The following is a 55,787-nucleotide window of genomic DNA, read 5'->3' as shown; positions in this document are numbered from 1 at the left end:
CATGATGGAAAAACGATTGGCGTTCGTCACAATAATGCGTAAAATCGCATACTCGATGCTTGTAGCAACGAATCCCGCCTAAAAAGCCAGTTTCATGCCCTTCCCAAGCAGTAAAAGGTAACAGGTGACGCATTTGTGTTCATTTTGTGCCTTGAAAAAGTCTTGTGATGACTGAAAAGTGATAAATATCCCCATCAGTTATCAAAAAATTAAGGACATCCATGTTTTCCTTAGTCAAGCAAAGTGTCGCCGGGCTGCAAATCCTGTTTGTCGCCTTCGGCGCCATGGTTCTGGTGCCCCTGCTCACCGGACTGAACCCCTCCATGGCCCTGCTTGGCGCCGGTGTGGGCACCCTGTTGTTCCAGCTCTGCACCCGCCGCCAGGTCCCGATTTTCCTCGGTTCCAGCTTTGCCTTCATCGCCCCCATCATCTACGCCACCCAGACCTGGGGATTGCCATCCACCATGTTTGGCCTGTTTGCCGCCGGTTTCATGTATTTCATTCTGGCTGCGCTGATCCGGGCAAAAGGGATGGGCTTTGTGCACAAATTGCTGCCCCCGGTGGTGATTGGCCCGGTGATCATGGTCATCGGTCTTTCTGTGGCGCAGGTTGCCTGCAACATGGCGATGGGCCGTGCCGGTAGTGAGCAGGTAGTACCAGCGGGTACTGCGCTGACGCTGGCTAGTATCTCGCTGGCGGTCACCCTGATTGCAGCTGTGTTCTGCAAGGGGTGGATCAAGCTGATCCCCATCCTGTGCGGCGTGATTGCCGGTTATGTCTCGGCGGTGTTCATGGGCCAGGTGAGTTTCGATGGCATGGTGAACGCCCCCTGGCTGGCGCTGCCCCACTTCGAAACCCCGGAGATCAACTGGGCTGCTGCGTTGTTCATGTTGCCGGTAGCCATCGCCCCCTGTATCGAGCATATTGGTGGCGTGTTGGCGATTGGTGGCGTGACTGGCAAGGATTACACCAAGGAGCCGGGTTTGCACCGTACGCTGGCCGGTGACGGCATCGGCGTCTGCTTCGCCGGTTTCATCGGTGGCCCCCCTGTGACCACCTACGCCGAAGTGACCGGTGCTGTGATGATCACCCGCAACTTCAATCCGGTCACCATGACCTGGGCTGCGGTGTTTGCCATCATTCTGGCCTTCTTTGGCAAGTTCAATGCGCTGCTCACCTCAATCCCCATGCCGGTGATGGGCGGTATCATGCTGCTGCTGTTCGGATCCATCGCCGCCATCGGTCTCAAGACGCTGGTGGAATCCAAGGTGGATCTGGGACTGTCACGCAATATCGCCATCGTCGCTGTGACTCTGACCGTCGGTGTCGGTGCGCTGGAGATGAAGATTGGCGACTTCGCGCTGGCCGGCGTTGGCCTGGCCTCTGTTGCTGCCATCCTGCTCAACCTGATCCTGCCTGCGCACTCCGAAGAGGGTGTGATGGACGCGGCCAAGGATTGAGTTCCACCAGACGTTTATCGTTGATTTGGAGAAGGCCACCTTGCGGTGGCCTTCTGTTTTTCGGGTATCTAGCGCCACTTTGTGGCTCGACGGAGCTCATCTGGAATCTAATTTGGAAGCAGATGAGGGGGTTAGCATTCTCATTTGACGTATCTCTTTTCGTGACCTTAGCTAAAGGACAGGTTTGGCTCTGAGGTCTCCTCGAGCAGTATGGGAAAATGGATGTTGGCGTTTTCTATCATTTCTCTCCCAGACCCCTGTCGTAAAACGATGCGCTTTTTCTTTGCCACGGCGCTGTTGTATGGCAGAGGCTTATCCGCCCCACTCCGTACTCCCCTCATGCTGCCCTGGCATGTTTCCACCTCGATTTGTTGTGAGCCTCCCTCGCCGGTTGCGTTTCGTTACGCACAGGCAAAATCCGGATCTGTTTGCTGCTGCACATGGGTGGGCGGCGAGCCGTGAAAGCCGGCATGACCCCAGTGGGTCAGACGTGCACCGCCATCGGTAACGGCGGATGTTCAGGGATGAATGGCAAGCAAAGCGAGGTTGCAATGAACTATCAACTGCGGTGGAAAAGTGCAATTTTTTCAGTCTCTTCCATGATGGCGATAAGCGCGGTTCAGGCTGCGCCACTGAACGTGATGACCGAGGATTACCCGCCATTCAACATGCAGGGGGAGGGGGGCAAGATTGTCGGGCTGTCGACCGAGGTGGTCGAAGAGCTGTTCAAGCGTGCCGGGGTCGAATACAAGCTGACCCTGATGCCCTGGAAACGGGCGTACGAAGATACCCTCGGTACTCCCAATACCGCCCTCTACTCCACGACCCGCACTCCGGAACGGGAAGCACTGTTCAAGTGGGTAGGGCCGCTGGTCAATAACAACTGGGTGTTTTTCTCCAGTTCGACCGCCAATATCACGGTCAAGTCGCTGGAAGATGCCAAGCAGTATTCGGTGGGTGGCTATAACGGTGATGCGGCCGCCGAATATCTCAAGGCCCAGGGATTTGCCAAGTTGCAGCTTGCGGCCAACGATACCGCCAACGTGAAGAAACTGGAGGCCGGCCGCATCGATCTTTGGGCAACCGGCCAGTATCTGGCGCCCTATCTGGCCAGCAAGGAGAAGGTGGCCTCACCCAAGCCGGTCTTCGTGTTCAAGGAAACCCAGATGAGCTTGGCGTTTAACAAGGATACGCCCGATGAGCTCATCACCAAGCTTAACGAGATCCTCGCTGCCATGAAGGCGGATGGCACCATCGACAAGATCAATGCCAAGTACCAGTAACAGTACCAATAGCAAGTGCCGCTCAATGGCACTGCGCCGGCTGCCGTAAAACCGGGAGGAAACCATGGATTGGAAAAGTCTGACGTTCAGGATTGCCGTGTTGACCTCCCTGTCGGTGAGTCTGCTACTGGTGTTGTTTGGCGCTTACAACTACCACGCGGTCAGGGCGGAGAGCTACAGCAAACAGAGTGCGCTGGTCGAACAGGCCATCGGCCGGCTGCAGCTCTCCCTGCCCGGCCCGCTGTGGAATTATGAATCGGCTTTCATCGAGGCATCGCTCAAGTCCGAGCTGGCGGCCGATATTCTGAGTGCTTTGCTGGTGGTCAACAAGGACAAGCTGGTGGCCGGGTTTGCCCGTGATTCGGCGGGGGACATTGCCCCCGTGACAGCCATGCCTGCCGATGTGTCTGCCTACGGGGGATATGATCTGGTCTATGACGACAGCGGTCAGAAAAACACCGTGGCCCGATTGCTGGTGCAAACCAGTGATGCCGCCATTCAGGCCCAACTGCGCCAGCAGTTGATCACCACCGTCTGGCAGATCCTAGTGCTCGATCTCTGCATCATCGCGTTGCTGATGGTGCTGATTCATCGCAATGTGCTCAGGCCGCTCCATCAGATGAATCAGGCGGTGTTTGATCTGGCCAAAGGAGAGGGGGACCTGACCCGGCGTCTGAAGATCAGCCGTCAGGATGAGATGGGCGCGCTGGCCACCAACATCAACCACTTTATTGCCAAGTTGCAGGAGATGGTGGCGGAGATCAACGAGCTCTCTGCCGGTGTGTTGCAAACCGCCGAACTCTGTGACTCCCTCTCGGCAGATACCCGGGTAGGCAGTGACGCCCAGCAATCCGAGCTGGATCAAGTCGCCACCGCCATTACCGAAATGAGTCAGGCTGTGCAGGAAGTGGCTGGCAATGCGGTGAAAACCTCTGGCGCTACCGATGAGGCCAACCTCTATGTGGAGCAGGGTTACAATCTGGCGGGCCATGCCAATGAGGCTATCCATCAACTGGTGGGGGAGGTGGAGCGGGTCGCCACCCTGATGCGCACCCTTTCGACCGAGAGCAGCAGCATTGGCACCATCATCGAAGTGATCAACGGCATTGCCGAGCAGACCAATTTGCTTGCCCTCAACGCGGCCATCGAGGCGGCGCGGGCGGGTGATCAGGGGCGCGGTTTTGCGGTGGTGGCGGATGAGGTACGCACCTTGTCGGGCCGTACTCGCCAGTCGACGGAAGAGATCAGTGCCAGTATCAAACGGTTGCAGCAAGCGACCCAGAATGTCGGGGCCGGAATGCAACAGAGTCAGGAGAAGGCATCCCGCGCCGGAATCGAGGCGGCAGATGTGCAGATATCGGTGGAGAAGATTAAAAATCAGGTCAGCCTGATCCGCGAGATGAACATGTATATCGCCCAGGCATCGGAAGAACAACACTCGGTGGCAGAGGCGGTCAGCCATAGCGTCAACCGGATTGCGACCCTCAACAGCGAGAGTGCGACCAGAGTGGCACAGGTTGCCGAAGCCAGCAGCGATCTGCGGCAGCTGTCGGCCCAGCTCGACACCCTGCTCAAGCAGTTTCGGGTCTAGTCAGTTCACTTCGCCCCGTTGGGTCATCCTGCGGGGCAGGCCGGTTCCCATTATTTTGAGGCGCGGCGAGATGTTGTGAGGGGCAAGGGGCCTTGTCCTGCAGCGCTGGACGCATATTTTCATTTTCCCCGCTCATGCCTGCTTGCATCTATTGTGCCGCTGATCTCGACCCTTTAGAATTTCGTTTAATTACAGCAAGTCCTGAGCCGCCATCTGGCTTTATCAGGTGTGGAATCCCATCTTCTTCATGATGAATGCAAATAACAGGTGGTTGGTATGACGGGGGTTGCGCCAGGCAATAACATATCAGCCTATCACTTCGGTGATTATGTCTTTGATGTCAAAAGGCGAGAGCTGATCTTCTGTGCCGACAAGGACAACTTGCAAAGCGCCCGGGTGGTGCGTTTGTCATCGGCAGAGAGCCTCATTTTCAGCTATCTGCTCGATCACCATGACGAGGTGTGCGACAAGGATCTGTTGCTCGAAATCGGCTGGTTGGGTCGCCCCATCAGCCCCAACTCACTGAACGTGGCCATCGCCAATATTCGCCGCCACTTCGCCTCATCCCCCCAGACGCTGGATATCAGAAGTACCCCGAAAAAAGGGTACTCCCTGCATCTGAACTGCAAGATGAAGAGCTATTACGGCAAGGCACTGCCAACAGAGAGTGAGCCCTTGCCCGAGCCGATGAGCGAGCCCACGCCTGCAGCGGCTGCGCAGCCACCGTCGACATCACCAAGCTCCGACCACGAGGTCATCAAAGAGCCTGCAGCTCCCCGTTCTTTTGGTGAGCGCGCCAAACTTGCCTTTCTCAGCGGTATCGGGCGGCCAATGCTGGCAAGGGGCCTGATATACGTCAATCTGCTACTGGTTGTGCTGGTGGCGTTTGTCGCCAGCTATCTCCATTTCGAGTGGCTCCATGTGCACTGCACCGACTCGCCGACCGGCGTTGTTTGCCAGATGGAGGCACGGAGCGACGTGCCACCAGTCAAACCGGCATCGCTGGTGCTGGTCTCCGGCCACCAGGTTCGCGTGCTTTCCTATAAAGAGCTCGAAAAAACGCTGTAAGGGATCTCTGATGAAACGAACGCTGAAAAATACCTTGCTGCTGTTGCCACTGCTTGTCGTGCTGCTGTTTGTGGTCGGGATGTTTATCAACAGTCTGGGCTGTCATTACGACCTGAAAATGTCAGCCAATGGAGTCAACTATCACGGGGTGTGCCGCTGGGGCAAAATCACCGTGATCGAAGAGGAGGAGGCGACCAGGGAGAAGTGGCGGGTGACCGGTTTTCAACTGACCTTTTTCAACCAGCTTGTTTACCTCATCGACAGTCGTACCCAACTGCACGAATCGGGTAACGATGACTCCTATCTCAATGAGTACAACCTGATCCAGTCGCAATATGCGCTGGTCAACTATGCCTGGGTGCCACTGACTGAAAACAAGGTGGCGATCTTCCAGCGCGATCCGGTGCATGAGGTCGTGATTGCTCAGCGAGATGGCTGGTTCGATCTTTACCGCTGGTTCTTCCCCCCGGCACCGCTGGTGCCTGTTCAACCACAAAGTGCAGGTGCCGGGCGTCCCGCTAGTTTCTAAGCAATTTGCACCAGGGGCCGGTGACCTCGCAGTGGCCTGTCTCATCACTGTTTTGCCAGCCCAGCCGATGGTAGAAGGCTACTGCCGCCGTGTTGCGGGTCGCAACCTTGAGCGAGCCGTGCGTTGAATCAGCGAGGCCCCGCTCCAGCAGGGCGCGTCCTATCCCCTGACCGTGCCAGTCGCTTGACACATAGAGGTGATGGACGAAGTGATCGGGCTGCCAGATGGCGATAAAGCCGCAGATATTGCCCCCCTGTTCGGCTACCCACACCTGTTCACCTTTGGTCTGTTCCTCGAAATCCTCGAGTTGGAAACGGGCGGGATCGACCCAGTGAAAGGTGTGGCGGCGGCTCTTTAAAAACAGCCGGGCCAGTTGGGGGATGTCGTGTTCTTCCATGAGCCGGATCATGATGTCCTCCCGGATCAAGCCAATGTTCATTGAGGCCGCTGCACAGAGGCAGGTTAATTGATGCAAATGACAAGGGTGTGATTAAGCACTGTCCATTGTATTTGCCATGGGGCTATACTGCCGGAGTCCCTTGTATGGATGGCTTGAGGATCGCTGATTTATGGACAATAAACTGATTGAAGGCAACATTTTTGTTCCGGCGCACATAGACGATGTCTGGCACGCCTGGACTACCGAAAGCGGTCTGCGCAGTTTTCTGGCTCCCGAATGTTTGATGGTGGCCGAACCGAATGGTCCTTTCGAGATCTACTTCAGGCCTGATGCCCCGCTGGGTGAACGTGGCAGCGAAGGGTGCCGGGTCATGGCCGTCATGCCCTATGACCTGCTCAGTTTCAGCTGGAATTTCCCGCCCAGCCTGCCCCATATCCGCCAGCAAAAGACCCAGGTTTGCCTGCGCTTTGTGCCGGAAGGGCAGGGCACTCGCCTCTACTTCTTCCAGAGCGGTTGGGCCAATGATCCGGATTGGGATCAGGGTTATGCCTATTTTCGGGAAGAGTGGCTGGAGACCAGTCTGCCACGGTTGCAGTACCGTTTTACCCACGGTCCCATCGACTGGAACAATCCGCCAGACAAGGCGCAGTTGAAGGCGCTGGCCCAGTAATCCCGGATATCAGACATAAAAAAAACCGGCCAAAAGGCCGGTTGAAACAGTTCAGGCTTGTCAGGTGACAAACGTATCCAGCGGATGAGAGTCGCTTTCCACTCCTTGTGAAGTACAACACTCTTGGTTACGTGCGGCTACTTTATGCCATTCACACTGAATCGAGGCTGAACCATGGATGATCCCGCTTCGTTCCCCTCTTCAATCAGATAGTGATCCCCATTGACTGGCGCAAGTAAGCGCCCGCACCGAGCAGCCCCGGCCCTTCATGGGTGATCAGAAACACCGGGATCTCCTTGAGGTAGGACTTGAAGCGCCCCTTGTCTTCAAAGGCGACCCGGAAACCGGAACCGGTAAAGAACTCCTGGAAGCGCGGCACTATGCCACCTGCGATATAGACGCCGCCAAAGGTACCCATATTGAGGGCCAGATTGCCGGCAAAGCGGCCCATCAGCACGCAGAACAGGCTCAGGGTGCGACGGCAATCGAGGCACTCCCCGGCCAGTGCGCGCTCGGTAATGTCTTTGGGGGCAAACGGTTCGGGCTCACGGCCATCGGATTTCACCAGCCCGCGATAGAGATTGACCAGACCCGGGCCGGAGAGGAAACGCTCTGCCGAGACATGGCCCAATTCGCCTCGCATTACTTGCAGCACCGCATCTTCCTCTTCGGTGTTGGCAGCAAAATCCACATGACCACCTTCACCCGGCAGGCTCAGCCACTGCTCACCCGCCTTGACCAGATGGGCGACCCCAAGGCCGGTGCCCGCACCATAGATGGCGATGGGCTTGCCCGCTACCGGCGCGGCGCCGCCAAGCTGGATGCGATCCGATTCAGCCAATACCGGCACCGCCATCGAGACGGCGGTAAAGTCGTTGATCACTTGCAGGCGTGCCAGCCCGAGATTGCTCTGCATCTCGCTGATGGAGAACTCCCAGCTGTGGTTGGTCATGGCAACCCAGTCACCGTTGATGGGGCAGGCGATGGCAATGCAGGCTTCAGCCACCTGAACCTTGTGTTCCTCCAGATAGAGGCGTACCACGGCTTCAAGGCTGGGATGGGCCAGACCTGAGTAGGTCTTTGCCTGAGAGATAGTACCGGTGGCCAGCTCACACAGGGCCAGACGCGCATTGGTGCCGCCGACATCGCCGACCAGCGCATGGGTATGCTGCATAACAACTCCTTCGTTACAGGATGGGGACGACTCTGGTGTCCCGAGATTATTGTTGGATTATGACGGCCCATTCTATCCGAGCTCAGGCTTGCTCACCCGCCGGATCGATACAAACGTGCGCCTGCTCACAGTGTTGTTGCTTTGCAACATTTGTAAGCGCTTTCATGGCTAGGTGACGTTTTGTAACGAAAAGTACGAAATAATTAGAGATGAGTCATACTTTGTATGGCAGGCGTTAGTTGCCATAACCGCTTGTCTTGTATAGTCCTTAGCTTGAATGGAAACTTGCTTAGCCGTAGATTGAGTGCAAAGACACTGAAGCTAAATTACAAAAACGCCTGGTGGTGATGATGAATACCCTTGATAAAATTACGAACAACTTGGAAAGTTTCAGTAAATCAGAACGCAAGGTTGCCGAGGTGATCCTGGCGTCTCCCCAGACCGCCATCCACTCCAGCATCGCCGCTCTGGCCAAGATGGCCGACGTCAGTGAACCGACCGTCAACCGCTTTTGCCGCCGTCTCGATACCAAGGGCTTTCCTGATTTCAAACTCCATCTGGCCCAGAGCCTGGCCAATGGCACCCCTTACGTAAATCGTCATGTGGAAGCGGAAGATGGGCCGGATACCTATACCGCCAAGATCTTCGAATCCACTATGGCCTGTCTGGATGCCGCCAAAAACAGCCTGGATATCTCTGCCATCAACCGCTGCGTCGATATCCTGACCCAGTCCAAGAAGATCAGCTTCTTCGGCCTTGGTGCCTCCTCCGCCGTTGCCCGCGATGCCCAGAACAAATTCTTTCGTTTCAACATTCCGGTAGTGAGCTTTGACGATATCGTCATGATGCGCATGAGCTGCATCAACAGCAGCGAAGGGGATGTGGTGGTGCTGATCTCCCACACCGGCCGCACCAAGGCGTTGGTCGAGATCGCCGCGCTGGCCCGCGAGAACGACGCCACCGTGATCGGCATGACCGCCAAGGACTCCCCGCTGGCCCGCGAGTGCAACCTGGTGCTCTCCATGGATGTGCCGGAAGATACCGATGTCTATATGCCGATGGCATCCCGCATCGCCCAACTGGCGCTGGTGGATGTGCTGGCGACCGGTTTTACTCTGCGCCGGGGGATGAAATTTCGCGAAAATCTGAAGAAAGTAAAAGAGGGATTGCGCGAATCCCGCTTCGAAACCCCGCACTCTTCCTGAACCGTCGGGGGCTCCGGCCCCCGACTGTCTATGCCACCCGCCTTGGTGTAGTATTGTAATTTAATAACAAAAACCACCCAGATGGTTTGCAAACGGGTGCATCGAGCCATGGGCTTGATGGGGCAGAATCTCAAGTCATATCAACTTCATATTGGAGTCTTTCATGCCTAGACGTACAAAGATTGTAACCACACTCGGTCCGGCTACCGACCGCGAAGGGATCCTTGAAGGGATCATCCGCGCCGGGGCCGACATGGTGCGGATGAACTTCTCTCACGGCACTGCTGAAGACCATATCCTGCGCGCCAATCAGGTGCGTGACATTGCTGCCAAGCTCGGTCGTCACGTCGCCATCATGGGTGATCTGCAAGGCCCGAAAATCCGTGTTTCCACTTTCAAGGATGGCAAAATTTATCTGGCCATCGGTGACAAGTTCATTCTTGACGCGGCGCTCGGCAAGGGTGAAGGTTGTCAGGAGCAGGTCGGTATCGACTACAAGAGCCTGCCAGACGATGTGGTACAGGGCGACATCCTGCTGCTGGATGATGGCCGTGTACAACTGAAGGTCGAGCAGGTTGAAGGCACCCGCATTCACACCACGGTGACCGTGGCCGGGCCGCTCTCCAACAACAAGGGCATCAACAAGAAAGGGGGCGGTCTCTCCGCTCCGGCCCTGACCGAGAAAGACAAAGAAGACATCAAGACTGCTGCCCGTATGAACGTGGACTATCTGGCGGTCTCCTTCCCCCGTTGTGGCGATGACCTGCGTTATGCCCGCGAGCTGGCCCGCGAAGCCGGCTCCAATGCCAAGATCGTGGCCAAGGTTGAGCGCGCCGAAACTGTCGCCACTGACGAAGCGATGGAAGACATTATCCTCGGCTCCGACGCCGTCATGGTTGCCCGTGGCGATCTGGGTGTCGAGATCGGTGACCCCGAGCTGGTTGGCGTACAGAAGAAGCTGATCCGCCACTCCCGTCGTCTCAACCGTGTGGTGATCACCGCGACCCAGATGATGGAATCGATGATCAATGCGCCGCTGCCGACTCGTGCAGAGGTCATGGACGTGGCCAACGCCGTGCTGGATGGTACCGATGCGGTGATGCTCTCCGCCGAGACTGCTGCCGGTCAGTTCCCCATCGAGACCGTGACCTCCATGGCGAGCGTCTGTGTCGGTGCCGAGAAGCACCCGAGCCTGAACGTCTCCAACCACCGCATGAGCTACACCTTCACTTCCGTTGAAGAAGCTGTAGCCATGTCCACCATGTATGCGGCCAACCACCTGGAAGGGGTGAAGGCGATCGTGGCACTGACCGAGTCCGGCACCACGCCGCTGCTGATGTCCCGTATCAGCTCCGGTCTGCCGATCTTTGCTATGTCCCCTCACAACAAGACCCTGGCCTGGACCAATCTCTATCGTGGAGTCACTCCGGTGATGTTTGACGGTGACGAGACCAAACCGGTCTACGAAGTGTGCCGCGACGCGCTGGCCGTGCTCAAGGAGAAGGGGCTGTTGCAGAGCGGTGACATGGTGCTGCTGACTCACGGTGACAAGATGGAAACCGTGGGCAGTACCAACACCTGCAAGGTGATGATGGTCGAATAAGCCCGTCCGGTTTTGCTGTGCTTAACAAGGCTGCTCCTCTTTGATGAGCAGCCTTTTTGTTAACTGCTGTCGGGCTGTTGCGGTATAAACAGGACTCAATGATTGCTTAACCGGATTCCCCTTCCGATAATGCGGGAGTGATTTTCAGCGGGTAGCCTGTTGTAGGTGATCGCCCCAGGTAACCCAGACACTCGACAATACGGGAGTGAAAAAATGAACAAGCGTAACTGGTTGCTGGCCCTGTCACTGAGTCTGGCCTTCTCACCCTGTTATGCCGACTGGGCCAAGTTCAAGGCCGCAGCGTCCGATCTGGGTGCGGCAGTGAGCGAGACCAGCAAGGAGGTGTGGCAGGATGTCAGCGATTTTTCCAAAAAGAGCTGGGCTTCCATCTCTGCATGGGGTGAAGAGGCGTTCAATACCGCCGGGGTCTGGACCGACAAGAGCATCGCGACCGGTAAGGAGTGGCTTAAGGCGGCCGACAAGGAGCTCAACGAGATGCTCAACCCCAAGACGGCGAAAGAGGCTAGGGTCGCGCTCAATACCATGGCCGACACTGCGCTGATCCGGTTGTTCAACGAGCAGCCATCAGCCAAGTTGTTGTTTGACAAGGCTTATGGCTATGCGGTGTTCGATTCGCGCAAGTTCTCCCTGATGCTGCATACCAATCAGGGGGCCGGGGTGGCGGTCAATCGCAAAACCGGCAAGCACACCTATATGAAGATGTTTGGTGCGGGTCTGGCGGCCGGGATTGGTGGCAAGTTCTATCAGCAGGTGATCCTGTTTGAAGACAAGGCCAGATTCGATGCCTTCGTGACCCAGGGTTGGGAGGCCACTTCCGAAGTGGGCGTGGTGGCCGGCAAGGAGAGCGCTGAGTTGACCGCCAAATATAATGGCGGCATGGCCATCTACCAGATTGGCGAGAAGGGTTTGCTGCTCGATGCCAATATCTCCGGCTCTAAATACTGGATTGACAAGGACTTGACTGAAACGAGCCGCTAATCCTGTCGTGATCGGTTGCTCATTGCACGCCATGCGCTTGTCGTGATCTTGCCAACAGGCCCGCAGTGCGGGCCTGTTTGTTCTCTCGGTGTCAGTGGGCTGAATAGACCTGCTTGCCCTTGAACATGGTCCAGAGCACCTTGGTCTCCTTGATCTCTTCGCTTGCAACCTGTTCCAGATTGCGATCCAGCAAGATCAGGTCAGCACTCTTGCCCGCGCTGATGGAGCCAATCTCCTTCTCCCGTCCAATTACCTTGGCAGCGTTGAGGGTATAGGCCTGCAAGATGGCCTGACGGCTGATCTGCTCGCTGGCGGGGGGCAGCAAGCCAAGCTCCCCTTGACGAGTGATCGCGGTATACATGGCGAGGAAAGGGTTGGGGCTGGAGACCGGCCAGTCACTGGCACCGGCGATAATGGCGCCGCTTTGCAGCAAGCTGCCTGCCGGATAGAGGCGGGCTAGCAGTGCCGGGGGCACTTTTCCTTCAAGCAGCATGGTGGTCGCCACGTTTTTACCGGCCCACAACAGTTGCATCGATGCGGCCACATTGAGCGGTTTGAAACGGGCAATGCTGGCCGGGCTCACCACCTCCAGATGGGTGATGCTGTGCAGCAAGCGGTGATCCTGATTGTGGGCCCGTGCATAGGCGATGGCATCGAGGGATTCACGGACGGCCCGATCGCCGATGGCATGAAAGTGAACGATAAGTTGATGGGCATCCGCGGTGCGGATCAGCTCGTTGAAACTCTTCTTGTCCAAATCGTCCTTGCCGCTGTAACCGGGACGGTTGAGGTAGGGCTCGCTCAACTTGGCGGTCTGGGATGGATACTCGATGACACCATCTTGCAGGATCTTGATCCCCACCAGTTTAACGTCCGGGGCATCTTGAAACTGTTGTTGCAGCGCCAATACGTCATCAATGATGGCGGGTGATGCATGTATCCCCACCAGTGCCAGTGCGGATACATGTCCGGTCAGCTTGCCTTCCCGGGAGAGCATGCTGTACGCCTGCAGCAGGCCGGTATCTCGGCGATCCGGCTCGGCGTTGAAGATGGGGGCGAGGGGACGAATGTTGCTGATAGGGTCCATCCAGGCGGTAATGCCCACCTGATTGAGTTGTTTGGCGGCAGTCATGATAGCACTGGCAATCGTCTCGTCGCTGACGGGGGGCAGCGCCTTGAGGATGGCATCCCAGCCGCCTTCCGAGGCAAAGCCATTGAGCTTGCCGGATGGGGTGAGGCCAAAATTGCCTTTCAGCGGAGCATAACGACCGTCAAGGGTGTCGGCATCAATGCCAGCCTTGCGCAGCATGGCCTGATTGGCCCAACCGGTGTGGGCATCCGAACCGGCCAGTACTACGGGTATTTGCCGGTATTGCGGGCCATTGAACACCTGATCGAGCAGGGGAAGCTGATGCCAGTAGTCGAGGGAGACATTGCTGTATAGCTCTACATCGCCCAGTGTCAGGCGGGGATCATCCTTGCTACGGGTCAGAAAGTGTTGCACCTGCTCAACCTCATTCATGGCATCGGGAAAGTTAACTGTCATCCCCTGAAAACCGGCAAATGCCGCATGAACATGGCTGTCGATTAGCCCTGGCATCAGGTACTTTCCTTTCAGATCAAGACGCTTGGCATGGTTGCCGAGGCGGGCGCTGACCTCCTGATAGCTGCCGACTGCCACTATCTTTTTACCTTCAATGCCGACCGCTTCCGGGTGAGGGTTCGCCGGATCACCACTGTAGATGGTGCCGCCAAAGATCAGCGTCTGGCTCTGTGACTGGGCATTGGCGGCAGCGGGAAGCGTCACCAGCAGGCTGGCGAGAAACAGCGTTTTGATATTCATGGGCATGACTCCGTCGCTTCGGAGTCCGAAGACTCCGAAGTGGGTAAATGGAAATGGGGTATCGGCTTATCGGTTGATCAGCGGGATACAGATATCAAACACGTAATGCTCCCGGTCGGGGTCCGTGCCTGCGTGGTATTGCTCGTAACACGGGCGATCGTCGCAGTTCAGCCCTTGGCCCACTACCCAGCGAAACGCCGTCTCCCAGCAAGCGACCAGTTGATCGCCGCGAGCGATAAACTGACAAACCGCATAGGGGCCCGCGGCGATGGTCTGGGTGGTTAACTGGCGCCCTGCGGGGATCTCTGGCCCCAGTTCGATGCAGACGTCAGTACGGCAACGGGTCTCATCGGTGATATCGGGGATATCCCAATAGAGACTCAGGGTACCCGCCGGTGTCATCGCCTCGTCTGAGGCGAACAGCGCGAGCAAATCCCGATGAGCTTGCTCGCAGGTCTCTTTGCCATAGGGGCCCAGGCGGCGCATGTACGCCACGCGCCGGGCGGGCATCTGCCTGACGCTAGCCCCCTGCAACAGACCCGGGTGTTCGGTGACCGGGTGCATGACCAGGCCATCATAGGTGTCAAAGGGAAGGGGATCGTTTCCAATCTTGCTTTTCCAGTTTCCCCCCTGCTGCTGGCGGTATTCCGAGGGGCTCATGGCGAAGTGCAGGCGAAAGGCCTTGGCGAAATTCTGCGAGCTGGAGAACCCGGCGGCCAGTGCGAGGGTGGTGATATCGCTCTGGGGGGAGGCGAGCAAGCGACGAGCAGCGCGTTCCATACGTAGGCGCCGGGTAAATCCTGCAATGGTCTCGCCGACCATCGTCTTGAAAATACGGTGGAAGTGGAAGGTGGAGATGGCTGCCGCCGCTGCGACCTCATCCAGGCCCGGATTGTCATCCAGATGGTGGCTGATGTAGTCCATCGCCTTGAACACGGGTTTGCGATAATCCAGAGCGGACTCCTTGCCAGCCAGCAAAAGTGGGCGTCAGAGTCGGATTTAATCAGAGCCACCTGCCGTTGTCGAACCCGTCCGGCCTGGTCTGGCCACTCATCCTCGTCGCGTTTTTAACGCATTGGCACTCTAATTGCTTGTTGCATGCCAGCGTCAATGATTTGTCTGGGGATGGAAAATGGAAATTAGTGCAAGCAGCCTGATGCAAGAGATGCAGGCGCTCAAGATCGAAGCAGGCGCAACGCCGCTGGCACAACCCGGTCGTCAGGTAACCTCCGACTTTGGTCAGCTGCTGCAACAGGCGCTTGGCAACGTCAACGAGCTGCAAGGGGCCGCCAATGATCTGCGTACCCGTTTCGACATGGGCGACAAGTCGGTGGATCTGGCCGAGGTGATGATCGCGGGCCAAAAATCGTCTATCGCCTTTGAAGCCACGGTACAGGTGCGCAACAAGATGGTCGATGCCTACAAGACCATCATGAACATGCCGGTATAAGCGACGCCAATAAACCATGACGACTGAACATCATGAACATGTCAGCAATAAGGACATAAATCGTGGCTACTGACCAAAACGGCGATCTGCTGATAAACGATGAGGGCACCGCCGCCCTCGATGAAAATGAGCAGAAGAGTTCGGCGCTGGGCTTCCTGTCCAACACCGATGTGCTGCGGCAAATCACCCTGATCCTGGGGCTTGCCATCTGTCTGGCCATTGCGGTGTTTATCCTGCTGTGGGGCAAGGAGCCGGATATGCGTCCCCTCGGCACCTACACCACCCAGGAGCTGGTGAAGACTCTCGATTTCCTCGATCAGCAGAAGATCCCCTACGAGGTGGATGGCAAGAGCGTGCTGGTCAATGCCGAAAGCTACCCCACTATCCAGCTGGCCCTGACCCGTGCCGGTCTTGCCAATGCCACCGATAGCAACATCGGTGGTGAAGATATCCTGCTGAAAGATTCCAGTTTCGGCGTCAGCCAGCGGATGGAGAGCGAACGTCTGAAGCTGAGCCGCGAGCGTCAACTGGCGAGCGCCATCGAGCAGTTCCAGAATGTGGCCAAGGCCCAGGTGCTGCTGGCCATTCCGAAAGACAACGTGTTTGCCCGCAACGAACGCAAACCCAGTGCCACCGTGGTGCTCAACCTGAAAGGGGCGGCGCTGGGGCAGGGGGAGGTGGACTCCATCGTCGATATGGTCGCCTCCGCCGTACATGGCCTTGAGCCGACCCGCGTCACCGTCACCGACCAGAATGGCCGCCTGCTCAACTCCGGCTCGCAAGACCCGATCTCGGCCCAGACTCGCAAAGAGTTTGCCATGCAGCAGAAGCAGGAGCTGGAGTACAAACAAAAAATTGACGCCATCCTGATCCCGGTGCTGGGGGCCGACAACTATACGGCGGAAGTGGATCTCTCCCTCGACTTCTCCCAGCAGGAGCAGACCCGCAAGACTTACAACCCTGACTTGCCTGCAGTGCGCTCCGAGATGACCATGGAAGAGAACAGCGCCAGCGGTAGTAACGGTGGTGTGCCTGGTGCACTCTCCAACCAGCCCCCTGCCGCCTCCAATATTCCCGAGGAGGCGACCGGTGGTGATGGTGCCAGCGCTGCCGCTTCTGGCCGTTCCCGCAAAGAGGCGACTCGCAACTTCGAGCTGGATACCACCGTCAGCCATACCCGTCGCCAGATGGGGGGCATTCGCCGCATGACCGTCTCGGTTGCCGTGGATTACAAAGCGGTACCCGGTGCCGACGGGGCAGTGACCCGTGAGGCGCGCACCCAGGCAGAACTCGATACATTGCGCCGTTTGCTGAGCGGTGGCCTTGGCTTTGATGTGACCCGTGGTGATACCCTTGAGGTGGTCGCGATTCCGTTCAATCGCCCAGAACTGGATACCGTGGCCGAAGTGCCGCTCTACGATCAGCCCTGGTTCTGGCGTGCGGTGCGGATTGCCGCCTCGGTACTGGTGATCATCGTCTTGATCGTCACCGTGGTTCGCCCCATGCTCAAGCGACTGCTCTATCCGGATGCCAAACCGGAAGGGGAAGTGGATTTCGACAACCACACCGTACTGGGTGGCGACGACGAGTTGAGTCTGCTGTCAGCACAAGTCGAGAACGATCAGGTATTTGGTGTACGCGATGGCCAGCTGAAACTGCCGGATCTGCACCGTGACGAAGACTTGCTCAAGGCGGTACGTGCGCTGGTGGCGAACGAGCCGGATCTGGCCGCTCAGGTCATTAAAGAATGGGTAACGAACAAAGATGCCTGAAGAAAAGAAGAGTCAAGTCACCGGCAATGACATCACCGACAGTCAGCGCCAGATCCTCGACCAGATGTCGGGGATGGAGATGGCTGCGGTGCTGATGCTTAGCCTCAATGAAGAGGATGCCACCCAGATCTTCCGTCATCTCGAGCCCAAGCAGGTGCAGCGGCTCGGTATGTCGATGGCCTCCATGTCCGACTTCAGTCACGATCGGGTGGCAGCGGTGCACCGTCAATTCATCGACGATATCCAGAAGTACACCAACATCGGTATCGGCAGCGAAGACTTCGTGCGCAAGGCGTTGGTGGCGGCCCTTGGCGAGGACAAGGCGAGCAATCTGGTGGACCAGATCATTCTCGGTTCCGGCGCCCGTGGCCTCGATTCGCTCAAGTGGATGGATGCCCGTCAGGTGGCCAGCATCATCCAGAACGAACACCCCCAGATCCAGACCATCGTGCTCTCTTATCTGGAGCCGGAGCAATCCGCCGAGATCCTGAGTCAGTTCCCGGAGCAGGTGCGCCTCGATCTGGTGATGCGTATCGCCAACCTCGAAGAGGTACAACCGGCGGCACTGCAAGAGTTGAACGACATCATGGAGAAACAGTTTGCCGGTGCGGCCGGTGCCCAGGCAGCCAAGATGGGCGGCCTGAAGGCTGCCGCCAACATCATGAACTACCTGGATACCAATATCGAAGGCCAGCTGATGGACTCCATCCGCGAGTCGGACGAAGAGATGAGCCAGCAGATCCAGGATTTGATGTTCGTGTTCGAAAACCTCATCGATGTGGACGATCGCGGCATCCAGACCATGCTGCGGGAAGTGCCTGGGGATCTGCTGCAACGCGCCCTCAAGGGTTCCGACGATCAGATGCGCGAGAAGATCTTCAAGAACATGTCCAAACGGGCGGCCGAAATGCTGGCAGACGATCTGGAGGCCATGGGGCCGATCCGGGTCTCCGAAGTGGAAGCGGCCCAGAAAGAGATCCTCTCCATCGCCCGTCGTCTGGCGGATGCCGGCGAAATCATGCTGGGTGCCGGTGGCGGCGAGGAGTTCCTCTAAGCCATGGCCCATAAACCGAATTGCGATGCCAAACCCGCATCAGGCAGTGGTGAGGAGCCGCGCAAAGCATGAACAACAAACTGCGTGGGTATGTGCGCCCCGAGGGCGATGATGCCCGGGTTGAGACCTGGGGCTGGCCCGAGATGGAGGTCGAGGTAGAGGCGGGAGCGCCTACCAATGCTCTTGGCCTGGCCCCTGACTGGTATCAGCAGGAAGAGGAGGTGGTGGAGCCGGAGCCCGAACAGGAGCCGGCCCCGAGCATCACCGCCGAAGAGCTTGAAGCGATCCGTCAGGCCGCCTGGGAAGAGGGGATGGCTGAGGGGCGCGAGTCCGGTTATGCCAAGGGTATGGAAGAGGGCAAGCTGGAAGGATTGCAACAGGGTCATTCCGCTGGTCTCGAACAGGGTCGCGAGGAGGGGCTGGCCATGGGCCGCGAGCTGGTGGAGCAGGAGATCGCCCACTGGCAGGGGCTAGCCGCGCGCCTTGCCAATCCGCTTAACGAGCTGGATCAGGCGGTGGAGCAGCAGCTGGTCTCGCTGGTGATGCAACTGGCCCGCGCGCTCATTCGTCACGAAGCGGAGACCTCCCCCCGCATTCTGCTGGAGGCGCTCAAAGAGGGGCTGGCCTTGCTGCCCGCCGCCGAACAGGGGGTGACCCTGATGCTGCATCCCGACGATATTGCACGAATCGAACAGGCATTTGGCGCCGACGAGTGCGCCAAGCGCCAGTGGCGATTGCAGAGCGATCCCACCCTCTCCCCCGGCGATCTGCAACTGGCGACCGAGCTCTCCAGCATCGATTTGACCCTCTCCGGGCGCATCGATCAGTTGCTGCGCAACTTCTTGCGGGACAATGCGTCGCAGAAACCGGCTTCGCAGGACTCACGCCCATAACCGATGCCGGACGTTGCCGTCCGGCTGCACTTTTTAGCTCTCAGGAGGCCAGATGAGCGGCTCGCTACTGAACCGGTTGCAAGGGTACAAGGTACGCGACAGCGCCCCCAAACCGCCGGTCGCCGGCAAATTGACCCGGGTGGTGGGGCTGACCCTCGAAGCCATTGGCTGCCGCGCCGCCATCGGTGCTCTCTGCCGCATCGATACCCTTGATGGGACGCTGGAGGCTGAAGTGGTCGGTTTTTCTGGCGATCGCCTCTATCTGATGCCGAGCGAGCAGCTCAAGGGGGTGATCCCCGGTGCCCGGGTGGTGCCCATCACCGAAGAGCACGGCATTCCGGTTGGGATGAACCTGCTTGGTCGGGTCATCGACGGCATTGGTCAGCCACTCGATGGGCTCGGCCCCATTCTCTCCTCCCAGACCGTGCAGTTTGCCCAGCACCGCATCAACCCGCTCTCTCGCCGCCCGATCCATCAGCCGATGGACGTGGGGGTGCGCGCCATCAACGCCGTGCTGACGGTGGGTCAGGGCCAGCGGATGGGGCTGTTTGCCGGTTCCGGTGTCGGTAAATCGGTGCTGCTGGGCATGATGACTCGCGGCTCGGTGGCGGATGTGGTGGTGGTCGGCCTCATCGGTGAACGGGGCCGGGAAGTGAAAGAGTTTATCGAAGACATTCTGGGAGAGGAGGGGAGAGCCCGCTCCGTGGTGGTGGCGGCTCCCGCCGACGCCTCGCCACTGATGCGGCTCAAGGGGTGTGAAACGGCGCTGGCCATTGCCGAGTATTTTCGCGATCAGGGGCTCAACGTGTTGCTCTTGATGGACTCTCTTACCCGTTATGCCCAGGCCCAGCGTGAGATCGCGCTGGCGGTGGGCGAGCCGCCAGCGACCAAGGGCTATCCACCGTCGGTATTTGCCAAATTACCGGCGCTGGTGGAGCGGGCGGGTAACGGCAGTGACGGCCAGGGCTCCATCACGGCATTCTTCACCGTACTGACCGAGGGGGATGACCTGCAAGATCCCATTGCCGATGCGGCGCGGGCGATCCTCGATGGCCACATAGTGCTGTCGCGCGAGCTGGCCGATGCGGGCCACTATCCGGCTATCGACATCGAGAAGTCCATCAGCCGGGTTATGCCCATGGTGACCTCGCCGGAACATATGGATCTGGCGCGCACCCTCAAGCAGTTCTACTCCCTCTATCAGCAGAACCGGGATCTCATCACCATCGGTGCCTACAGTCAGGGTTCCGATCCTCGTATTGACCGCGCCATCATTCAAAAACCCTATCTGGATCAGTTCTTGCAGCAGGGGATGCGCGAGGTCATTCACTACGATGATGGCCTGCAAGCCTTGCAGATGGTGGCGATGCCATTGATGCGCTGATGATGGTCGGTAACAGAGAGGTCGACGATGAGTAAAGGGTTGGTATTGTTGGCCGATCGGCTGGTGGAGGCGGAGCAGCAGTGTGCGCTGGCGCTGGTGAAGGCGCAGCAGGATCTCAAGCTGTTCATGGATCAGCAAAATGCCCTCAATCAGTACCGCCAGATCTATCACCAGCAGTGGACCGATCGCGGCCTGCAGGGGATTTCGCCTCAACAAAATACCCAGTATCACGCCTTTATCAACAAGCTCGAACAGGCAGCGACCCAGCAGTACGAAGGGGTGTTGCAGGTGCGTCAGGCGCTGGAACAGCGTCGTGAAGAGTGGCTGGCGGCCCAGCAGCGGCGCAAGGCGGTGGAGCTGTTGCTGGAGAAGCAGGCGAGCCGCGAGCAGCAGAAAGCCCAGCGTCAGGAGCAGAAGATGCTGGATGAGTACGCCATGTTGCGACGCTTTCATCAATCTGGCCTGTAACTTGCTTTGATATGGACATTGTCGGCGGCCATCTCTTTGGGGGCCACCAGAATTCAGGGATCCCATCATGATGCAGACACTGTTGACACAAACGCCTTCGGCTCCGGCCAACGGGTTGGACAAAGCGCCTCTGAGCGGTTCCGTCGAGAGCAAAAGTATCGATGGGGGAACCGGCAGCGACAGCAAGGGGGATTTCGCCACCCTGATTGCCAAGGTCCGGAACAGCGAGCAGGGCGCCGCCGAGGCCACTCAGGGCGGTAACCATGTCCGATCAGCCAAATCTTTGGCGACCGAGAGCGCCTCTCCCAAAGAGGAGATCGGCAAGGCGCAGGATCCTGACGCCGATAACAAGGTGGAGGAGGTCCCTGCCACCGACTTTCTGCTGCGCCTGCAAGACTCCCTCAAGCTCGACACCTCGCTAGTGACCCCCCAGCTGGCGGTGGCGGCCCAACAGAGCGCCACTGCGGTAGACGGCAATCCGTTGCCGCAAGAGGGTGAGCTGGAGGGGATTGCGCTTGATGAAAGCGAGCAGACCCCAGCCGCAGCCAGGATTGCCCAACAGCTTGCTGGTCAGACCGGGGCGCAGTCGCCGCTGGCGACGACCGCCAACTCGACTCTTGATACCACCGTATCGTCCTCAGCGGCGCGAGTGGTGGCGCAGGGCGATGCCTCTGCTGCCGTTCTCTCCTCTGAAGGTGAAGATGCCGCCACTACTGGGGATGGGCAGGCCGGGGAGAAAGCCTCTGCCAAGGGCGAAACCCTCGGGGCTGATGGCAAGCACACCAAGCCCCTCACAGGGGCAGAGCGAATGGCCCAGCTGGCCAAGGTGCTGCCGGTCGATGAGTCGGCAAACACCGCCAAATCCGCTGAGTCACTCGCTGCAAAAGAGGCTGGCGACAGCAAATCCGATCTCGCCGCCAGCAATGCTTTGACTAACAAGGGGCAGGCAACGCAAGCCGCGACTCAGGGGGCCGCCCTCAAGGCCTTCAATGAGGGGCTCAAGCAGCCTGAAGCGGGCGCTGCAACCACTTCAGCAACTGCGGATGGAAGTGGGGTAGCTGGCAAGGGGACAGAAAAGGGTGCCGCCGAGGGTAGCCAGCAGCCAGCCACCGCCGCCAATCAAGGTTCGGCGCAGGTAGCGACGGCGCAAAGTGCCGCAGAAAGTGCCGCAGCCCAGAGCAGCGTAACGACAAATGCGACGACTCCGACTGATAACGCTGCCGCTCCCGTGATGGTGGCGCCGCAGCAGGTGTTGGCACAGGCTGAATCTCAGGGGCCGCAAGCGCCGCTGTCGACTATTTCAGCCGGCATCAAGCAGATGGAAGTGACCGGCACCGACGAGGTGCGCAAAGCGGTTTCGCTTGAAGTAAAACCGAAGGCCGGTGAGGCGGAGAAGAGCTTGGTTGCGACGACATCGAGCGGTGAGAGCAGCCAGAACCAGACTGTTCAGCATGGCCAGAACAGCCAGACTCAGCCACAGGTAGCCGATAGCCGGGCGCCCGCCGCTGAGACTACGCTGCGCCGTGAGCCGCAGAATTTACCTCATTTGAAACTGGCCAGTCAGGAAGCGCCTGCCGAATTGCACCAGAAGGTCAATGTGATGCTGGCCGAAAAACTGCAACAGGCGGAAATTCAGCTCGACCCCCTCGGCCTTGGCAAGATGAAGATCCAGATCCAGATGGGAGCCGACAGCCAGGCCAACGTCCATTTTGTGGTACAACATGGACAGACCCGCGAGATGCTGGAGCAGGCGATGCCCCGGCTGCGTGACATGCTGGCAGGGCAGGGGATCCAGCTTGGTCAGACGCAGGTGCAGCAGCAGTCGCAACAACAGCAGCAACAGGGCCAGCCCACCTTTAACGGGCAGGGGCAGCAAGGTCAGAGTAGTGGTCAGCCGCGGTTCGGTAACGGGCTGGTTGAAGGGGAACTCACCACTTCCAACCCCAGTTTGCTGGTGGAATCGACAAACGGTTCCGGAATTGATTTCTATGCTTGATGCAATCCCGAGTAAGTTTATGATATCGAACAAGTTTGAGACTAGGGTGGACAAGGGATGGCTGACGATAACGAGTTGACGCTAAAAGACCCGGCTGCGGGCAAGAAAAAGAAGCTGATCATTATCATTGCCCTGGCGGTAATTTTGCTGGGCGGTGGTGGTGTTGGCGCCTTCCTGATGCTCTCCGGCTCCGATAAACCGCCCGCTGAAGCGGCGGAAGGTGCCGAGGCCGCACCCAAGGAAGAAGCGCCTAAACCTTCCCTCTATGTCGGTATGCCGCGTCCCTTTGTCTTCAACGTCGCAGGTGCCCAGCGAGATCGACTGGTTCAGATCAAGATCCAGCTGATGGTGCGCGGTACCGCCGACGAGACGCTGGCCAAACAGAATATTCCCCTGATTGAAGGCACCCTGTTGCGGGTATTCAGTGCAGCCAGTGCCGAACAGCTGATGACCTTCGAAGGCAAGGAGAAGCTGCGCAAGGATTCACTGGAAGAGTGCCGTCGGGTGCTCAAGGACCTGGTCTCTTCCCCCGTTATCGAACAAGTGCTGTTTACCGGCTTTGTAATGCAGTAGGTGAAGCGTGAGCGATCTGTTAAGTCAGGACGAAATTGATGCCCTCTTGCACGGTGTCGATGATGTCGAAGAGGAAGAGATAGGCGGCGCTGGAGACCCCGGCGTAGCCCAGTTTGACTTCTCCTCCCAGGACCGCATCGTCCGTGGTCGCATGCCGACGCTGGAGCTGGTGAATGAACGTTTCGCCCGCCATATGCGGATCAGTCTGTTCAACATGATGCGTCGTACCGCCGAGGTCTCCATCAACGGCGTGCAGATGCTCAAGTTTGGCGAGTATGTTCATACCCTGTTTGTGCCGACCAGTCTCAACATGGTGCGGTTCCGCCCGCTCAAGGGGACGGCGCTCATCACCATGGAGGCCCGACTGGTCTTCATTCTTGTGGAGAACTTCTTCGGTGGCGATGGCCGTTATCACGCCAAGATTGAAGGGCGCGAGTTCACGCCGACCGAACGGCGCATTATCCAGATGCTGCTCAAACTGGTGTTTGAGGATTACAAGGATGCCTGGGCGCCGGTGATGGATGTGGGGTTCGAGTATCTCGACTCCGAAGTGAACCCGGCGATGGCCAACATCGTCAGCCCGACCGAGGTGATCGTGGTCAGCTCGTTCCACATCGAGCTCGATGGTGGCGGCGGCGACTTCCACGTGGCGATGCCTTATTCCATGCTGGAACCGATCCGCGAGCTGCTGGATGCCGGTGTGCAGAGTGACAAGGGGGATACCGACGTACGCTGGAGCAAGGCGCTGCGTGACGAGATCATGGACGTCAAGGTGGAGCTGCGGGCCAAGCTGCTGGAGACCGAACTCACCCTGCGTGAACTGATGGAGCTGCGACCCGGCGATATCATTCCGGTCGATATGCCGGAAAATCTGCTGGTTTTTGTGGAGGACTTGCCCACTTTCCACGCCAAGATGGGCCGTACCAAGGATAATGTGGCGCTCAAGATCACCGACAAGCTCAAACGTCCTGAAGGAGTCAAGACGGAGATGCATCTGGTGACCCGGGGCGGGGTACGAATTGATGGCGAGGCCGAGCTGGAAGAGCTCGAGCGCAGTATCGAAGATCAACAGCGATAATTGACGGTTTATTACGGTAAACGGTCACGAAGTAGCATAAGGAAACAAGATGAGCGGAACTGAGGAAGAGGATCTGATGGCTGATGCCTGGGCTGCGGCTCTGGAGGAGCAGGTGACGGCGGAAGCCAAGCCAGCTCCGTTGGAAGAGTTGAAAGATGATGCCCCCATCAGTGCCGAGGAGCGTCGCAAGCTCGACACCATTCTCGATATTCCGGTCACTATCGCCATGGAGGTGGGCCGCAGCCAGATCAGCATCCGCAACCTGTTGCAGCTGAACCAGGGCTCGGTGGTGGAGCTGGATCGGGTTGCAGGCGAGCCGCTGGACGTATTGGTCAACGGTACCCTGATCGCTCACGGCGAGGTGGTGGTGGTGAACGACAAGTTCGGTATCCGCCTGACTGACGTCATCAGCCAGATTGAACGGATCAAGAAGCTCAAATGATGCGCCTCCTGTTGTTATGGCTGCCCGTTCCGGCCTTTGCCGAGACAGGGGCATCAGCCAACGTGCCTAGTCTGAGCTCCTGGTTGCTCTCCAGTCTTATGGTGATTGGTCTCATTCTGGTGCTGGGCTTTCTGCTCAAGAAGAGCAAGTTGGCAACCGCCATGGGGGGCGGCCAGATGCGGGTCATCGCCTCGTTGCCGGTGGGTTACAAAGAGAAGCTGCTGGTGGTCAAGGTGGGCGAACAGCAACTGCTGGTCGGCGTAACACCGCAGCAGGTCAACTTTCTCTACCGGCTGAAGGAGCCGCTGGACGAAAACCAGCCGCAGGCGTTTTCCCAGCAGCTTGGCAAATTGATGGGCAAGCATGAAAAAAGCTAACGGCTTATGGCTGAAAACGGGGCTGCTGGTCAGCCTGCTGATACCACTGTTTTGCTCTTGGCCTGCGTTGGCACAGGACGCCATGTCGGCGGTGACCGTCAAGACCATGGGGGATGGCTCTCAGGAGTACAGCCTGACCCTGCAAGTACTGGCGCTGATGACCGCGCTCTCCTTCTTGCCGGCCATGGTGATCATGATGACCTCGTTTACCCGCATCATAGTGGTGTTGGGTATCTTGCGCCAGGCAATAGGTCTGCAACAGAGTCCCTCCAACCAGGTGTTGATCGGCATCGCCCTGTTCATGTCGTTCTTCATCATGTCGCCGGTGCTGGATCGTATCAATGATGAGGCGTTGCAGCCCTATCTGGCCGAAACCATTCAGGCAAAGGAGGCGCTGGAGCGGGCCGAGTTGCCCATCCACCAGTTCATGCTGGCCCAGACCCGGATCAAGGATCTCAACACCTTTATGGAGATCGCTAACGTGCAGGTGGAGAAACCTGCCGATGTGCCGCTACGGGTGCTGATCCCTGCGTTTGTCACCAGCGAGCTGAAAACCGCTTTCCAGATTGGTTTTATGCTGTTCCTGCCGTTCCTGGTCATCGATCTGGTTGTCGCCAGTATTCTGATGGCGATGGGGATGATGATGCTCTCGCCGATGATCGTCTCGCTGCCCTTCAAGCTGATGCTGTTTGTGATGGTGGATGGCTGGAACCTCATTTTGGGGTCACTGGCCAACAGTTTCGGACTGGGTGCCGGTTAGCCGGTCGAGCGCAAGGAGCCCGAATATGAGTCCTGAAACCTTTGTCGACGTCTTTCGCGAGGCGCTCTGGCTGGTCAATATCATGGTCAGCGCCGTGATCCTGCCCAGCCTCGCTATCGGACTGGTGGTAGCCATCTTTCAGGCCGCCACCTCCATCAACGAACAGACCCTGAGCTTTCTGCCCCGTCTCATCGTGACCCTGCTGGCCCTGGGAATTGGTGCTCACTGGGGAATGCAGAGTCTGATGGACTTCTTCATACTGATGGTCAATCAAATCCCCGAGGTGGTGGGATGACCTACACAACCGCTCTGATCATGGAGTGGTTGTCTTCCATCCTCTGGCCGCTGGCGCGGGTGAGCAGTCTGCTGATGGTGATGGCGGTGTTCGGCAGCCGCCTCGCTCCTGCGCGGGTACGGATGGGGCTGGCGCTTGCCATCACCTTTCTGATTGCCCCGCTGCTCCCGAAAATGCCCCCTATCGAGCTCTTCTCTGCCGGCAGTTTTCTGGTATTGGGCCAGCAGCTGCTGATCGGAATTGCCCTCGGCCTGATGACCCAGTTTCTGATGGAGAGCTTCGTGATGGCCGGTCAGGTCATCGCTATGCAGACCAGTCTGGGTTTTGCCACCCTGGTGGACCCGATGAATGGCCAGTCGGCCCCCGTGGTCGGTCAGTTTTATCTGATGCTGGCGACCCTGGTGTTTCTGGCGCTGGATGGTCATCTGGTGATGCTGCGGCTGGTCATTCTTAGTTTCGAGACATTGCCTGTCTCCGAGCACGGCCTCTCGGTTTCATCCATGAAAACCCTGAGTGCGTTTCTGGGTGTGATGTATCAGGCTGCTTTGGTGATGTCGCTCTCAGCCATCGTCGCCTTGCTCCTAATCAACTTCGCCTTTGGTGTCATGACCCGGGCGGCGCCGCAACTCAACATTTTCAGTATCGGTTTTGCGGTCAGCATGATGTCGGGTCTGCTCATCCTCTGGCTCACTATCGGCGGGTTCCTCGGTCACTTCGACATCATGTGGGAGCGGGTGCAGGAGGTCAGCTGCGAGCTGATCAACACCCAGTGCTTCGGGGGCGCTCATGGCTGATACCGACCAGGAACGTACCGAACAACCCACGGGCAAACGACTGCAACAGGCCCGTGAAAAAGGGCAGATTGCACGTTCAAAAGAGTTGGGAACCGCCAGCGTGTTGCTCTCGGCGGTATTTGGCCTGCTGATGCTCAAGGGCTCGCTGGCGACCGCCATGATCAAGGTCGTCACCATGGGCTTTACCCTGGATCGGGAGCAGGCTTTCGATCCCAATGCCATGATCGCCATGCTGCCGGCGCTGCTGGGGGAACTGGTTCTTCCGCTGGGGCTGTTGTTCGCGCTGGTGGCGATTGCCGCTTTTATCGGCAACACCCTGATGGGGGGGATGAACTTCTCCACCGAAGCCATGATGCCCAAGATGAGCAAGTTGAGTCCGCTCAGTGGCCTCAAGCGAATGTTCGGGGTGCAGTCGCTGATCGAGCTGGTCAAATCCATCGCCAAGGTGGTGTTCATCACCCTGTTTGCCTGGTGGATGTTATCCAGTCAGTTTAATCATCTGCTCAACCTCTCAATGGAGGGGTTTCCCGGCGGCATTATTGATGCGCTGGAGTTGTTTCTCTGGATGTTGATCATCCTCTGCTGCGCCCTGCTGCCCATCGTCGCCATCGACGTGCCGTTCCAGCAGTGGAACCACATGCGTCAGCTCAAGATGACCAAACAGGAGGTCAAGGACGAGTTCAAGGACAGCGAAGGCAAGCCCGAGGTAAAGGGCAAAATCCGTCAGCTACAGATGCAGATGGCGATGCGCCGGATGATGGGGGATGTGCCCAAGGCCGATGTGGTGATCACCAACCCGACCCACTACTCGGTAGCGCTCAAGTATGATGCGGGCAAACCCGGTGCCGCGCCCAAGGTCGTGGCCAAGGGCACCGATGAAATTGCAATGAAGATCAGGGAGATCGCCAGAGAGTACGAGATCCCCATCATGCCGTCACCAGCCTTGACCCGGGCTATTTACCACTCAACCGAGCTGGGCCACGAGATCCCGGAAGGGCTGTTTGCGGCGGTTGCCCAGGTGCTCGCTTATGTCTTCCAGCTCAAGAAATTCCGCCGTGGTCAGGGGCGCCGTCCCCAACCGCTGGCTAAAGATCTGCCCATTCCGACCGAATATCGAAAATGACAAAGTTCTGACGTAGTCAAAAATAAATCCATTGCATTTCAATGTCTTGTATTGTTGGCTTGATGTTTGCTTTAATCTGGCACCAGCAGGTTGAAATTGAGAAGCGCGATGGAATTCAAGGCAGTATTGGGCCAGTTCAAAGAGTACCGGGGAGTTTTGGGCAAAGGCCTTGGCACCCCTCTGCTGGTATTGGCCGCGCTCGGCATGGTGGTGTTGCCCATCCCGCCGTTGATGCTGGATGTGCTCTTCTCCTTCAACATTGCCCTCTCCATCGTGGTGCTGCTGGTATCCGTCTATACCCGCCGCCCCCTCGAATTTGCTGCCTTCCCGACCGTACTGCTGCTCGCTACCTTGCTACGGTTGGCGTTGAACGTTGCCTCGACCCGGGTGGTGTTACTGGAAGGCCATAATGGCAGTGCGGCGGCCGGCCATGTGATCGAGGCGTTCGGTAACGTGGTGATCGGCGGCAACTATGCGGTCGGCATCATCGTTTTTACCATCCTGATGATCATCAACTTTGTGGTGATCACCAAGGGTGCCGGGCGGATCGCGGAAGTGAGTGCCCGTTTTACCCTTGATGCGATGCCGGGCAAACAGATGGCCATCGATGCCGATTTGAACGCCGGCCTCATCAATCAGGAAGAGGCGAAGAAGCGTCGTCAGGATGTGACCCAGGAAGCCGACTTCTACGGCTCCATGGATGGTGCCTCCAAGTTTGTCAAAGGGGATGCCATTGCGGGCATCATGATCCTCTTTATCAACATCATCGGCGGCTTCATCATCGGGATGATGCAGCACCAGCTGACCTTCAGCGAATCTGCCGAGATCTATACCCTGTTGGCCATCGGTGACGGTCTGGTGGCGCAGATCCCCTCCCTGCTGCTCTCCATCGCTGCCGCCATCATAGTGACCCGTCAGAATACCGATCAGGACATGGGTACCGCAGTACTAGGCCAGCTGTTTGACAATCCCAAGGCGCTGATCATCTCGGCCGGGATTCTGCTGATGATGGGGCTGGTGCCGGGGATGCCGCATTTCGCCTTCCTGAGTCTGGGGGCTCTTGCCGCCGCTGGCGCCTGGTGGTTGCTGCGCCGCGAGAAACTGGCGGCCGCCAAAGCGGCCAAGGGTGAGCTGTTGCCTGCCACAGCCGAGCAGCCTCATGAACAGAAAGAGCTTAGCTGGGACGATGTGATGCCGGTGGACATCATCGGGCTTGAAGTGGGTTATCAGCTGATCCCGCTGGTGGATCGCAATCAGGGTGGCGAACTGCTCAACCGGATCAAAGGGGTGCGCAAGAAACTCTCGCAAGAGCTGGGCTTTCTGGTCCCGGCCGTCCATATTCGCGACAACCTGGATCTGGCGCCAAACCAATACCGCATCACCTTGATGGGGGTCAGTACCGGCGAGGCCAATGTCTACCATGATAAGGAGATGGCCATCAATCCGGGGCAGGTGTTCGGCCAGATCCAGGGGATAGCGACCCGGGATCCCGCCTTCGGACTGGAAGCAGTCTGGGTTGCCAAGGATATGGTCTCTCAGGCACAGACGCTGGGGTATACGGTGGTGGATACTGCGACCGTGGTGGCTACCCATCTGAGCCAGATCCTGACCAACCATGCGGCTCTGCTGCTGGGCCATGACGAGGTACAACAACTGCTCGACATGATTGGCAAACATCAGAGCAAGCTGGTCGAAGGGTTGGTGCCGGAAGTGATCAGCATGGGTAACCTTGTGAAGGTATTGCAGAATTTGCTCAATGAAGGCGTGCCAATCCGCGATATGCGCACTATCCTGCAGACCCTGGTTGAATACGCGCCGCGCAGTCCGGATCCGGAAGTGCTCACGGCCGCTTGCCGGATTGCCCTGCGTCGCCTGATTGTGCAAGAGATTGCAGGCCCCGATCCCGAGCTACCGGTGATTACCTTGGCGCCGGAATTGGAACGTATATTGCATCAATCCCTGCAGGCTGGTGGCGGTGATGGTGCCGGTATTGAACCGGGTCTGGCAGAGCGGATGCAGCGTTCGCTGGTGGAAGCCACTCAACGACAAGAATTGGAAGGCCAACCGGCCGTGCTTCTGACATCGGGGATCTTGCGCAATACCCTGGCGAAATTTGTCAAGAATGCCATTCCTGGATTGCGCGTTCTGTCTTATCAGGAAGTGCCCGACGACAAGCAGATCCGCATCGTCAGTGCGGTAGGGCAGAACTAGTTAGCGGAGACGACGGGTGAAGATTAAGCGGTTTTTTGCCAAGGATATGCGAACGGCTCTGGCCGAGGTCAAGGAGACTCTCGGGCCGGATGCCGTCATCATGTCCAACAAGAAGGTCACCGGAGGGGTAGAGATAGTCGCCGCAGTCGATTATCAATCCCAGGTCCCGGGGCCCAAAGATGCGCCGGTTCGCCGTCAGCTGAACGATGAGAGCGTCAATATTTCGTCTGCTGCACGGCAGATGATCCGCCCCGAGCCGTCGCCGGCGAAGGAGCAGAACGAACATTATGCTGATACCCTGGCCGCCTTGCTGGCGCGCCAGCAGAAGCTCAAGCCGGGCAATGGGGCGCCACTGGGTAATACCCAATCGGCCGGTCTGGCCGCTGCCAATGCTGCGCCCAGAACATTGGCCGAGCAGGGGCAGTGGGGCGCAGCTCCCGAACCTGCCAAGCCCAAAGCTCGGGTTGCGTCCGGCCAGCGCCCCCCTCAACCTGCCCAGCGGGATCAGGAGATGGAAGGGATGCGCAAGGAGATGGCCAGCATCCGTAAATTGCTGGAGCACCAGATCTCCGGGCTGATGTGGCAAGAGGTGGAGCGCCGTGAACCGATGCGGGCCCTGTTGATCAAGGAGCTCAAGAAACTGGGCTTTGATGATGCCTTTGCCGATCAACTGGCGGGACTGATCCCCGAAGATATGTCCATCCATCAGGCGATGGCCCAGTTGGCCGAGGTGTTGACGGCCCAGCTCAAGATCAGCGAGGACGAGATCATGCGTCAGGGCGGCGCGGTGGCGCTGCTTGGCCCGACCGGGGTGGGCAAAACCACCACTATTGCCAAGCTGGCGGCCCGTTTCGCCATGAAGTATGGCGCCGAGCAGGTGGCGCTGATCACCACCGACAACTACCGGATTGGTGCCCATGAACAACTGCAGACCTATGGTCGCATCATGGGGTGTCCGGTGCGGCAGGTGCGTGATGCAGAAGAGCTGGCCAATGCCCTTTATCAGTTCCGCCACCGTCGGCTGGTACTTATCGATACGGCCGGGGTTGGCCAACGGGATATCCGGTTGACCGAGCAGCTCGATACCCTGGTCAAGAATGCCAAGGTACGGATCCGCAGTTATCTGGTGATGTCGGCAACTTCCCAGCGTCGGGTGATGCAGGAGGCGGTTGACCATTTCCGGCGTATTCCATTAAGCGGCTGCATACTTACCAAATTGGATGAAAGTCTGAATCTGGGCGAAGTGATTAACGTGTGTATCCAGAATTCATTACCCATCAGCTATATCACTGATGGACAAAGGGTTCCGGAAGATATTCAGGTTGCCAATGCGGCGCAGCTCGTCGGAGCTGCCATGGGCTCGCTGGAGCGAGAAACAGAGGAGCCCTATTTCTGGGGCGCAGGCTTTGGCGAGGCCGAAGATTCGGAGTTTTATGAGTAACATGTATATGGATCAGGCGAGTGGTCTGCGCAAAATGCGTCAAAACAATCGAGTAAAAGTAATCGCCGTTTCCGGTGGTAAAGGTGGCGTGGGCAAGACCAACGTGACCCTGAACGTGGCCGGAGCCATGGCCGCCCAAGGCAAGCGGGTGATGGTGCTGGATGCCGACTTGGGTCTGGCCAACGTCGACGTCATGCTGGGGCTGCGGGTTCATCGTAACCTCTCTCACGTGCTGGCGGGTGAATGCACCATCGACGACATCATCGTCGAAGGCCCTTACGGCATGATGATCGTGCCTGCGACCTCGGGCACCCAGTCCATGGTCGAGCTTTCTCCGGTGCAGCATGCCGAGCTTATCCGTGCCTTCAGCGAAATGAAGACCCAGGTCGACATCCTGCTGGTGGATACGGCTGCGGGGATCTCCGACATGGTGCTGAGCTTCACCCGTGCCGCTCAGGACATCATGGTGGTGGTCTGTGATGAGCCGACCTCCATCACCGATGCCTACGCCCTCATCAAGATCCTATCCAAGGATCACGGCGTGTTTCGTTTCAAGGTGGTGGCCAATATGGTGCGCAGTCTGCGCGAAGGGCAGGAGCTCTTTGCCAAACTGACCCGGGTCACGGATCGTTTCCTCGACACCTCGCTGGAACTGGTCGCCTGTGTACCCTATGACACCAATCTGCGTGCCGCCGTGCGCAAGCAGAAGCTGATTGTCGAGGCGTTTCCCAAGTCGCCGGCCGCACTGGCGTTCCGGGCCCTTGCCAACAAGGCGGCGAGCTGGCCGGTGCCCAACCAGCCGGGCGGCCATCTGGAGTTTTTCCTGGAAAATTTGTTGCAGAAACCGGCCACAACACAGGAAGGTTCCCGTGAATAAAGCCCAAGCGTACTTGCGTCATCAGGATTCCTACGTGCTGGTGGAGCGTCATGCTCCCCTGGTCAAGCGAATTGCCCAGCATTTGTTGGCTCGCCTGCCCAGCAGTGTCTTGCTGGATGACCTGATCCAGGCAGGTATGATTGGGCTGCTTGAAGCCTCCCGCAACTTTGACGGTAGCAAGGGGGCCAGCTTCGAGACGTATGCCGGGATCCGCATCCGCGGCGCCATGCTGGATGAGATCCGGCGTGGTGACTGGGTACCCCGCTCTGTGCATCGCAACAGTCGCGCTATTGCAGAGGCGATCGAGAATGTCGAGCAGACTCACGGGCGTGACGCGCGAGATACCGAAGTTGCTGCCGAGATGGGGGTATCCATCGCTGATTACCATGCGATGCTGCAAGATGTCTCCTGCGGCAAAATTATCGGCATCGAAGATTTGGGAGTCAGCGAGGATGTGATCGGCAACCCCGATGACGCCCCTTCAGGCTCGGGATTTGATGAATTGGCTGCCGAGCGATTTCAGATTCAATTATCCGAGCAAATTGGTCGTCTACCAGAGAGAGAAGCTTTGGTTCTCTCTCTTTACTACGATGAAGAGCTGAATTTGCGTGAAATTGGCGAGGTTTTGAATGTCAGCGAGTCGCGTGTGAGCCAGATCCACAGTCAGGCAATGCACAGATTGCGTGCTCGTTTGAGAGATTGGCATCTATAAGTGTTTGTACTGGCTACACTGAGATGAAACTCTAAGGCATAATCCGCACGACACAACCCGTTTTTAGCATCATGTAAGTGAGCCACTCTGGTGGCTATTTAGGAGGGAATTTTGGACAAGAACATGAAAATCCTCATTGTTGACGATTTTTCAACGATGCGCCGGATTATCAAGAACTTGCTGCGCGACTTGGGATTCAACAATACCCATGAGGCGGATGACGGCAATACAGCGCTGCCGATGCTGAAAAATGGTGACTTTCAGTTTGTAGTTACCGACTGGAACATGCCTGGCATGCAAGGTATTGACCTGCTTAAAGCCATCCGTGTCGATGAGAAGCTCAAGCATCTGCCGGTACTGATGGTAACCGCTGAAGCCAAACGTGAGCAGATCATTGAAGCCGCCCAAGCTGGCGTCAACGGTTACATCGTCAAGCCCTTCACCGCAGCAACGCTCAAAGAAAAACTCGACAAAATTTTCGAACGAATTGGCTAAGGAGCTGCAGGGATGATGGCCAAAACGAGAGCAATGATTTCGCTCGACCAGGCAAGGATGCTTGTTGCTCATCTGGAGCAAGGCGAATTTGAGCTGGCCGATGAACTGCTTGCCGAAGTATGTGCCCCCAACGCAGCCGATCTGTTTGAAAAAGTAGGTCAGCTGACCCGACAACTGCATGATTCACTTCAAGAATTTCGCCTCGACCCCCGTATTCCCGATTTAGCTACCCATGACATTCCCGATGCTCGGGAGCGTTTGAGCTACGTTATCGATATGACCGACAAAGCGGCCAATCGCACAATGGATGCGGTGGAAGCCAGTTTGCCGATAGCGGATCGCCTGAATGACAATATCCAGCTGGTGATGCCGAACTGGAATGCCCTCATGTCTCGTGACATGAGCGTGGGACAGTTCAAATCCTTATGTCACCAACTTGATGATTTTATTAAGGCTTCAGAGTCTGATGCCGATAAATTACGGCAACTGCTGACAGAAATCCTGATGGCGCAAGATTTTCAGGATTTGACAGGTCAGATGATCCGCAAGGTCATCAAGCTTGTTCAGGAAGTTGAAACAAAATTAATAGAAATGCTGACCATGTTTGGTGAGGCTTCTGCTGAGCATTCAACTCGTAGTATTCCTGTCAACGGGATTGAAGCAGAGGGCCCTATCATGAACCCCGAGGCTCGTGCCGATGTGGTCAATGGTCAGGATGATGTGGACGATCTGCTGTCTAGCTTGGGATTCTAATGGAGTGACGCATGGCCTTCGAAGTTGATGAAGACATACTGCAAGACTTTCTGGTCGAAGCATCCGAAATATTGGAACAGTTGTCTGAACAACTGGTCGACTTGGAAAAGCGGCCCGATGACAAGAACCTGTTGAATGCTATCTTTCGCGGTTTCCATACCGTGAAAGGGGGGGCAGGTTTTCTGTCGCTCGGTGAACTGGTTGATGTATGCCACGGTGCGGAAAACGTGTTCGATATCTTGCGTAATGGCAAGCGAACCGTTACTGCGGAGCTGATGGATGTGATCCTGCAAGCGCTGGACGCCATCAATGTCATGTTCGCCCAGGTTCAAAATCGCGAAGCACCCAGCCCTGCGTCAGATGATTTGCTTCATGACCTCCACGAGTTGTGCAAGCCGGAAGGGGAAGAGCAACTGCGCACTGCTACCAGTGCGGCTGCGGCTGTAGAATCTGAACCTGCAGTACCGGTAGTTGTTGAAGAAGTTGTTCCAGACGTTGTTGAACCCGCAGCCACCAGCAGCGAGCCTGCTCCTGTCAATGGCGGCGGCTCGATAGATGAAATTTCTGCAGACGAATTTGAACGCCTGCTGGACGAGCTCCACGGCGTGGGTGGGGCACCGACCAAGACGGTTGCAGCAGCGCCTATCGCTGGTGGCTCTGGCGATATCACCGATGATGAGTTTGAGGCCTTGCTGGATCAACTCCATGGTCAGGGACAGCACATGGGGGCGCCAGAGGTGAATCCTCTGAAATCGGTGCAAAAAGAGGTGGACGAGCTTATCGATGATGATGAGTTTGAACGCCTGCTTGATGAATTGCATGGTCGTGGTCAAGGGCCTCAGAGTACTATGGCACCTGCCGCACCTGCCGCACCTGCCGCACCTGCCGCACCTGCCGCACCTGCCGCACCTGCTGCACCTGCTGCACCTGCTGCGGTGACTCCGCCCAAACCGGCCACTCCTGTTGCCAAACCAGCACCGGCAGCCCCCGCAAAACCTGCCGAAGCAGCCAAGGCACCAGCGCCTGCCGCCAAGGCCGCGCCTGCGCCAGCAGAAAATAGTGCCGTGCAAAGCGATACGACGGTGCGGGTGGATACCAAGACTCTCGATGTCATCATGAACATGGTAGGTGAGTTGGTTCTAGTCCGTAACCGGTTGGTGAGCCTGGGTATTGCCAGCAATGATGAAGAGATGTCAAAGGCGGTTGCCAATCTGGATGTGGTAACGGCTGACCTGCAAGGGGCGGTGATGAAAACCCGCATGCAGCCAATCAAGAAGGTGTTTGGTCGTTTCCCGCGCGTGGTGCGTGATCTGGCCCGAACCCTCAAGAAAGAGATTGAGCTGGTGATGGTGGGCGAAGAGACCGATCTTGATAAAAACCTGGTGGAGGCGCTTGCCGATCCTCTGGTTCACCTCGTTCGCAACTCATGCGATCACGGGGTCGAAATGCCGGATGTTCGTGAGAAAGCGGGCAAACCGCGGCAAGGGACGATCACCCTTAGCGCCTCCCAGCAAGGCGATCATATCCTGCTTTGTATTGAGGATGATGGGGCAGGGATGGATCCGGAGAAACTCAAGTCCATCGCAATCAGTCGCGGTGTTCTGGATGCAGATACTGCCGCTCGCATGAGCGACAACGATGCCTATAACCTGATCTTTGCCCCGGGCTTTTCAACCAAGGCCGAGATCTCCGATATCTCTGGCCGTGGTGTCGGAATGGACGTGGTTAAAACCAGCATTGTCAGCCTCAATGGGTCAGTGCATATCGATTCCACTTGGGGGAAAGGTACCCGTCTCGAAATCAAGGTGCCGTTGACGCTAGCCATCCTGCCGACTCTGATGGTTGAAGTGGGTGAGCAGACCTTTGCGCTTCCCCTTGGTTGTGTGAACGAGATTTTCCATCTGGATCTGAAAAAGGCCAACATGGTTGATGGCCAGCTCACCATCATTGTGCGCGAGAAGGCGATACCGCTCTTCTATCTGCATAAATGGTTGATTCGTGGCGCCAACAAACGTTCACGTCAGGATACCGGACATGTGGTGATCGTGCAGATTGGCACTCAGCAAATCGGGTTTGTGGTAGATAGCCTGATTGGCCAGGAAGAGGTGGTGATCAAGCCACTCGATAACCTGCTGCAAGGCACCCCTGGCATGGCCGGGGCGACCATTACCAGTGATGGCGGAATTGCTCTTATTTTGGATGTGCCGAGTCTGCTCAAAGCATATGCGCGTAGACATTAATAGCTCAGGCCCAAGGAGTTAGAAAAACAACAATGGCAGTCAAGGTATTAGTTGTCGACGATTCGAGCTTCTTTCGCCGTCGGGTGAGCGAGATCATCAATCAGGATCCCATGCTGACGGTGATTGATACGGCCCAGAATGGACGTGAGGCGGTGGACAAGGCGATGTCGCTGCGCCCTGATGTGATCACCATGGACATAGAGATGCCCGTGATGGATGGCATCAGTGCGGTGCGGGAGATCATGGCCAAGTGCCCAACTCCCATTCTGATGTTCTCCTCCCTGACCCATGAAGGGGCCAAGGCTACGCTGGATGCGCTGGACGCCGGAGCCCTCGACTTCTTGCCCAAGAAGTTTGAGGACATTGCCAGAGACAAAGATGAAGCGGTCAGACTGTTGCAACAGCGGGTAAAGGAGATCTCCCGCAAGCGCTTCCTGATGACATCAGCTGCTCGCCCCAAAGCACCTGAACCGGTTACTCGTGCTCCGCTGGGTAGCACTGCGCCCAGAACTCCTGATCGTCAGCTTGACCTGCAACGTACGGTGCCAAGTGCCTCATTCAAGCGCAGTGGCAAGAGTTATCAGTTGGTGGCGATTGGCACTTCTACCGGCGGACCAGTTGCTTTGCAAAATGTGCTGACCAAGTTGCCGGGGGATTTTCCCCATCCCATCTTGCTTATCCAGCATATGCCAGCCACTTTTACTGCCGCGTTTGCTGCCCGTCTCAACGGGTTATGTCAGATTGGCGTCAAGGAAGCGGAAGATGGCGATGTGCTTAAACCAGGGCATGCCTATCTTGCTCCAGGTGGCAAACAGATGCTGCTGGAAGGTCGTGGTGCAGGGGCCCGCATTCGCATTGTGGATGGCAACGACAAGGTCAATTACAAGCCTTGTGTGGACATCACTTTTGCCTCTGCGGCCAAAACCTATGCCGACAAGGTATTGGCGATTGTGCTGACCGGTATGGGGGCTGATGGCCGTGATGGAGCCAGATTGCTGAAAGAGCAGGGATCAACCATCTGGGCTCAGGATGAGGCTTCCTGCGTGGTATATGGTATGCCCCAAGCAGTAGCCAAAGCGGGGATTGCCAGCGAATCACTCCCTCTGGACAAGGTGGCCCAGCGTATTCTGGTTGAGTTGGGGCGCTAATTATGGGCTTGCTCGGTCTGCTCCTGGCATTGGGGGCTATTGCCATCGCGCAACTGTGGCATGGCGGTTCCCTTTTGACGCTGGTGGACGGCCCCGCTTTTTTGATCGTGCTGGGTGGTACCGTTGGTGCCGTCACGTTGCAGACTCCAGCCAAGTACATCCTGCTGGCGTTGCGCCAGCTGTTATGGATTTTTACCCCTCCCCACCAAGATCTTGCGACGCAGGCCGAACGATTGCAGTCATGGGCCGTCTTTGCGCGCCAGCAAGGGCTACTTGCCCTTGAAAATCAGGCCGAGCAGGAGGAGGACAACTTTACCCGTCAAGGGCTTGGCATGATTGTCGATGGGGTATCCACAGAGGATATCCGTATGCTGCTGGAAGCGGACATCGATATCGAGCAGGAGCGTAATGAACATGCCGCCAGAGTATTTGAAGCCATGGGGGGGTACAGTCCGACCATCGGGATCATCGGTGCCGTGCTGGGCCTGATCCAGGCCATGTTTCATCTCGAAGACCCGTCAGCGCTAGGGGCGGGGATCGCAGTGGCATTTGTGGCAACCATCTATGGAGTGGGGTTTGCCAACCTCATCTACCTGCCTATCGCCAACAGGCTACGCGCATTTCACTATCACTATGCACTCTTTCAGGAGATGACCCTGGAAGGGCTGCTGGCTATCGCCCATGGTGAAAACGGCTTGCAGGTTGAACGCCGGCTCAGGGCCTATTTGAAAGGAGAGTAGCCATGCGCAAGCGCTATCGGTTGCACTTGCAGGGTCGCGAGCATCTTGACCGCTGGCTGGTCTCCTATGCCGATTATATGACGCTGATCTTTGCCTTGTTCGTGGTGCTCTACTCTGTTGCACTGGTGAATAAGGACAAGTATCGCGCGGTGATTGATGGTATGAGCCAGGCGTTCAGTGTCATGCAGTCTGGCGGCAATGGCTTGCTTGAAGGGCAGGGTAATTCCCTGCTGGATAACCCGGTATCTGCCTCTCCATCATTGCTGGAAAGCCCAGCATCCCCCTCTCCTTCACTTGCTCCTATTTCTGGTGTGCCAGTGCTGCAAGATGGCGCGACACTTGCAAAACTCGATATGCAGTTGCAACAGAGCATGGGCTCGCTGGTGGATGCCGGTATCGTCAAACTGACGCAAGATGAGAACTGGCTGACGGTTGAACTCAGTTCCGGCTTGTTGTTTGGCAGCGGCAGTGCCTTTTTGGGACCAAACGCTGCACCGGTCATTAATACTCTTTCAAGTATTCTCAAACCGGTCGATAACTATGTAAGGGTTCGGGGTTATACCGATAACCAACAGATAAATAATGAAATTTATCGTTCTAACTGGGCGCTTTCTGCTGCTCGGGCCGAAGCGGTACTCAATGGCTTGATTGCTGATGGGATCGCCCCCCAGCGTCTGGCGTTCGAGGCATATGGCGAGTTTTCCCCCTTTGCTGACAACGGCAGCGAGCAGGGCAGACTGCAGAATCGCAAGGTTGTGGTCGCTATCTCCAAATTTGCCTGGGTGCCGCCGGCACCTGTGGTTGCAACGCCTACGGTAGTTGCCGAACCGGTTCCAGCTGTACAACAGGCGGTGGATGCAGGAGAGATAAAGGTGATCACCTTGCCCGGTGGTGGCATACGCATAACAACAAGGCAGGATTGATACAGTGATTGTTTGGACGGTTGCCAACCAGAAAGGTGGTGTGGGTAAAACCACCACAGTGGTCTCGCTTGCGGGGATCCTGGCCCAGCGTGGCCAGCGGGTGCTGTTGATTGATACCGATCCCCATGCTTCGCTGACTGCATATCTTGATTTTGATTCAGATCGCCTGGATGGAACCCTCTATGAGTTGTTTCAAGCTGTCAAACCGACAGCCGAGCTTGTCAATAAACTGACGCTTAAGACCAAGTTCGAAAATATCAACTTACTGCCAGCATCTATTACCTTGGCGACCCTTGATCGGGTGATGGGCAATCGTGAGGGGATGGGACTGGTACTGAAGCGGGCACTGCTGCGCATTCAGGAGCAATATGATTACGTGCTGATCGATTGCCCGCCAGTACTGGGGGTGATGATGGTCAACGCGCTGGCTGCCTGCGATCGCATTCTGGTGCCTGTCCAGACCGAATTTCTGGCCCTCAAGGGGTTGGAGCGGATGATGAAAACATTCGAGATCATGCAGCGTTCCAAGCGTGACAAGTTCCGTTTTACCGTGATCCCGACCATGTTCGACAAGCGCACCCGTGCTTCTTTGATGACCTTGAAATCGATCAAGGATCAATATGGGGATTCGGTGTGGAACGCGGTGATCCCTATTGATACCAAGTTTCGGGATGCAAGCTTGCTGCATATCCCCCCGTCTATCTATTCTCCCGGGAGTCGTGGAACCTATGCATATGAAACGCTGCTCAACCATCTTGATGCCCTTGAGCGGCAACGGGTTCATGAGGTGACGGCATGAGAGATACCATTCAAGTACGGGCGATGGATGACTATTTCCACTCCCTGCTGCTCGATGAGCCACTGGTGCTGGATGAAGTGGAAGAGCTTCAATCTGCCCCTGTTTTACAGTTGCAACGTCAGCCCCAAAGCGTCCCCGAGGTAGTCGCCGCACCATACCTCGAAAGCGATCCACGGCTTGCCCAACTCGGTGAGCTATTGGCTCAGGTGGGACAAGTCCAGTTTGAGAATGACGCCTTCACCCAGGAAGCGACTCTCACCGTACCGCTGGAGATTGTGGCAGAGGATTCACTGCTGCCGGTGGAGCCTGAGTGGCCTGCGGAGGTGCTGCTCCCCGAGGTTGCGGAGCCCCATACTACTATCCTGACCGAGACGGCGCTGGAGGTTGCTCCGGTAGAGGCCAGTGAACCGGTCACCTGGGAAAATATCGATACCGGCAAAGAGTTTCAGGCCCTTTTCTTTGAAGTCGCGGGTGTGACGTTTGCGGTGCCGTTGACCGAGCTGGGTGGTATTCATCAGCTGGGCGAGATCACCTCCCTGTTTGGCCAGCCAGGTTGGTACAAGGGGATCATGACCTCCCGCGAGCAGAAGATGAATGTGGTCGATACTGCCCAGTGGGTCATGCCGGGTCAGCATCTCGAGGTGGATGATTACAAGTATCTGATTATGCTTGGTGAATCGCCGTGGGGATTAGCCTGCCATCATCTCAAAGGGACTGAATTGTTACACCGTGACCAGGTGAAATGGCGCCATCAGGAGGGCAAGCGCCCCTGGTTGGCTGGCATGGTCAAAGAAAAAATGTGTGCCCTGTTACACGTCCGCGAACTGCTCCTGTTGCTGGAGCGTGGGGTTAACATAGAAGGTCGCTGATAACTTCTGCAATCGAGCTGTTTTATTGCTAGTTTTAGCAGTAGACGTTTTCATAAAAGGAATAAAAACATGACAGAAAAGCGCAATATTGCACAGAATCTGGCCGAAGATGAAGTGCTGCAATGGGTAACCTTCCAACTGGAAAACGAAACCTACGGCATCAATGTGATGCAGGTTCAGGAGGTGTTGCGCTACACCGAAATTGCACCGGTGCCGGGTGCGCCTGAGTACGTACTGGGGATCATCAACCTGCGTGGCAATGTGGTGACTGTCATCGATACCCGTTCCCGTTTCGGTCTGCCTTCCGGTGATGTGAGTGAAAACTCCCGGATCGTGATCATCGAGGCCGAGAAGCAGGTGATTGGCATCATGGTCGACAGCGTGGCAGAAGTGGTTTATCTGCGCTCTTCCGAAATCGATGCGGCACCTGCGGTCGGTACTGAAGAGAGCGCCAAGTTTATTCAGGGGGTGAGCAACCGCGATGGGCAACTGCTGATCCTGGTTGACTTGAACAAGCTGCTCTCCGATGAAGAGTGGGAAGATATCGGTTCCCTCTGATAAGTAAGGTGATGTTTTGATAATCGAGATGGTTGCCTTGGGGATGTCCCTGATTGCCTTGGCGTTTGCCTCTTATATCTGGTTCAAGAGCAAGCGCAGCAAGCAGGAGTCCGAGGCCAGTGTGGCAACCCTGCAAGGTCAGTTGGAAAGCTTGCGCAAGCAGATGATGGAACTCCATACCGGTGCCATTGGCATGGGGCAGCGTCTGCAGTCGGTGGAAGGGGCGATGCAGCAGGTCAATGAGCGCCAGCAAGAGCTGACCATGCAGGATCCCGAACGCAGGCTCTACAGCCGAGCGGCAAAGATGGTCGAACTGGGCGCCGATCTTGATGAAGTCATGAGTGAGTGCGAGTTGCCAAAGGCAGAGGCCGAGCTCTTGATATCGTTGCGAAAAGGTCGCTCTTGATGATTCAGGAAGGCAATTGCCTTCCTGAATTTTATGGCGTGCAGCCGCTTGCCCCCCAGCTGCGTTGAGCAGGCGGTTTCTACAGTATTTTCTTTGTGATCCCGGTCGCCAGTCAGTTCAATTGTTGCATCTTTGAAAAGACGTATTCCAATACTGTGTTAAGATGCAGACCGCTTCATTTTCTCTGAAAAAATCCCCATGCTGCTTCAAGTTAACAATCTGAGCTGCGTGCGCGAAGATCGCACTCTGTTTGAACACCTCTCTTTCTCTGTTGCGCCCGGCGATCTGGTGCAAATTGAAGGACCCAACGGGGTCGGCAAGACCAGTTTGTTGCGGTTGTTGACCGGGCTGTCGCAGCCATTTGCCGGTGAGGTGTGCTGGAATGGGGAGAATATTCGTCACTGTCGCGATGAGTATCATGCCAATCTGCTCTATCTCGGCCATCAGCCCGGTGTCAAAGCGGCGCTGACCCCTTTTGAAAACCTGAAGTTCTACCAGCAGTTACATCACCCGCAGCAATCAGAGATCGACTTGTGGCAGATATTGGCCCGGGTAGGGCTTGCCGGGTTTGAAGAGAACCCGACCGGGCAACTCTCTGCCGGCCAGCAACGCCGGGTGGCTCTGGCCAGACTCTGGCTGTCACAGAAACCGGCACTCTGGATCCTCGATGAACCCTTTACCGCTATCGACAAGCAAGGGGTCAAGGTGCTCGAACAGCTCTTTCTGGCCCACGCCGAGCGGGGCGGCATGGTGATCCTCACCACTCATCAGGATCTGACCCTGATGCAGGGACGGCTGAAGACTATCTCGTTGACCCCCTTCGCATCGACATTGCAGGAGTAACGACATGTTGCGCGCTGTTATGCACCTTATTCACCGTGAACTGCTGATGGCTCTGCGCCAGCGTTCCGATATTCTCAACCCGCTCTGGTTTTTCCTCATCGTCATCACTTTGTTTCCGTTAGGGATTGGCCCGGAGCCCAAACTGCTGTCCCGTATTGCCCCAGGGATCATCTGGGTGGCGGCGCTATTGGCGGCCATGTTGTCGCTGGAACGGCTGTTTCGCGACGACTTTGCCGATGGTGCGCTGGAGCAGATGATGCTGATGCCGCACCCGCTGGGCTTGCTGGCGCTGGCGAAAGTGGTCGCTCACTGGCTGCTGACCGGCTTGCCGCTGCTGCTGATCTCTCCCTTGCTGGCGATTTTGCTGTCGCTGGATATGAACACCTATCTAGCCGTCGTCGCGACGCTGGCACTGGGCACTCCTGTATTGAGCCTGCTCGGCGCGGTCGGGGTCGCGTTGACGGTGGGATTGCGCAAAGGCGGGGTGCTGCTTAGTCTGCTGATCCTGCCGCTCTATATTCCGGTACTGATTTTTGCCACCTCAGCCATCGATGCCGCGGGGATGAGCTTGCCCTATGGCGGGCAGCTTGCCATTCTGGCCGCCATGCTGGTGGGGGCTTTGACACTGACGCCGCTGGCTGTGTCGGCGGCGTTGCGGGTCAGCCTCAACTGATGGCCGTGAGCTGAACCGGATTTGGCTCCGAACGGAGTCTTTTTGCAAAAAATAATGTTGCGATGGATCAAGGAGAGTGCCGCTTATTGCTTTCGGGGTATTTGATGCTGCCCTGCGGTCGGTATGGTAGGCCTCGCCAAACGATTAATAACAAAAAGGTTTTGTGAGCTATGTGGAAATGGTTGCACCCTTATGCCAAACCGGAGCGTGCCTATCAGCTGGCAGGCACGCTGTTGCCCTGGTTTGCGGTGATTAGTCTGCTCTCGTTTGTGATCGGTACTGTCTGGGGCCTCGCGTTTGCGCCAGCGGATTACCAGCAGGGAGATTCGTTCCGGATCATCTATATCCACGTGCCTTCCGCCATTCTCTCCATGGGGGCCTACTCCACCATGGCGGTGGCCGCCTTTATCGGCCTGGTGTGGCAATTGCGGATGGCGGACATGACGGTTGCAGCCATTGCGCCGGTCGGCGCCGTATTTACCTTTATTGCCCTCTTTACCGGTGCCGCCTGGGGCAAGCCGATGTGGGGAACCTGGTGGGTGTGGGATGCGCGGCTCACCTCTGAGCTGATACTTCTGTTTCTCTACCTCGGCGTGATAGCCCTCTACAACGCCTTCAGCGACAAGGTGGTCGCTGGCCGTGCGGCCGGCATTCTGGCACTGGTTGGGGTGATCAACCTGCCCATCATTCACTACTCGGTGGAGTGGTGGAACACCCTGCATCAGGGGGCCACCATCACCAAATTTGACAAACCCTCCATTTCACCCGAGATGCTCTGGCCGCTGCTGATCATGATCCTGGCGTTTGCCGCATTTCTCGGGGCCCTGACCCTGATGCGTTTTCGCAATGAACTCCTGATGCGGGAGTGGCATCGCCCCTGGGTCAAAGAGATTGCAGAGCAGGAGAAGTAAGCATGCACTTTGTCTCTTTCAGTGATTTTATGGCGATGGGCGGTTACGCCTTCTATGTCTGGCTCTCTTTTGGCCTGACGTTGGTGTGTCTGGTCGGCATCATCATTTCTACCCGCATGAAAACCCGCAGCCTGCTTGGTGAGTTGCGCAGCAAGCAGGCGCGTGAGGCCCGTCGCAAGGCGGCCCAGCAGATGGAGAACACCCTATGAACCCGAGACGCAAAAAACGCCTCACTATCATTCTTGCCATCACCCTGGGTCTGGCTACCGTCAGCGGGCTGGTGCTCTACGCCCTCAGTCAGAATATCGACCTCTTCTACACCCCGAGCGAGCTGGTGGAGGGGAAGGGGCCGGACAAGATCAAGCCGGAAGAGGGGCAGCGCCTGCGCATCGGTGGATTGGTCGTGCCGGGATCGGTACAGCGGGATCCCCAGAGCCTCAAGGTTGCCTTCAAGCTGGTGGATAACGGCGGTCATCTGGTGAAGGTCGAGTTTGACGGCATCCTGCCGGATCTGTTCCGTGAAGGGCAGGGGATTGTTGCCCAGGGCACCCTCAAGGATGCCACGACCGTAGAGGCGTTCGAGGTGCTGGCCAAGCACGATGAGAACTACATGCCGCCGGAAGTGGCCGATGCCACCAACGGTATGCACTTCAAGCCGGAGTATACCGAGGCGCAGTTGAAGGGAGCCAAGCAGTGATCCCTGTGGTGTTTGCCTTTTCCGCTTTGCCTGCCGTGCGTGGTGCGGCTGTTGTCACCGTTCAATTGAAAGGAATGCCTTCATGATCCCGGAATTAGGTCAGTTTGCGCTGATCCTGGCCTTTGCCACCGCTCTGCTGCTGGGCAGCTACCCGCTGCTTGGCGCCAGCTGGGGGCGTCTTGGCATGATGTCGGCGGCCCGTCCGCTCGCCTATGCCCAGTTCTTGCTGCTGCTGCTGTCGTTTCTCTGCCTGACCTGGGCCTTTATCGATAATGACTTCACCGTGCAGTATGTGGCCACTAACTCCAACAGCCTGCTGCCGCTAGCCTATCGTATCTCGGCGGTGTGGGGCGCCCACGAAGGCTCCCTGCTGCTGTGGGTACTGACCCTGGGTGGCTGGACCGCGGCGGTAGCCATGTTCAGCCGCCGTCTGCCGCTCGATGCTGTCGCGCGGGTACTCGGCGTGTTGGGGCTGATCTCGGTCGGCTTCACTGCCTTCGTGCTGTTCACCTCAGATCCCTTCACCCGCACCTTGCCCTATTTCCCGGTAGATGGTCGTGACCTCAATCCGCTGCTGCAGGATCCGGGTCTTATCTTCCATCCGCCGATGCTCTACATGGGTTATGTGGGCTTCTCGGTGGCGTTTGCCTTCGCCATTGCCTCGCTGATGACCGGTCGTCTCGATGCGACCTGGGCCCGCTGGTCTCGCCCCTGGACCATGGCTGCCTGGGTATTCCTGACCCTCGGCATAGTGCTCGGCTCCTGGTGGGCCTATTACGAACTCGGTTGGGGCGGCTGGTGGTTCTGGGATCCGGTAGAAAACGCCTCGTTTATGCCTTGGCTCGCGGGCACCGCTCTGCTGCACTCGCTTGCGGTGAGCGAGAAGCGCGCCACTTTCAAGGCGTGGACCGTGCTGCTGGCCCTCTCAGCCTTCTCGCTGAGCCTGCTGGGTACCTTCCTGGTGCGCTCCGGCGTGCTGGTCTCGGTGCATGCGTTTGCCTCCGATCCGACCCGCGGTCTGTTTATTCTCGGCTTCCTGCTGGCGGTGATCGGCTCATCCTTGCTGCTGTTTGCCTTTAAAGGCTCGCAGGTGAAGAGCCACGGCAAACACGAGCTGTGGAGCCGCGAGACCCTGCTGCTTTGCAACAACATCATGCTGGTGGCGGGTCTGCTGACCGTTCTGCTCGGTACCTTGCTGCCGCTGGTGCACAAGGAGCTGGGGCTGGGGAGCATTTCCATCGGTACTCCCTTCTTCAACCACATCTACAGCTGGCTGATCATCCCGTTTGCCCTGCTGCTGGGGGTTGGCCCGCTGTTTCGCTGGCGTCGTCAGGAGCTGGGGGAACTCAAAAACAAGGTGGTTGTGGCACTGGTGCTGAGTCTGACCGCAGCCTTGCTGTTGCCGCTGCTCTTTGCCGAAACCTTCAAGCCGTGGGCGGCGGTAGGGATTGGTCTGGGGGCCTGGATCATCGTCACCAGCGTGCAGGAGACCTGGGCGCGAGCGACTCACAAGCACAGCTTTGCAGTCGGTGTGCGCAAGCTTGGCAACAGCCACTGGGCCATGATCCTCGGCCATGTGGGGCTGGCAGTCAGCATCATAGGTATCGCCTGCACCCAGAATTACAGCATCGAGAAGGATCTGCGGATGCAGGCGGGTGATCGGGTGCACTTTGCCGATTACGAGTTCGTCTTTGCCGGGATCAAGGAGAAGAACGGCCCCAACTACGATGGCTTCAAGGGCGTGCTGGAAGTGCACCGCAATGGCAAGCAGGTCGCCCTGCTCAAGCCCGAGAAGCGGATGTACAAGGTGACCCGGATGCCGATGACCGAAGCGGCCATCGATGCCGGTATCACCCGCGATCTCTATGCGGCGCTGGGGGAACAGCTCGACAACGGAGCCTGGGCGGTGCGGATCTACTACAAGCCGTTCGTGCGCTGGATCTGGTTCGGCGGCGTCTTTATGGCCATTGGTGGCGTGCTGGCGATGCTCGACAAGCGTTACCGTTTCGGCCGTCGTGAGGAGGAGGCCAAGGCATGAACAAAAAGACCTGGTTGTTTTTAATCCCCTTTATCGTCTTTTTGCTGGGGGCGGTGTTCCTGTTCAAAGGGCTCTACTCCGATCCCACCAAGCTTGAGTCCGTGATGGTGGGCAAAGAGGTGCCGGTGTTCACTCTGCAGGACATTTACGATCTGAACAAGCAGCACGATCGCAGTATCCTGACCGGTCGCCCCATGTTGCTCAACGTCTGGGCCACCTGGTGCCCGACCTGCTATGGCGAGCACACCTACCTCAAACAGCTGGCGGGGCAGGGTATTCCCATCATCGGCATGAACTACAAGGATGAACGCGACAAGGCGATCAAATGGCTGGCGGAGCTGGGCAACCCCTATCAGGTCAACCTCTATGATCCGGACGGCATGCTGGGGCTGGATCTCGGGGTATATGGCGCGCCGGAGACCTTCTTTATCGACAGCAAGGGGATCATCCGGTATCGCCATGTGGGGGATATCAACCCCGAGAACTGGGCGTCGACCCTCAAACCCATCTTTGATGCCATGAAGTGAGGGGAGTCCTGATGAGAGTATTTATTGCTTCCCTGCTGCTGTTGCTGGGATGGGTGGTGCAAGCGCCCGCCATGGCCGCTATCGATGTCTACACCTTCGACAACGACAATCAGGAGCAGGTCTTCCGTGAACTGACCAAGGAGCTGCGTTGCCCCAAGTGTCAGAACCAGGATATCGCCGACTCCAATGCTGGGCTGGCCAAGGACTTGCGCGACAAGACCTACCAGATGGTGCGCGAGGGTAAGGATAAAGAGGAGATCGTGGATTACATGGTGGCCCGCTACGGCAACTTTATCCTCTATAACCCGCCCCTGATGGCCTCCACCCTGATCCTCTGGCTCGGCCCGCTGCTGGTGATCCTGATCGGTGGCGCCGTGGTCGTGATGCGCAGCCGCCGGCCCCCTGCGGTGAAAAAACAACTGGATAACGCCTTGAGCGAGGAGGAGCAGCGCCGACTGGCCGAGCTGCTCAAAGAGGAAGAGAAACAATGACCGCTTTTTGGATAGTGATTGCGGGCTTGCTGGTGCTGGTGAGTCTGGCGCTCGTCGTGCCGCTGTGGCGTGGTGAAGGCAAACAGAGCATCAGTCGCTCGGCGCTCAACAAACAGCTCTATCGCCAGCGGCTGCTGGAGATTGGCGAAGAGCGCGAGCAGGGTGTCCTGGCTGAGGAGTCCGACTCGCTGGTCGAGCTGCAACGAAGTCTCTTGGATGATATCCCTGATGTGGAGCAGACTGCCCGCAGTGGCAAGAGTCTGATCTGGATCCCGGGTGTGCTGGTGCTGTTGGTGGTGAGTCTGGGGCTCTACTACAAGTTGGGCTCCTGGCAAGAGGTGAGTCGCTGGCAAGATGCCAGCAGCCGTCTTGGCGAGCTGAGCAACCGCATTCTGGTGGAACGCGATGCCCAAGTGACCGAGCAGGATCTGCTGGATTTCACGCTGGCACTGCGTACCCGCCTCAAGGATGAACCGAACGACTACCGCGGCTGGCTGCTGCTGGGACGCTTAGCGCTGGATGGCAATGATCCCGAGATGGCCAGCGAGGCGCTGGAGCGGGCCTACACGCTTGCCCCCCAGAAATCGCTGGTGGCGGTGCCCTACGCGCAGGCGCTGATGATGACGGGGGATGAGGCGCAAGCGGATGCCCTGTTGCAAGCGGCTATCGCGCAGGATCCGGACAATATCGAAGCGCGTTCCGTCTATGCCTTTATGGCGCTGCAAAAAGAGGACTTCCAGACCGCGCTGGCTCGCTGGCAGGCGATGTTGCCACTGATGGAGAAAGGTACCCCCCGTTACGTGATGGTCGAGCGCTCCATGGAGTATGCCCGCGCGCAACTCAAGCAGCGCGGCATCGAGGTGACGAATTCAGGCGCAGCCAAAGCGGGCGCAGTTGAGGGACAACCGCTGGCGGTGAAGGAGGGGGAATTCCCCATCCACGTCACGTTGGCGGCGGGCATTCAGATGCCGGAAGATGCCCATCTCTTCGTCTTTGCCGTGGTGCCCAACGGGCCGCCCATGCCCATCGCCGTGAAGCGTATCGCAGGGCCAACCTTGCCAGTTACCCTGTCACTCGGGGATGGCGATGCCATGATGGAAGGCAGCAAGCTGGCGGCCTATCCGGAGCTGCAGTTCAAGGCACGTCTCTCGCGGGGTGGCAATGTGATGAACAAGGAAGGAGCCTTCGAAGGGGTATCCGTGCCGGTCAAGACGGCCGAGATCCCTGCTGCTCCGATTGACATCCGCATCGATCACGCCCTCTAATATGCCTTTGGATAACCCGGCTCCTGGATAGGAGCCGGGTTATCTATACTTCTGATAAATCAAAATAAAACGTCAGGACAATCATATGTATCTTCGTTCAGGGGCCATACTGGCAGCCCTCTTGCTGGCTGGCTGTGCCGGTGGCCCACCCAAGCCTGGCCCAGAGAGTCTGGATCTCAATCCCGGCATGAATAATCCGGGAGCCACCAGTACGGCGGCCGATCCGCGCGATCCCTTCCAAGGGGCCAACCGGGCCATGTGGGCGGTCAACTATGATGTGCTGGAGCCCTATGTGGCACGTCCTGTGGTACATGCCTATGCCCGCTACATTCCGGTAGGGGTGAAGGATGGCATTGCCAACTTTGTTGCCAACTTTGATGAGCCAAGCAGCATGGTGAACCATCTGATCACCGGTGATTTGAAAGGGGCAGGCACCAACCTGGGGCGCTTTACACTCAACACCACGGTCGGTCTGCTGGGTATCTTCGATGTGGCCAAACATGCCGGCCTTGAGCGCAACAAGCTGGAGATGGATACCGTGCTGGGCAGGGCCGATATCGGTAATGGTGCCTACATCATGGTGCCTGTTTACGGCCCGACTACCACCCGGGAGCTGGTTGGCGATGCGATTGACAGCTTCTACTTCCCCTATGCCTTGTTAACCTTCCCGATGAAGGTTGCACATTGGGCACTGGATGGCTTGGGCACACGTGCCAAGCTGATCGATCAGGAGCGGATCATCGACAACTCCCTCGATCCTTATGCGCTGACCAAGGACTTCTACCTGCAATATAACCAGGGCAAGGTGACGGGCAAGCAGACCGAGCTGAAAGCGTCTCAGCAAGAGCAGGCTGACGATGCCAATCTGGATGAATACATGGACGAGCTGGACCAGTAAGCGGGTCATCTCGATATGTAAAAGGCGCCTGCGGGCGCCTTATTCACTTTCGCAGCCATATCGAGATAAAAAAACGCCCCGCAGTGCGGGGCGTTTTGGCAAGCGAGGCTGATTAGGCAGCCAGATTCTTGGCCACGAATTCCCAGTTAACCAGAGCCCAGAAGGTTTCCATGTACTTCGGACGCAGGTTGCGGAAGTCGATGTAGTAGGCGTGCTCCCACAGGTCAACGGTCAGCAGCGGGGTGGTACCGGCTTCAGTCAGCGGGCAGCCAGCGTTGGAGGTGTTGACGATAGCCAGAGAGCCGTCAGCTTTCTTCACCAGCCAAGTCCAGCTGGAACCGAAGTTGCCGATGGCAGATTTGGTGAAGGCATCTTTGAACTCGGCGAAGGAGCCGAATGCCTTGTTGATGGCCTCAGCCAGGGCGCCAGTCGGCTCGCCACCGCCATTCGGGGAGAGGCAGTGCCAGTAGAAGGTGTGGTTCCAGATCTGGGCGGCGTTGTTGAAGATGCCGCCGTTGGAGGTCTTGATGATCTCTTCCAGAGACTTGCCTTCAAACTCGGTACCCGGCACCAGATTGTTCAGGTTGACCACGTAGGTGTTGTGGTGCTTGCCGTGGTGATATTCCAGAGTTTCCTGGGAGATGTGCGGTTCCAGAGCGTTGATTGCATAGGGCAGAGCGGGAAGTTCGAATGCCATTTTCTACTCTCCATTGGCTGGACCGTGCGAAGGCGACGGTTGCAAGACATTGCGTACTCTTTTCTATATGTGAAAAGAGTTGTTTTTAAAATGGTGGGACAGGAAAGTCCAAAGCCAAGGGATTGTAGCAGTATCAAAGATGGCCTAACAACCCTTGATTGGCGCCATGATCAGGATCAATCATCGGTCTATTCTGGCAGCGATTCGTGCCGTTCTTGCCCTTTGTCCGGTTGTGATCGGGCCAGATTGCAGTAGAATGGCCGCCATCATTGCTCTAGTGAGGCATCTATGGAAACTATCGAAAAGATCAAGCAGCAGCTGGCTGACAACCCCATCATCATCTACATGAAGGGCTCTCCCAAGCTACCCAGCTGTGGCTTCTCTGCCCAGGCCTCCCAGGCGCTGATGTCCTGCGGTGAGCCGTTTGCATATGTTGATATCCTGCAAAACCCGGATATTCGGGCTGAATTGCCGAAATTTGCCAACTGGCCAACCTTCCCGCAACTGTGGGTTGAGGGCGAGCTGATCGGTGGCTGCGACATCATGATCGAGATGTTCCAGGCTGGCGAGCTGCAGGCTCTGATCAAAGAGACTGCTGCCAAGTACAAGAAAGATGATGCTGCAGCCGAGTAATCGGTTCGGTATTGTCGAGAGGGAGCCACACAGGCTCCCTTTTTTATTGTCCCGGTTCAGGCAGGCAACTGATTGCCGGTTGCAAAAAGCAACGCAATTGCCCTGAAAAATCTAATCTTTGCGTCTTTGTGTTGGAGTTGTTAATTATATTGTTCGCCAATCTCTGATTACTTTTTTTAATCCATTTGGATTCAAGTGTTGCTGCCATCACATTTTTTTATAATTTCACCGTAACGCAGTCTCTTTGTAGATTTTTTTGTGTTTATGCTCACATTAATTGCAAGTGATAGAACCTAGTATCGCTTCGCCCAGTGAAATAAAACCCTACAAATTAATAAATAAAAAGAGATTTGCGATGAAGATGTATAGCAATCTGCCCATTGGTCTTCATGATATTACCGAAGCCAAAAAAAGACTGACCAACCATATATACAAGACCGCGCAATTACCCTCTAACTACATCAGCGAACGTTGCCATGGCGAGGTTTACCTCAAGCTTGAAAACATGCAACGTACAGGCTCTTTTAAAATTCGCGGTGCCTTCAACAAACTCAGTTCATTAAGTCTGGAGGATCGTCAGAAAGGTGTTGTCGCCTGCTCTGCCGGTAATCACGCGCAGGGGGTATCTTTGTCCAGTGCCATGCTGGGAATTGATGCCAAGGTGGTCATGCCTTGCTGTGCACCAAAATCAAAAATTGCTGCAACCAGCGATTATTCGGCGGAAGTTATTCTGCATGGCAATAGTTTCAATGACACCATTGCCAAAGTCAGTGAAATCGTGGAAATGGAAGGCCGCGTATTTATCCCCCCCTTCGACGATGCAAAAGTGATTGCCGGTCAGGGCACCATTGGTCTGGAAATCATCGAGGATCTCTATGATGTGGACAACATCATAGTGCCGATTGGCGGTGGTGGTCTGATTGCCGGCGTCGCCATGGCCATCAAATCCATCAACCCGACTATCCGTGTGATTGGCGTGCAGTCGGAGAATGTCCACGGCATGGCGGCTTCATACTACGCAGGCACCATTACCAATCACAGAACCAGCAGCACGCTGGCTGATGGCTGTGACGTGGCAAGACCCGGCACCCTGACCTATGAAATTGTCAAAGAGCTGGTCGATGACATCGTTCTGGTCACTGAAGATGATATTCGCCACAGCATGGTTGACCTTATTCAGCGCAACAAGGTGATTACCGAAGGGGCGGGAGCTCTGGCCTCGGCAGCGTTGCTGAGCGGCAAACTAAAACATTATGTCGAAGGCAAAAAAACTGTCAGCATTATTTCGGGTGGCAATATTGACCTGACCCGGATCGCCGAAATTATCGAACAGAACAATATCCGTCAATTTAGCCTGTAAGGAATACAGTCATGATATTGGATAGTGTCGTTAGCAGCAGTAAAGAGAGTGTCAAAGCATGGCGTAAGTCGGATACAACCTGGGGACTCGGTCTATTTGGTACAGCGATCGGTGCAGGTGTTCTATTTTTCCCTATTCGGGCCGGATATGGTGGCCTGATACCAATATTAATCATGTTGGTGCTGGCTTACCCTATAGCATTTTATTGCCACAGAGCGTTGGCAAGATTATGTCTTTCCGGCAGCAATCCATCGGCAAATATTACCGAGACCGTTGAAGAGCATTTTGGCAAAATGGGTGGGGTGGTAATTACCTTCCTCTATTTCTTTGCCATCTGCCCACTGCTGTGGATATATGGTGTGACGATCACCAATACCTTCATGGCATTCTGGGAGCATCAACTGCAAATGGCGCCGCTCAATCGGGGTGTTGTCGCCCTAGGGCTGCTGCTGCTGATGGCCTTCGTGATCTATTTCGGCAAGGATCTGATGGTTCGCGTGATGAGCTATCTGGTCTTTCCCTTTATTGCCAGTCTGATCGTTATCTCTCTCTCCCTCGTCCCGTACTGGAACAGTGCTGTCTTTGATCAGGTCAATCTGAGCGAGATATCGATGTTTGGTCACGATGGTATTCTGGTTACCGTCTGGCTGGGGATCTCCATCATGGTCTTCTCCTTCAACTTCTCGCCGATTGTCTCCTCTTTCATTGTCTCCAAACGGGAAGAGTATGAGCAGGAGTTCGGGCGTGATTTTACCGAGAGGCGCTGCTCGAAGATTATCTCCGGTGCCAGCATGCTGATGGTGGCCGTGGTGATGTTCTTTGCCTTCAGCTGCCTCTTTACCCTGTCACCGCAAAATATGGCGGAAGCCAAAGCCCAGAACATTCCGGTGCTCTCCACTTCTCCTCAATGACGGGCAGCAAGTCTGCGTTTGCCACCACTTTGGAGTATGCGGCGTCCATCATTGCGCTGGTTGCCATCTTCAAACCCTTCTTCGGCCACTATCTGGGGACGCTGGAAGGGTTGAACGGCCTCATCCTCCGCTTTGGCTACCAGGGCGACAAGAGCAAGGTTTCCAGTAAAAAACTCAACATGGTCAGTATGTTGTTCATCATGGGTTCGACCTGGCTGGTCGCTTATGTGAACCCCAACATCCTCGACCTGATTGAGGCAATGGGGGCGCCAATCATCGCTTCCCTGCTCTGTCTGCTGCCGATGTATGCCGTCAACAAGACACCGGCACTGGCAAAATATAAAGGTCAGGCCAGCAACCTGTTTGTCACCATCATCGGTGTGCTGACCATCCTGAATATAGTTTCCAAGCTGTTCTGAAAACCTTTTCTGCAAGTCATCAGCCATTCAGGCCCCCCTGGCGGGGTCTGCATGGCGCAGTCAGAAGTGCGCAATAACCTGTTCTTGGTTGGCCCAATTATGTGGGCCCAGGGCAAGGCTATCCGTGATTTGGCCACCACACTCAGTGGTAAATATGTTCTGACTGCAGTGACTCGACATCATAAATATCGAGGCGATGTAATGAAGTTTGATTCGTTGGTTCTGGTTATCAATTGCGGCTCTTCGTCGGTCAAATTCTCGGTACTGGACAGTAAAACCTGCGAGGTGGTGATATCCGGTATAGCGGATGGTATTGAGACAGCCCATCCCCAATTGCAAGTGGGTAAAGAGCCCGCAATGTCATTACCTGAAAATAACCACACCTGTGCCTTGGCTGCCATCGCGGCGGAATTGAAAAAATGGGATCTGCTGGATGCCATTGCACTGGTTGGTCATCGAATTGCTCATGGTGGTAGTGAATTTAGTGAAGCCGTGATCATTGATGAACATGTATTGGCCAAAATCAAGCAGGTGTCACCCTTGGCTCCCCTGCACAATCACGCCAATTTAAGCGGCGTGATGGCCGCCCGCCAGCTATTTCCCGACCAGCCCCAGATTGCGGTATTTGATACCGGCTTTCACCAGACCCTGAAGCCGGAAGCCTATATCTATGCGCTGCCTTCTCAATATCTGCAGGATTACGGCGTGCGCCGCTATGGCTTCCATGGCACCTCCCATCGCTATGTTGCCGAGCAGGCTTGCGTATTTATGGGGCTGGATGAGCAACATGCCGGTCTGGTCATCGCTCATCTGGGCAATGGCGCCTCTATTTGCGCGGTGCAGGATGGCAAGAGCGTCGATACCTCAATGGGGATGACGCCGCTGGAGGGGCTGATCATGGGCAGCCGCAGCGGCGATATCGATTTTGGCGCGCTGGCCTATATCGCCAGCAAGACGGGTCAATCCAT

At 56.8% G+C, this 55,787-nt stretch carries 57 protein-coding genes and 1 pseudogene (1 of these 58 cut by a window edge); 53 read left to right on the top strand and 5 right to left on the bottom strand.

The features are described 5' to 3' along the window. Window positions 1–221 precede the first annotated feature (221 nt). From ACTG1K_RS18545 to ACTG1K_RS18525, 5 genes are all read left to right on the top strand, one after another. Complete coding sequence (locus ACTG1K_RS18545) at window positions 222–1,460, top strand: uracil-xanthine permease family protein (RefSeq protein WP_440006301.1); 1,239 nt, start codon at window positions 222–224, stop codon at window positions 1,458–1,460. A 551-nt stretch (window positions 1,461–2,011) separates the two neighbouring features. Then, complete coding sequence (locus ACTG1K_RS18540; RefSeq protein WP_440006299.1) at window positions 2,012–2,743, top strand: substrate-binding periplasmic protein; 732 nt, start codon at window positions 2,012–2,014, stop codon at window positions 2,741–2,743. 64 nt (window positions 2,744–2,807) lie between these two features. Next, complete coding sequence (locus ACTG1K_RS18535) at window positions 2,808–4,334, top strand: methyl-accepting chemotaxis protein (protein ID WP_440006297.1); 1,527 nt, start codon at window positions 2,808–2,810, stop codon at window positions 4,332–4,334. A 276-nt stretch (window positions 4,335–4,610) separates the two neighbouring features. Next, window positions 4,611–5,402, top strand: a complete 792-nt coding sequence (locus ACTG1K_RS18530; protein ID WP_158109533.1) for a winged helix-turn-helix domain-containing protein — start codon at window positions 4,611–4,613, stop codon at window positions 5,400–5,402. 10 nt (window positions 5,403–5,412) lie between these two features. Continuing rightward, window positions 5,413–5,931: a hypothetical protein gene (locus tag ACTG1K_RS18525; RefSeq protein ID WP_005353702.1), complete on the top strand. Its 519-nt coding sequence runs from the start codon at window positions 5,413–5,415 to the stop codon at window positions 5,929–5,931. Here ACTG1K_RS18525 and ACTG1K_RS18520 read toward each other — a convergent pair. Next, the gene (locus tag ACTG1K_RS18520) at window positions 5,921–6,340 is read right to left on the bottom strand and encodes a GNAT family N-acetyltransferase (protein WP_139493493.1); all 420 of its coding nucleotides are present in this window, start codon (window positions 6,338–6,340) and stop codon (window positions 5,921–5,923) included. The genes ACTG1K_RS18525 and ACTG1K_RS18520 overlap by 11 nt on opposite strands. A gap of 160 nt (window positions 6,341–6,500) precedes the next feature. Here ACTG1K_RS18520 and ACTG1K_RS18515 point away from each other — a divergent pair, with 160 nt between their 5' ends. Next, window positions 6,501–7,001, top strand: coding sequence for an SRPBCC family protein (locus ACTG1K_RS18515; RefSeq protein WP_139493492.1), 501 nt, complete (start codon window positions 6,501–6,503; stop codon window positions 6,999–7,001). 205 nt (window positions 7,002–7,206) lie between these two features. Here the strand turns inward: ACTG1K_RS18515 and glk are convergent. Continuing rightward, a pseudogene (glk, locus tag ACTG1K_RS18510) lies at window positions 7,207–8,178 on the bottom strand (glucokinase); the annotation flags it as partial. 347 nt (window positions 8,179–8,525) lie between these two features. On the opposite strand from glk, the gene ACTG1K_RS18505 reads away from it, so the two are divergent. From ACTG1K_RS18505 to befA, 3 genes are all read left to right on the top strand, one after another. Next, entirely contained in the window at window positions 8,526–9,380 is an 855-nt protein-coding gene (locus tag ACTG1K_RS18505) for a MurR/RpiR family transcriptional regulator (protein ID WP_005334759.1), read from the top strand. A 163-nt stretch (window positions 9,381–9,543) separates the two neighbouring features. Further along, window positions 9,544–10,983: a pyruvate kinase gene (pyk, locus tag ACTG1K_RS18500; protein ID WP_005362071.1), complete on the top strand. Its 1,440-nt coding sequence runs from the start codon at window positions 9,544–9,546 to the stop codon at window positions 10,981–10,983. Window positions 10,984–11,196: 213 nt separating this feature from the next. After that, window positions 11,197–11,982 (top strand): beta cell expansion factor BefA, encoded by a 786-nt coding sequence (gene befA, locus ACTG1K_RS18495; protein ID WP_440006294.1) that lies wholly within the window; start codon window positions 11,197–11,199, stop codon window positions 11,980–11,982. A gap of 91 nt (window positions 11,983–12,073) precedes the next feature. Here befA and ACTG1K_RS18490 read toward each other — a convergent pair whose 3' ends face one another. Together ACTG1K_RS18490 and ACTG1K_RS18485 are read right to left on the bottom strand one after the other, a co-directional pair. Further along, window positions 12,074–13,825, bottom strand: a complete 1,752-nt coding sequence (locus ACTG1K_RS18490; RefSeq protein ID WP_440006292.1) for an amidohydrolase — start codon at window positions 13,823–13,825, stop codon at window positions 12,074–12,076. Between the two features lie 66 nt (window positions 13,826–13,891). Then, a complete protein-coding gene (locus tag ACTG1K_RS18485; protein WP_005362065.1) occupies window positions 13,892–14,803 on the bottom strand; it encodes an AraC family transcriptional regulator in 912 nt (303 codons plus the stop codon). A gap of 154 nt (window positions 14,804–14,957) precedes the next feature. Between ACTG1K_RS18485 and fliE the strand changes: the two genes are divergently transcribed. The 39 genes from fliE (at window position 14,958) to ACTG1K_RS18290 (ending at window position 50,799) form a co-directional block, all read left to right on the top strand. Continuing rightward, window positions 14,958–15,275, top strand: a complete 318-nt coding sequence (fliE, locus tag ACTG1K_RS18480) for a flagellar hook-basal body complex protein FliE (protein ID WP_005362062.1) — start codon at window positions 14,958–14,960, stop codon at window positions 15,273–15,275. A 62-nt stretch (window positions 15,276–15,337) separates the two neighbouring features. Continuing rightward, complete coding sequence (gene fliF / locus ACTG1K_RS18475; protein WP_005334750.1) at window positions 15,338–17,047, top strand: flagellar basal-body MS-ring/collar protein FliF; 1,710 nt, start codon at window positions 15,338–15,340, stop codon at window positions 17,045–17,047. Beyond that, window positions 17,040–18,101: a flagellar motor switch protein FliG gene (gene fliG, locus ACTG1K_RS18470; protein ID WP_440006290.1), complete on the top strand. Its 1,062-nt coding sequence runs from the start codon at window positions 17,040–17,042 to the stop codon at window positions 18,099–18,101. The genes fliF and fliG overlap by 8 nt, the downstream gene beginning before the upstream one ends. Before the next feature lie 68 nt (window positions 18,102–18,169). Next, the gene (gene fliH, locus ACTG1K_RS18465; RefSeq protein WP_440006288.1) at window positions 18,170–18,994 is read left to right on the top strand and encodes a flagellar assembly protein FliH; all 825 of its coding nucleotides are present in this window, start codon (window positions 18,170–18,172) and stop codon (window positions 18,992–18,994) included. Between the two features lie 52 nt (window positions 18,995–19,046). After that, window positions 19,047–20,378, top strand: coding sequence for a flagellar protein export ATPase FliI (gene fliI, locus ACTG1K_RS18460; protein ID WP_005334747.1), 1,332 nt, complete (start codon window positions 19,047–19,049; stop codon window positions 20,376–20,378). 27 nt (window positions 20,379–20,405) lie between these two features. Next, the gene (gene fliJ / locus ACTG1K_RS18455) at window positions 20,406–20,846 is read left to right on the top strand and encodes a flagellar export protein FliJ (RefSeq protein WP_005334746.1); all 441 of its coding nucleotides are present in this window, start codon (window positions 20,406–20,408) and stop codon (window positions 20,844–20,846) included. Between the two features lie 67 nt (window positions 20,847–20,913). Further along, complete coding sequence (locus tag ACTG1K_RS18450) at window positions 20,914–22,842, top strand: flagellar hook-length control protein FliK (RefSeq protein WP_440006286.1); 1,929 nt, start codon at window positions 20,914–20,916, stop codon at window positions 22,840–22,842. A 57-nt stretch (window positions 22,843–22,899) separates the two neighbouring features. Next, window positions 22,900–23,415: a flagellar basal body-associated protein FliL gene (fliL, locus tag ACTG1K_RS18445; RefSeq protein ID WP_042054463.1), complete on the top strand. Its 516-nt coding sequence runs from the start codon at window positions 22,900–22,902 to the stop codon at window positions 23,413–23,415. A gap of 7 nt (window positions 23,416–23,422) precedes the next feature. After that, window positions 23,423–24,493 carry a flagellar motor switch protein FliM gene (fliM, locus tag ACTG1K_RS18440; RefSeq protein WP_005334736.1) on the top strand — a complete coding sequence of 357 codons (1,071 nt, stop codon included), beginning with the start codon at window positions 23,423–23,425 and terminating at the stop codon, window positions 24,491–24,493. Between the two features lie 49 nt (window positions 24,494–24,542). Further along, a complete protein-coding gene (gene fliN, locus ACTG1K_RS18435) occupies window positions 24,543–24,935 on the top strand; it encodes a flagellar motor switch protein FliN (protein WP_005298791.1) in 393 nt (130 codons plus the stop codon). After that, on the top strand, window positions 24,932–25,312 hold the full coding sequence (gene fliO, locus ACTG1K_RS18430) for a flagellar biosynthetic protein FliO (RefSeq protein ID WP_425855051.1): 381 nt from the start codon (window positions 24,932–24,934) through the stop codon (window positions 25,310–25,312). Before fliN ends, fliO begins: the two co-directional genes overlap by 4 nt. Further along, the gene (fliP, locus tag ACTG1K_RS18425; RefSeq protein WP_005334729.1) at window positions 25,299–26,072 is read left to right on the top strand and encodes a flagellar type III secretion system pore protein FliP; all 774 of its coding nucleotides are present in this window, start codon (window positions 25,299–25,301) and stop codon (window positions 26,070–26,072) included. Before fliO ends, fliP begins: the two co-directional genes overlap by 14 nt. A gap of 25 nt (window positions 26,073–26,097) precedes the next feature. After that, window positions 26,098–26,367 carry a flagellar biosynthesis protein FliQ gene (fliQ, locus tag ACTG1K_RS18420; protein ID WP_005334727.1) on the top strand — a complete coding sequence of 90 codons (270 nt, stop codon included), beginning with the start codon at window positions 26,098–26,100 and terminating at the stop codon, window positions 26,365–26,367. After that, entirely contained in the window at window positions 26,364–27,161 is a 798-nt protein-coding gene (gene fliR, locus ACTG1K_RS18415) for a flagellar biosynthetic protein FliR (RefSeq protein ID WP_005353677.1), read from the top strand. The genes fliQ and fliR overlap by 4 nt, the downstream gene beginning before the upstream one ends. Beyond that, the gene (flhB, locus tag ACTG1K_RS18410; protein WP_150996454.1) at window positions 27,154–28,284 is read left to right on the top strand and encodes a flagellar biosynthesis protein FlhB; all 1,131 of its coding nucleotides are present in this window, start codon (window positions 27,154–27,156) and stop codon (window positions 28,282–28,284) included. Before fliR ends, flhB begins: the two co-directional genes overlap by 8 nt. A gap of 108 nt (window positions 28,285–28,392) precedes the next feature. Then, the gene (gene flhA / locus ACTG1K_RS18405; protein ID WP_346201456.1) at window positions 28,393–30,495 is read left to right on the top strand and encodes a flagellar biosynthesis protein FlhA; all 2,103 of its coding nucleotides are present in this window, start codon (window positions 28,393–28,395) and stop codon (window positions 30,493–30,495) included. A gap of 16 nt (window positions 30,496–30,511) precedes the next feature. Further along, the gene (gene flhF / locus ACTG1K_RS18400; RefSeq protein ID WP_103251224.1) at window positions 30,512–31,936 is read left to right on the top strand and encodes a flagellar biosynthesis protein FlhF; all 1,425 of its coding nucleotides are present in this window, start codon (window positions 30,512–30,514) and stop codon (window positions 31,934–31,936) included. A 1-nt stretch (window position 31,937) separates the two neighbouring features. Continuing rightward, a complete protein-coding gene (locus tag ACTG1K_RS18395) occupies window positions 31,938–32,813 on the top strand; it encodes a MinD/ParA family protein (protein ID WP_013723550.1) in 876 nt (291 codons plus the stop codon). Continuing rightward, entirely contained in the window at window positions 32,806–33,525 is a 720-nt protein-coding gene (locus tag ACTG1K_RS18390) for an RNA polymerase sigma factor FliA (protein ID WP_019444723.1), read from the top strand. The genes ACTG1K_RS18395 and ACTG1K_RS18390 overlap by 8 nt, the downstream gene beginning before the upstream one ends. Before the next feature lie 123 nt (window positions 33,526–33,648). After that, on the top strand, window positions 33,649–34,020 hold the full coding sequence (gene cheY, locus ACTG1K_RS18385; protein WP_005334709.1) for a chemotaxis response regulator CheY: 372 nt from the start codon (window positions 33,649–33,651) through the stop codon (window positions 34,018–34,020). Between the two features lie 12 nt (window positions 34,021–34,032). Further along, window positions 34,033–34,773, top strand: coding sequence for a protein phosphatase CheZ (locus ACTG1K_RS18380; RefSeq protein WP_005353668.1), 741 nt, complete (start codon window positions 34,033–34,035; stop codon window positions 34,771–34,773). An 11-nt stretch (window positions 34,774–34,784) separates the two neighbouring features. Continuing rightward, the gene (locus tag ACTG1K_RS18375; RefSeq protein ID WP_157161179.1) at window positions 34,785–37,013 is read left to right on the top strand and encodes a chemotaxis protein CheA; all 2,229 of its coding nucleotides are present in this window, start codon (window positions 34,785–34,787) and stop codon (window positions 37,011–37,013) included. A 32-nt stretch (window positions 37,014–37,045) separates the two neighbouring features. After that, window positions 37,046–38,161 carry a protein-glutamate methylesterase/protein-glutamine glutaminase gene (locus ACTG1K_RS18370; protein WP_005334702.1) on the top strand — a complete coding sequence of 372 codons (1,116 nt, stop codon included), beginning with the start codon at window positions 37,046–37,048 and terminating at the stop codon, window positions 38,159–38,161. Between the two features lie 2 nt (window positions 38,162–38,163). Further along, window positions 38,164–38,901, top strand: coding sequence for a flagellar motor protein (locus ACTG1K_RS18365; RefSeq protein WP_005334700.1), 738 nt, complete (start codon window positions 38,164–38,166; stop codon window positions 38,899–38,901). Window positions 38,902–38,903: 2 nt separating this feature from the next. Continuing rightward, window positions 38,904–39,824, top strand: coding sequence for a flagellar motor protein MotB (locus ACTG1K_RS18360; protein WP_005334698.1), 921 nt, complete (start codon window positions 38,904–38,906; stop codon window positions 39,822–39,824). A gap of 4 nt (window positions 39,825–39,828) precedes the next feature. After that, window positions 39,829–40,623: a ParA family protein gene (locus ACTG1K_RS18355; protein ID WP_440006283.1), complete on the top strand. Its 795-nt coding sequence runs from the start codon at window positions 39,829–39,831 to the stop codon at window positions 40,621–40,623. Further along, window positions 40,620–41,492: a chemotaxis protein CheW gene (locus ACTG1K_RS18350; RefSeq protein ID WP_151285822.1), complete on the top strand. Its 873-nt coding sequence runs from the start codon at window positions 40,620–40,622 to the stop codon at window positions 41,490–41,492. The genes ACTG1K_RS18355 and ACTG1K_RS18350 overlap by 4 nt, the downstream gene beginning before the upstream one ends. Before the next feature lie 69 nt (window positions 41,493–41,561). Continuing rightward, window positions 41,562–42,050: a chemotaxis protein CheW gene (locus ACTG1K_RS18345; RefSeq protein WP_005298836.1), complete on the top strand. Its 489-nt coding sequence runs from the start codon at window positions 41,562–41,564 to the stop codon at window positions 42,048–42,050. Window positions 42,051–42,078: 28 nt separating this feature from the next. Continuing rightward, window positions 42,079–42,456 (top strand): DUF2802 domain-containing protein, encoded by a 378-nt coding sequence (locus tag ACTG1K_RS18340; RefSeq protein ID WP_005334692.1) that lies wholly within the window; start codon window positions 42,079–42,081, stop codon window positions 42,454–42,456. Between the two features lie 198 nt (window positions 42,457–42,654). Beyond that, the gene (gene ccmA, locus ACTG1K_RS18335) at window positions 42,655–43,299 is read left to right on the top strand and encodes a cytochrome c biogenesis heme-transporting ATPase CcmA (RefSeq protein WP_139463816.1); all 645 of its coding nucleotides are present in this window, start codon (window positions 42,655–42,657) and stop codon (window positions 43,297–43,299) included. A 4-nt stretch (window positions 43,300–43,303) separates the two neighbouring features. Next, complete coding sequence (ccmB, locus tag ACTG1K_RS18330) at window positions 43,304–43,972, top strand: heme exporter protein CcmB (protein WP_139407953.1); 669 nt, start codon at window positions 43,304–43,306, stop codon at window positions 43,970–43,972. Window positions 43,973–44,142: 170 nt separating this feature from the next. After that, window positions 44,143–44,883: a heme ABC transporter permease gene (locus ACTG1K_RS18325; RefSeq protein WP_005334687.1), complete on the top strand. Its 741-nt coding sequence runs from the start codon at window positions 44,143–44,145 to the stop codon at window positions 44,881–44,883. Window positions 44,884–44,885: 2 nt separating this feature from the next. Beyond that, window positions 44,886–45,092 carry a heme exporter protein CcmD gene (gene ccmD, locus ACTG1K_RS18320; RefSeq protein WP_440006280.1) on the top strand — a complete coding sequence of 69 codons (207 nt, stop codon included), beginning with the start codon at window positions 44,886–44,888 and terminating at the stop codon, window positions 45,090–45,092. Beyond that, the gene (gene ccmE, locus ACTG1K_RS18315) at window positions 45,089–45,580 is read left to right on the top strand and encodes a cytochrome c maturation protein CcmE (RefSeq protein ID WP_005334685.1); all 492 of its coding nucleotides are present in this window, start codon (window positions 45,089–45,091) and stop codon (window positions 45,578–45,580) included. The genes ccmD and ccmE overlap by 4 nt, the downstream gene beginning before the upstream one ends. Before the next feature lie 82 nt (window positions 45,581–45,662). Then, on the top strand, window positions 45,663–47,618 hold the full coding sequence (locus ACTG1K_RS18310) for a heme lyase CcmF/NrfE family subunit (RefSeq protein ID WP_440006278.1): 1,956 nt from the start codon (window positions 45,663–45,665) through the stop codon (window positions 47,616–47,618). Continuing rightward, window positions 47,615–48,145, top strand: a complete 531-nt coding sequence (locus ACTG1K_RS18305; protein WP_005353655.1) for a DsbE family thiol:disulfide interchange protein — start codon at window positions 47,615–47,617, stop codon at window positions 48,143–48,145. Before ACTG1K_RS18310 ends, ACTG1K_RS18305 begins: the two co-directional genes overlap by 4 nt. An 11-nt stretch (window positions 48,146–48,156) precedes the next feature. Beyond that, window positions 48,157–48,636 (top strand): cytochrome c-type biogenesis protein, encoded by a 480-nt coding sequence (locus ACTG1K_RS18300; RefSeq protein WP_017788562.1) that lies wholly within the window; start codon window positions 48,157–48,159, stop codon window positions 48,634–48,636. After that, entirely contained in the window at window positions 48,633–49,901 is a 1,269-nt protein-coding gene (ccmI, locus tag ACTG1K_RS18295) for a c-type cytochrome biogenesis protein CcmI (protein ID WP_019444735.1), read from the top strand. The genes ACTG1K_RS18300 and ccmI overlap by 4 nt, the downstream gene beginning before the upstream one ends. An 85-nt stretch (window positions 49,902–49,986) precedes the next feature. Next, window positions 49,987–50,799 carry an MlaA family lipoprotein gene (locus ACTG1K_RS18290; protein WP_005334673.1) on the top strand — a complete coding sequence of 271 codons (813 nt, stop codon included), beginning with the start codon at window positions 49,987–49,989 and terminating at the stop codon, window positions 50,797–50,799. Window positions 50,800–50,911: 112 nt separating this feature from the next. Here the strand turns inward: ACTG1K_RS18290 and sodB are convergent, their stop codons facing one another. After that, entirely contained in the window at window positions 50,912–51,496 is a 585-nt protein-coding gene (sodB, locus tag ACTG1K_RS18285; RefSeq protein WP_019444736.1) for a superoxide dismutase [Fe], read from the bottom strand. Window positions 51,497–51,784: 288 nt separating this feature from the next. Between sodB and ACTG1K_RS18280 the strand changes: the two genes are divergently transcribed. The 5 genes from ACTG1K_RS18280 to tdcD all read left to right on the top strand — a co-directional run. Continuing rightward, window positions 51,785–52,129, top strand: coding sequence for a Grx4 family monothiol glutaredoxin (locus ACTG1K_RS18280; protein WP_005353650.1), 345 nt, complete (start codon window positions 51,785–51,787; stop codon window positions 52,127–52,129). A gap of 355 nt (window positions 52,130–52,484) precedes the next feature. Further along, window positions 52,485–53,489: a bifunctional threonine ammonia-lyase/L-serine ammonia-lyase TdcB gene (gene tdcB / locus ACTG1K_RS18275; protein ID WP_041208895.1), complete on the top strand. Its 1,005-nt coding sequence runs from the start codon at window positions 52,485–52,487 to the stop codon at window positions 53,487–53,489. Between the two features lie 11 nt (window positions 53,490–53,500). Further along, window positions 53,501–54,400, top strand: a complete 900-nt coding sequence (locus ACTG1K_RS18270; protein ID WP_440006275.1) for an aromatic amino acid transport family protein — start codon at window positions 53,501–53,503, stop codon at window positions 54,398–54,400. Beyond that, window positions 54,397–54,819, top strand: coding sequence for a hypothetical protein (locus ACTG1K_RS18265; protein ID WP_440006274.1), 423 nt, complete (start codon window positions 54,397–54,399; stop codon window positions 54,817–54,819). The genes ACTG1K_RS18270 and ACTG1K_RS18265 overlap by 4 nt, the downstream gene beginning before the upstream one ends. A gap of 51 nt (window positions 54,820–54,870) precedes the next feature. Further along, window positions 54,871–55,787 carry the 5' portion of a propionate kinase gene (gene tdcD, locus ACTG1K_RS18260; RefSeq protein ID WP_440006272.1) on the top strand. It continues 442 nt past the right edge of the window, so only the first 917 of its 1,359 coding nucleotides appear in the window; its start codon is at window positions 54,871–54,873; its stop codon lies beyond the right edge, outside the window.

It is taken from the genome of Aeromonas sp. 102P (genome assembly GCF_051920345.1).
Lineage (GTDB): Bacteria > Pseudomonadota > Gammaproteobacteria > Enterobacterales > Aeromonadaceae > Aeromonas > Aeromonas veronii.
This window is presented reverse-complemented; position numbering and strand designations above follow the sequence as displayed.

What these genes read in the sequence shown, in the direction of transcription:
- ACTG1K_RS18270 (WP_440006275.1), top strand. Translation starts at nt 53,501, where the DNA reads ATGATATTGGATAGTGTCGTTAGCAGCAGTAAAGAGAGTGTCAAAGCA.
- ACTG1K_RS18340 (WP_005334692.1), top strand. Translation starts at nt 42,079, where the DNA reads ATGGTTGCCTTGGGGATGTCCCTGATTGCCTTGGCGTTTGCCTCTTAT.
- sodB (WP_019444736.1), bottom strand. Translation starts at nt 51,496, where the DNA reads ATGGCATTCGAACTTCCCGCTCTGCCCTATGCAATCAACGCTCTGGAA.
- ACTG1K_RS18395 (WP_013723550.1), top strand. Translation starts at nt 31,938, where the DNA reads ATGTATATGGATCAGGCGAGTGGTCTGCGCAAAATGCGTCAAAACAAT.
- fliH (WP_440006288.1), top strand. Translation starts at nt 18,170, where the DNA reads ATGAACAACAAACTGCGTGGGTATGTGCGCCCCGAGGGCGATGATGCC.
- fliL (WP_042054463.1), top strand. Translation starts at nt 22,900, where the DNA reads ATGGCTGACGATAACGAGTTGACGCTAAAAGACCCGGCTGCGGGCAAG.
- ACTG1K_RS18515 (WP_139493492.1), top strand. Translation starts at nt 6,501, where the DNA reads ATGGACAATAAACTGATTGAAGGCAACATTTTTGTTCCGGCGCACATA.
- ACTG1K_RS18360 (WP_005334698.1), top strand. Translation starts at nt 38,904, where the DNA reads ATGCGCAAGCGCTATCGGTTGCACTTGCAGGGTCGCGAGCATCTTGAC.
- fliR (WP_005353677.1), top strand. Translation starts at nt 26,364, where the DNA reads ATGACCTACACAACCGCTCTGATCATGGAGTGGTTGTCTTCCATCCTC.
- ccmE (WP_005334685.1), top strand. Translation starts at nt 45,089, where the DNA reads ATGAACCCGAGACGCAAAAAACGCCTCACTATCATTCTTGCCATCACC.
- ACTG1K_RS18365 (WP_005334700.1), top strand. Translation starts at nt 38,164, where the DNA reads ATGGGCTTGCTCGGTCTGCTCCTGGCATTGGGGGCTATTGCCATCGCG.
- ACTG1K_RS18300 (WP_017788562.1), top strand. Translation starts at nt 48,157, where the DNA reads ATGAGAGTATTTATTGCTTCCCTGCTGCTGTTGCTGGGATGGGTGGTG.
- ACTG1K_RS18505 (WP_005334759.1), top strand. Translation starts at nt 8,526, where the DNA reads ATGAATACCCTTGATAAAATTACGAACAACTTGGAAAGTTTCAGTAAA.
- ACTG1K_RS18525 (WP_005353702.1), top strand. Translation starts at nt 5,413, where the DNA reads ATGAAACGAACGCTGAAAAATACCTTGCTGCTGTTGCCACTGCTTGTC.
- ccmA (WP_139463816.1), top strand. Translation starts at nt 42,655, where the DNA reads ATGCTGCTTCAAGTTAACAATCTGAGCTGCGTGCGCGAAGATCGCACT.
- ACTG1K_RS18345 (WP_005298836.1), top strand. Translation starts at nt 41,562, where the DNA reads ATGACAGAAAAGCGCAATATTGCACAGAATCTGGCCGAAGATGAAGTG.
- ACTG1K_RS18290 (WP_005334673.1), top strand. Translation starts at nt 49,987, where the DNA reads ATGTATCTTCGTTCAGGGGCCATACTGGCAGCCCTCTTGCTGGCTGGC.
- ACTG1K_RS18265 (WP_440006274.1), top strand. Translation starts at nt 54,397, where the DNA reads ATGACGGGCAGCAAGTCTGCGTTTGCCACCACTTTGGAGTATGCGGCG.
- ACTG1K_RS18350 (WP_151285822.1), top strand. Translation starts at nt 40,620, where the DNA reads ATGAGAGATACCATTCAAGTACGGGCGATGGATGACTATTTCCACTCC.
- ACTG1K_RS18520 (WP_139493493.1), bottom strand. Translation starts at nt 6,340, where the DNA reads ATGATCCGGCTCATGGAAGAACACGACATCCCCCAACTGGCCCGGCTG.
- tdcB (WP_041208895.1), top strand. Translation starts at nt 52,485, where the DNA reads ATGAAGATGTATAGCAATCTGCCCATTGGTCTTCATGATATTACCGAA.
- ACTG1K_RS18310 (WP_440006278.1), top strand. Translation starts at nt 45,663, where the DNA reads ATGATCCCGGAATTAGGTCAGTTTGCGCTGATCCTGGCCTTTGCCACC.
- pyk (WP_005362071.1), top strand. Translation starts at nt 9,544, where the DNA reads ATGCCTAGACGTACAAAGATTGTAACCACACTCGGTCCGGCTACCGAC.
- flhA (WP_346201456.1), top strand. Translation starts at nt 28,393, where the DNA reads ATGGAATTCAAGGCAGTATTGGGCCAGTTCAAAGAGTACCGGGGAGTT.
- flhB (WP_150996454.1), top strand. Translation starts at nt 27,154, where the DNA reads ATGGCTGATACCGACCAGGAACGTACCGAACAACCCACGGGCAAACGA.
- fliO (WP_425855051.1), top strand. Translation starts at nt 24,932, where the DNA reads ATGATGCGCCTCCTGTTGTTATGGCTGCCCGTTCCGGCCTTTGCCGAG.
- fliN (WP_005298791.1), top strand. Translation starts at nt 24,543, where the DNA reads ATGAGCGGAACTGAGGAAGAGGATCTGATGGCTGATGCCTGGGCTGCG.
- ACTG1K_RS18530 (WP_158109533.1), top strand. Translation starts at nt 4,611, where the DNA reads ATGACGGGGGTTGCGCCAGGCAATAACATATCAGCCTATCACTTCGGT.
- befA (WP_440006294.1), top strand. Translation starts at nt 11,197, where the DNA reads ATGAACAAGCGTAACTGGTTGCTGGCCCTGTCACTGAGTCTGGCCTTC.
- ACTG1K_RS18370 (WP_005334702.1), top strand. Translation starts at nt 37,046, where the DNA reads ATGGCAGTCAAGGTATTAGTTGTCGACGATTCGAGCTTCTTTCGCCGT.
- ACTG1K_RS18545 (WP_440006301.1), top strand. Translation starts at nt 222, where the DNA reads ATGTTTTCCTTAGTCAAGCAAAGTGTCGCCGGGCTGCAAATCCTGTTT.
- ccmI (WP_019444735.1), top strand. Translation starts at nt 48,633, where the DNA reads ATGACCGCTTTTTGGATAGTGATTGCGGGCTTGCTGGTGCTGGTGAGT.
- ACTG1K_RS18490 (WP_440006292.1), bottom strand. Translation starts at nt 13,825, where the DNA reads ATGAATATCAAAACGCTGTTTCTCGCCAGCCTGCTGGTGACGCTTCCC.
- ACTG1K_RS18375 (WP_157161179.1), top strand. Translation starts at nt 34,785, where the DNA reads ATGGCCTTCGAAGTTGATGAAGACATACTGCAAGACTTTCTGGTCGAA.
- ACTG1K_RS18380 (WP_005353668.1), top strand. Translation starts at nt 34,033, where the DNA reads ATGATGGCCAAAACGAGAGCAATGATTTCGCTCGACCAGGCAAGGATG.
- ACTG1K_RS18535 (WP_440006297.1), top strand. Translation starts at nt 2,808, where the DNA reads ATGGATTGGAAAAGTCTGACGTTCAGGATTGCCGTGTTGACCTCCCTG.
- ACTG1K_RS18540 (WP_440006299.1), top strand. Translation starts at nt 2,012, where the DNA reads ATGAACTATCAACTGCGGTGGAAAAGTGCAATTTTTTCAGTCTCTTCC.
- ACTG1K_RS18450 (WP_440006286.1), top strand. Translation starts at nt 20,914, where the DNA reads ATGATGCAGACACTGTTGACACAAACGCCTTCGGCTCCGGCCAACGGG.
- ACTG1K_RS18325 (WP_005334687.1), top strand. Translation starts at nt 44,143, where the DNA reads ATGTGGAAATGGTTGCACCCTTATGCCAAACCGGAGCGTGCCTATCAG.
- ACTG1K_RS18305 (WP_005353655.1), top strand. Translation starts at nt 47,615, where the DNA reads ATGAACAAAAAGACCTGGTTGTTTTTAATCCCCTTTATCGTCTTTTTG.
- fliI (WP_005334747.1), top strand. Translation starts at nt 19,047, where the DNA reads ATGAGCGGCTCGCTACTGAACCGGTTGCAAGGGTACAAGGTACGCGAC.
- ACTG1K_RS18280 (WP_005353650.1), top strand. Translation starts at nt 51,785, where the DNA reads ATGGAAACTATCGAAAAGATCAAGCAGCAGCTGGCTGACAACCCCATC.
- fliP (WP_005334729.1), top strand. Translation starts at nt 25,299, where the DNA reads ATGAAAAAAGCTAACGGCTTATGGCTGAAAACGGGGCTGCTGGTCAGC.
- ccmB (WP_139407953.1), top strand. Translation starts at nt 43,304, where the DNA reads ATGTTGCGCGCTGTTATGCACCTTATTCACCGTGAACTGCTGATGGCT.
- fliJ (WP_005334746.1), top strand. Translation starts at nt 20,406, where the DNA reads ATGAGTAAAGGGTTGGTATTGTTGGCCGATCGGCTGGTGGAGGCGGAG.
- cheY (WP_005334709.1), top strand. Translation starts at nt 33,649, where the DNA reads ATGAAAATCCTCATTGTTGACGATTTTTCAACGATGCGCCGGATTATC.
- ccmD (WP_440006280.1), top strand. Translation starts at nt 44,886, where the DNA reads ATGCACTTTGTCTCTTTCAGTGATTTTATGGCGATGGGCGGTTACGCC.
- fliQ (WP_005334727.1), top strand. Translation starts at nt 26,098, where the DNA reads ATGAGTCCTGAAACCTTTGTCGACGTCTTTCGCGAGGCGCTCTGGCTG.
- fliE (WP_005362062.1), top strand. Translation starts at nt 14,958, where the DNA reads ATGGAAATTAGTGCAAGCAGCCTGATGCAAGAGATGCAGGCGCTCAAG.
- fliG (WP_440006290.1), top strand. Translation starts at nt 17,040, where the DNA reads ATGCCTGAAGAAAAGAAGAGTCAAGTCACCGGCAATGACATCACCGAC.